Source organism: Kaistia defluvii, from assembly GCF_026343955.1.
Taxonomy (GTDB): domain Bacteria; phylum Pseudomonadota; class Alphaproteobacteria; order Rhizobiales; family Kaistiaceae; genus Kaistia; species Kaistia defluvii.
This window is the reverse complement of sequence record NZ_JAPKNI010000012.1, coordinates 57,103-107,231: the sequence shown is the minus strand read 5'-3', so window position 1 is coordinate 107,231 and position 50,129 is coordinate 57,103. Positions and strand designations below refer to the sequence as shown.

The window sequence follows — 50,129 nt, the reverse complement described above, 5'->3', positions numbered from 1 at the left end:
TTTCATGTTTTTATTGAAGCGTATCCGGCATTGGCGAGGTAGTTCGCGCATTCCGTCGGGCCGATGGTGCCGACGAGTGAGCCGATGTGGCGCCAGGTATCCTCGATGGTTCGCTTCTGCGCGCTGCGCATCCAATGCTTGATCTTGGCGAAGGTCTGCTCGATCGGGTTCAGGTCGGGTGAGTAGGGTGGCAGGAACCAGAGTCTGGCGCCCGCTGCCCGGATGGCCTGGCGGACAGCCGCGGATTTATGGCTGCCGAGATTGTCCAGGATGACGATGTCGCCAGCCTTCAGCGTTGGGACCAGTTGCTGCTCGACCCAGGCGTGGAAGGATCGGCCGTTGATCGGGCCGTCGAAGACGCAGGGCGCCGTGAGAGCGTCGGCGCGCAAGGCCGCGAGGAAGGTCAGGGTACGCCAGTGTCCTTGAGGGGCATAGCCCCCGAGCCGCTTGCCCTTCTGCCCCCATCCCCGGATCGGCGCCATGTTGGTCTTGATCCAGGTCTCGTCGACGAAGACGAGACGATCCGGGTCGAGCCCCCTCTGCCAGGTTCGCCAGCGCTGGCGCCGGCGCGCGATGTCGGTACGTGCCTGCTCAAGGGCGAACATCGTTTTTTTTGAAGCGAAGTCCCTCGCGGTGCAGGAACCGCCAAATGGCATCGTGCGAGACGGCGATCCCGCGCGCTGCCAGTTCCGCCTTCAGGCCGTGCAGCGTCAGGTTCGGGTTCTGAGCCATCCGCTCGGCGAGGAAGGCGCGGTGCGGTTCCAGAACCCGCTTCCGGTGGCCTCCCATCTTCCCGGGCGCCACCGAGCCTGTCGCCCGCTGCCGCTGGGACCACTTCACCACCGACGACACCGCAACCCCGAACCGGGCCGCAACCGCGCGGCTCGTCTCGCCAGCGAGAACGGCCGCGACGACACGTTCGCGCAGATCATTCGAAAGAGGTCGGACCATCCATGCTGGCCTCCGCCCAGCCAGCATCTTGAATCACAAATCCACGCCAACCGGAATCCCAAGATTCAATCAAACGCAGAAACGCTCTAGCTCATTGCCTGAAGAAGCTCAGACAACTTACTGATATCGCTGATGATATAGTCGGCTTCCGGCGCCAGTTGCTCGGCCGACATAAAGCCGCTCTCGACGCCGATGGCGATGACCCCAGCGGCGCGAGCGGCGTGGAGATCATGCAATGTATCGCCGATCATCGCGGTTTCGCCCGGCTGGAAACCGAAGCGGTCGAGGAAGGCCTTGATCTGACCTGCCTCGGGCTTGCGGCCATGGCCGGAATCATAGCCGAAGATCGCGTCGAACCAGGCGACGAGGCCGAGCCGCTCGCATTGCGACCGCGCGCCGCGCTCGGAATCATTGGTGACGACGCCAAGGCGGTAGCCGGCCTGCTGCAGTGCCTCGAACACCGCCGAAGGCTCGCCGATCGGCGTCGCGGCATTCAGCGTGGCGTCATGGAACAGATCACGCAGAATCTGGTCGAAGGCGGCATCACCGGGCCTACCAAGCGCCTCGGCCCAGAGCGGAATCAGTTCGCCGACCGAGCTGGCGATGAACGGCGAGGTCGACAGCAGGACGCGCGCCTCCAGATCATAGTGGACGATTGCGGCCAGTCGCGCGGCGACGGCGTCGTCGCCCTCCGCCAGCGTGGCGATGACCGAACCCGTGGCGGCGTCCCAGGTCTTGGCGAAATCGAGGAAGGTCCCGTCCTTGTCGAACAGGAGCGCGCGGAGCTGCATGGCGTAATCCGTTGGAAGTCTTCGGTAGCCTGCTCTAGCACGCTTGCGTTCGCCTGGCATTCCCGCTTCGATCGCCAAAGCTGAACCCGATCGAACGAGCACCATGTCCGCAACGCTCCCAAGCCTGCCCCGCGACGACGGCTTCCGCATGCCGGCCGAATGGGAGCCGCATGCCGGCACCTGGATGATCTGGCCGGAACGGCCGGACAATTGGCGGCTCGGCGCCAAGCCGGCGCAGCAGGCTTTTGCGGCGGTCGCATCCGCCATCGCGGAAGCCGAGCCGGTGACTATGCTGGTTTCCGCCGGCCAATGGGAAAATGCGCGCCAGCGCCTGCCCTCGCATATCCGTCTCATCGAGATGACCACCAATGACGCCTGGTGCCGCGACACCGGGCCGAGTTTCGTCGTCAGCGAAGACGGTCGCCTGCGCGGCAATGACTGGCGCTTCAACGCCTGGGGCGGCCTCCATGGCGGGCTCTATTCGCCCTGGGACCAGGATGACCGCGTCGCCGCCAAGATCCTGGAGATCGAGGGCGCGCCGCGCTACCGCGCGCCCTTCATTCTCGAAGGCGGCGCCATCCATGTCGATGGCGAGGGCACGCTGCTGACGACGCAGGAGTGCCTGCTCAATCCCAACCGCAATCCCTACCTCGACCGCGACGAGATCGAACAGCAATTGTCCGCCCGGCTCGGCGTGACGAAGACGATCTGGCTTGGGCCCGGCCTGTTTCATGACGAGACGGACGGCCATATCGACAATCTCGCCTGCTTCGCGCGGCCGGGCGTCGTGGCGCTGACCTGGTGCGAAGATCCCGACGACCCGCAATATGCAATCTCGCAGGATGCCTATGAGCGGCTCTCCAGCGCCACCGACGCCCGCGGGAGAAAGCTGGAGATAGTCAAGCTGCCGATGCCCGGCCCCCTGTTCATGACCGATTCCGAAGCCGCCGGCATCGACGTCGCCGAGGGCAGTGCCGTCCGTCAGGGCGGCGCGCGGCTCGCTGCGTCCTATGCCAACTACTATATCGCCAATGGCCTGGTGGTCATGCCGTTGCTCGACCCGGCCACGGACCCGGCCGCGATGGAGATCATCGCCGCGCTGCATCCAGGCCGCCGTATTGTCGGCATCGAAGCGCGCGAAATCCTGCTCGGCGGCGGCAACATCCACTGCATCACGCAGCAGCAGCCGGTGGGTGTCGCGGGCTAAGGGGCTATTCGCCGGGATGGCGCCGATGGCGTCGCGGGTCGTCATAGATCCCGCTGATCCAGACGCCTGCGGCGGCCAAAGCCAAAAGCACCAGCGGGGCGATGATCAGATAGACTTGGAGATCGGTCATTCCCGCAGTCTCCCGAGCACGATGCGTCCCAGCACATGTAGGCCGAATCCCGCACATAGCCAGATCATCGTTACCAGAAGCCATCCGCGATTACCGGATGCAGACGACGTTCCGTAGAGCACACCCGCAATCGGAGCCAGAATCCCAGCCACCAATGTCGCAACGGCGAGATTGTTAAGTCCCGTCGCCAGCAGCTTCATTCGCTCATTGTGGATCAGGTTCATGAGCGCAGGATGCCGCGCCCACGAAGCTTTGTCCATGCGGCCGCAACCCTGGGGTGCGGCCGTCAGGTTCGGGCTGCAATCAACCCTTCAGGATGCTGCGGCCGGCATATTCGGCCTGCGTGCCGAGCTGTTCCTCTATGCGGATCAACTGGTTGTACTTGGCGGTCCGGTCCGAACGGGCCAGCGAGCCGGTCTTGATCTGACCGCAGTTGGTGGCAACGGCCAGGTCGGAAATGGTCGAATCCTCGGTCTCGCCCGAACGGTGCGACATCACTGCGGTGTAGCCGGCGCGGTGCGCCATCGAAACGGCGTCGAGCGTCTCGGTGAGCGAGCCGATCTGGTTGACCTTGACCAGGATCGAGTTGGCGGTCGCTTCCTTGATGCCGCGCGACAGGCGAGTCGTGTTGGTGACGAAGAGATCGTCGCCGACGAGCTGCACCTTGTTGCCGATCTTGTCGGTCAGGCCCTTCCAGCCGGCCCAGTCGTCCTCGCTCATGCCGTCCTCGATCGAGATGATCGGGAACTTCGAGGCGAGATCGGCCAGATAATCGACCTGCTGCTCGATGGTGCGGACGACCCCCTCGCCTTCGTAATTGTACTTGCCGTCCTTGAAGAACTCGGTCGCCGCGCAATCGAGGCCGAGATAGATGTCCTCGCCCAGACGGAAACCGGCCTTCTCGATCGACTTCGCGACGAAATCCAGCGCCGCGGTCGCCGAAGGCAGGTTCGGGGCGAAGCCACCCTCGTCACCGACATTGGTGTTGTGGCCCGCGTCCTTCAGCGCCTTCTTCAGCGTGTGGAACACTTCCGAGCCCCAGCGAACGGCCTCGGCCAGCGTCGGCGCGCCGACCGGCAGGATCATGAATTCCTGGAAATCGATCGGGTTGTCGGCATGGGCGCCGCCATTGATGATATTCATCATCGGCACCGGAAGGATCTTGGCGTTGACGCCGCCGACATAGCGGTAGAGCGGCTGGCCGGAGGACTCGGCGGCGGCCTTCGCAAGCGCCAGGGACACGCCGAGGATCGCATTGGCGCCAAGACGCGCCTTGTTCGGCGTGCCGTCGAGATCGATCATCGTGCCGTCGATCATCGCCTGGTCTTCGGCTTCCATGCCGCCGATCGCGTCGAAGATCTCGCCATTGACGGCCTCGACCGCCTTCAGCACGCCCTTGCCCTGGTACTTCGACTTGTCGCCATCGCGAAGCTCGACGGCCTCATGCGCGCCGGTCGAAGCGCCCGAGGGAACGGCGGCGCGGCCGAGCGAGCCATCCTCCAGCAGGACGTCGACTTCGACCGTCGGGTTGCCACGGCTGTCGAGGATCTGGCGGGCAGTGATATCGATGATGGCGGTCATGCGGAAATCCTTGTTCTCGGACGGTTCGGCTCAGATATCGCAGCTTCTAGCCTGCCGCGAATGAAGGCGGAAGAGGATGGGCGAGAAACTGTCGTGGCCGGATCGCCACGATACGCCGGATCCATGCGCTGGAATGGCAGGAAAAGCACGGACATCGCGCATCTCTGTTGCCTTCCGTCTCGCATCGGATGATGAAGACGTCATGACGACGCTCCTCATCACCGACGGCGACCAGACCGTCGATCTCCTCACCGCCGCCGGCAGCCGCGCCATCATCATGCCGTGGCGCGATGCACTGCATGACGGGCCGATCCCGCCGCTCGATACGCTCGAAGCGGTCTCGGCCGTGCGGGCAGAGCACCTGGCCGAAGTGTTCAAGTTCGATCCCGAAACGGTGGCGGCGACCTTTGCCGAACGCGACGCCGTGATGCGCCGCCATGCGGAGTTCGACCGGGTCGAGCTCTGGTTCGAGCATGATCTCTACGACCAATTGCAATTGCTGCAGATCCTCGACTTCTTCGCTCGAGAAGGCCGCTCGCAAGGGATCGTCATCGTCCAGGCGGACAGTTTCTTCGCCATGGAGCGCCCGGATACGGTGATGCGCTTTGCGATCGACGGCGTGCGGGTCAGCCCGGCCCTGCTGGAGATGGCGGCCACGGTATGGAGCGAACTGACGTCGCCGACGCCGGAACGCATCGCCAAGCGGGCGGCACGGCCGATCAAGGGCTTCCCGTTCCTCCAGCAGGCGCTGGGCCGCTTCCTCGAGGAATTGCCGCAGCCGAAGACGGGACTGAACCGCACCGAAATGCGCCTGCTCGATTCGCTTGGGCTCGAGGACATGTCGGCCGCCGCCCTGTTCCATCAGGCGCGCCAGGCCGAGGAGGCCGCGTTCATGGGCACATGGCCCTTCTACGCGGTGATCGATTCGCTCGCCTTCTGCGACTTCCCGCTGATCGAGGGGCTGCATGCCCCCTACTCGCACGCCGATTCAGAGGTGCACGCGGAATATGTCACAGCGCCCTTGCGACTGACCATGGTCGGCGAGGACATCCTTGCCGGCGATCAGGATCATGTCTCGACCAATGGCATCAAGCGCTGGTGGGGCGGCACCCAGATGAGCGGCTTCTCCGCCTGGCGTTTCAACCGCGACACGCGCGAACTCCTGGCGCCCTGCTAGGGCCGAACCCGATCGGAAGGCATTCCCATGATGACGGAACACGAACTGCAACTCGGCCGGACTGTCGGCATCGCGGAGAGTCCCGAGAAGGCGATCCTTGATCGCGTGCCCAATCCGCATCCGGACACGCTCTATGTCGCCCGCTTCACCGTGCCGGAATTCACGTCGCTTTGCCCCGAGACCGGCCAACCGGATTTCGCACATCTGGTCCTCGACTACGTGCCCAGGGACTGGCTGGTCGAGTCGAAATCGCTGAAGCTCTACCTGCACTCGTTCCGCAACCATGGCGCCTTCCACGAAGGCTGCACGATCGACATCGCCAAGCGCCTGATTGACCTGCTCGATCCGCACTGGCTGCGCATCGGTGGCTACTGGTATCCGCGCGGCGGCATTCCGATCGATGTCTTCTGGCAGAGCGGCGCCGTGCCGGCCAATGTCTGGCTGCCGGACCAAGGCGTCGCGACCTATCGCGGACGCGGCTGACGCCGCTGCCGCCTGGCGCAGCGCCCGATCAGGTGCAGGAGCCGCCGGTCAGCGCCTCATCGATGGCGGGCGTCGCGCCACTCAGCGACACGGTCCCGGCAACCGTGTCGCCGATCGAAATCTCGATCTGCTTGCCGGTCCGCAAGGTCTCGATGTTCTCCGGCGCCATGCGGATGCCCCACGTATGGGCCGTCAAGGCCAGGAAGTCGCCCGCGAAGCCTTCATTGCGATCGGTCTTCACCTGGATCCGCTGGCGCTGTATGCCGTCCATGCTGCCGCGCTCGGCAATCTCCTGCCGGAGCGTGTCCGTGTCCGTGCCATAGGCGACGCGGAACACCGTCAGGTCCGGGGTGTCGCAATACACCGACACCAGCAGCGGCGTATCGCGGTCCTGCGCGAGGGCCATGACCGGAGGCCCGGCGGGCTTGTCCTCATAGCCGCTCAGGCGCTCGGTGCGCCATTCCGAGGCGCCATTCAGGATCGAGACCTTGACGTCGGTGACGCGCGGCACCCCAGGCTGCGGTGCGACGGGCGCGAAGGCGGTCGTGTTGTCGGTGTTGGCAGCTGGTTCGGCCGGCGCGGCCGGCTGGGCGGCGACCACCGGCGGAGGCGTCGGCGCACCGGCGAAGGGATCGGCAGTGGGTTCGCTCGCCGCCGCCGGCGCAGGGGCCGGTTCGCTGCCCGAGGGCGAATCGGATTCGCCGCCCGCCAGAAGCCCGCGTATCGGACCTCCCGGCAACACGGCGATGACGACGCCCAGAGCGACCGCGATCGCCGCCGCGCCGATGCCAATTCGCTTCAACCATTGCGGCGAGGCGTCGCTTTCGTCGGGCTCGGTCAGTTCGGGCGGCGGCGCGGGCGCCACCGTGACCGAGACGCCGGCCGCAGGGCTGGCCGTGGCCCCAGGGCTGGCGACCGGGCGCGCCGCGGCCACGGGCCGGGCGGCGACATGGCTGGGACCTGCCGGCGGAGGCGCGGGCGCCACAGGTGCCGACGCAACGGTGGCGCTTGCAGGCGTGGCCGCGGCGGTTGCCACGGCCCGCTTGGGCGCCGGGCTGCGCCTCTGCTGCTCGATGATGGCGATCGCGGCGCCGAGATCCCGGCGCAACGCCTGATAGCGCTCCATGTCCATCTCGCCGCCCTCGGGCGTGCAGGTGGCGCGGATCGTGCGTTCAACCCTCTCATAGACTCGTCGGCGCCCATCGGCGGACGGGTCCGGAAGGTTGGCAATCGCCCGATCGAGAATGACTACAAGTTCGTTCGGGTCCATCGGACGGGGCTTCTTCCAGCGTGGCGCAGGCACATATCCTGCGATCGTTTCACATCATCCCGCAAGCCGCTTCGAAACGACAGGCCTCGCCCTATCCCTTCGCAAGACGGTCAAAGGCCAGCAACCGCTCCAGCAGCGCCGGCAATTCGTCGATCTGGATCATGTTCGGCCCGTCTGAGGGCGCATTGTCCGGATCCTGGTGCGTCTCGATGAAGACGCCGGCGACACCGACCGCCACGGCGGCTCGCGCCAGCACAGACACGAACTCGCGCTGGCCGCCGGAGGACGTGCCCTGCCCGCCCGGCTGCTGCACCGAATGGGTAGCGTCGAAAATCACCGGCGCGCCCATCGCCGCCAGAATCGGCAGCGCGCGCATATCGGAAACGAGCGTGTTGTAGCCGAAACTGGCGCCCCGCTCGGTCAGCAGGATGTTGGGATTGCCGCTGTCGACGAGCTTGGCGAGAACGTTCTTCATGTCCCAGGGCGCGAGGAACTGGCCCTTCTTGACGTTGATCACCCGGCCCGTCTCGGCCGCGGCCACCAGAAGGTCGGTCTGGCGCGACAGGAAGGCGGGGATCTGCAGGATGTCGACGACCTCGGCCACGATCGCGCACTGCTCGCGCTCGTGGATATCGGTCAGCACCGGAACGCCGAACTCTTTCTTGATGTCCGCGAAGATCGGCAGCGCCGCGTCGAGACCGGCGCCGCGTTTGCCCGCAATGCTGGTGCGATTCGCCTTGTCGAAGGAGGATTTGTAGACGAAGCCCATACCGAGCTTGGCGGTCATCTCCTTGAGACGCCCGGCCATGTCGAAAGCATGCTGCCGGCTCTCGAGCTGGCAGGGACCGGCGATCAGCGTCAACGGCAGATCGTTGCCGAAGGTCGCCTTGCCGGCGGAGACATGCGAATTGGGTTCAGTCGTCATTCTTCACCATGCCTGGAGGTCTCGCGTGCACGGCCAGACCCTTACAACGTAAGCATCGTCGACGCGACCCTTGATCGTCGGCGGGGAACCGTCCATCCCGGCGCGTCGTCGAAGGCCGATCGCGACCTGCCTGGCGAGAAGACACGCCGAGATCGCGGCGGATCCATGGCCGTCGCAGGCGCGCCGAACACCGATCTTGCGGAGCGGAGAAAACGGGCCGCCAACACGGGCGACCCGGAAGCGGCCTCAGACGAGGCGCGACTGTTCGATGGCCGCCGCGATGAACGAGGCGAACAGCGGATGCGGATCCAGCGGCCGCGACTTCAGCTCGGGGTGATACTGCACGCCGATGAACCACGGGTGATCGCGAAGCTCCACCGTTTCCGGCAGGACGCCGTCCGGCGACATGCCGGCGAAGTGCATGCCGCAGGCTTCGAGCCGGTCCTTGTAGTCGATATTGACCTCATAGCGGTGGCGATGCCGCTCGAAGATCGTGGTCTCGCCATAGATTCCGGCGATCTTCGAGCCGGGCTCGAGATGGCCCTCATAGGCGCCGAGACGCATCGTGCCGCCGAGATCACCGGCCGAATGACGCTTCTCGAGCATATTGCCCTTGAGCCATTCGGTCATCAGGCCCACCACCGGTTCGTCGGTCGGGCCAAACTCGGTCGAGCTGGCCCCGGCGACACCGGCGAGGCTTCGGGCCGCCTCGATGACGGCCATCTGCATCCCGAAACAGATGCCGAAATACGGCACGTTACGGCGGCGCGCGAAGCCGGCGGCCTTGATCTTGCCTTCCGAGCCACGCTCGCCAAAGCCGCCCGGGACCATGATGCCGTTGACCCGCTCCAGGTAAGGCGCCGGATCTTCCTTCTCGAAGATCTCGCTCTCGATCCAGTCGATGTTGACCTTCACCCGATTGGCAATGCCACCGTGCTGAAGCGCCTCGATCAGCGACTTATAGGCGTCCTTCAGGCCGGTATACTTGCCGACCACGGCAATCGTGACCTCGCCCTCCGGATGGCGGAGCGTGTTGGTCAGCGCCTGCCACTTGTCGAGCTGCGGCGGCTGCGCATCGGTGATGCCGAACGCGGCCAGCACTTCATCGTCGAGCCCCTCGGCATGATAGCTCGTCGGGACGTCGTAGATATGCGCCACGTCAAGGGCCTGGATCACGGCCGATTCGCGCACATTGCAGAACAGCGACAGCTTGCGGCGCTCTTCCTTGGGGATCGGACGGTCGCTGCGGCAAAGCAGGATGTCGGGCTGGATGCCGATCGAGCGCAGTTCCTTGACCGAATGCTGCGTCGGCTTGGTCTTCAGCTCGCCCGCGCTCGGAATGTAGGGCATCAGCGTCAGGTGGATGTAGACGACATTGCCGCGCGGCAAGTCATTGCCGAGCTGGCGAATCGCCTCCAGGAACGGCATCGCCTCGATGTCGCCGACCGTGCCGCCAATCTCGCAGAGGACGAAATCGACGTCGTCATTGCCGGAAAGCACGAAGGCCTTGATCGCGTCGGTGACGTGCGGAATGACCTGCACCGTGCCGCCGAGATAGTCGCCGCGCCGCTCCTTGGCGATGATCTCCTGGTAGATCTTGCCGGTCGTAACCGAATCGGCCTTCGAGGCCGGGCGCCCGGTGAAGCGCTCATAGTGGCCGAGGTCGAGGTCGGTTTCGGCGCCGTCATCGGTGACGAAGACTTCGCCGTGCTGATACGGGCTCATCGTGCCCGGATCGACGTTCAGGTAGGGATCGAGCTTCCTCAGGCGGACCTTGTAGCCGCGCGACTGGAGCATCGCTCCGAGCGCCGCCGACGCGATGCCCTTGCCAAGCGAGGAAACCACACCGCCGGTTATGAATACGTACCGCGCCATGGGTCTCTACCTCAGTTTCCGATCGATCGTTTCATACGTCAAAGGCAAGCCGTCGCGACAGAATGACGACTGTGCCTCCATTCACCAAATCGCCCGTCCCAAATAAAACGTCGCCGCACGGAACCGCGCGGCGACGCGAAAGGGAGAAAGGCTTGAACGCGCGTTACTGCGAGCTCGGGACCGCCGGAGCGGCAGGCGCTGCCGGTTCCGCTGCCGGAGCAGGCGTCGCCGGAGCCGCGGGAGCCGGCGTGGTCGTGCCAGCGGCCGGAGCCGTTGCGGGAGCGGTCGTGCCGGAAGCGGGAGCCGTCGTGCCGGCGGCCGGAGCGGCCTCGCCAGCCGGAGCCGTCGCGGGAGCGCTGGCCGGAGCCGCTGCCGGCTTCTGGCCGGGCAGCTGATCCAGGATGCCACCACCACTACCGGCCGGAGCCGAGGGCGCCGACTGGCTCTGGATCTGATCCAGGATCGAGGCAGGCCGCTCGCCATAGCGGCTGAGCAAGGCAAGCCCCATCGACGTGACGAAGAAAATCGCCGCAAGAATGGCTGTCGTGCGGGTCAGCACATTGGCCGAACCGCGCGCGGTCATGAAGCCGCCGCCACCGCCGATACCAAGCGCGCCGCCTTCGGACCGCTGCAGCAAAACAACGGCGACGAGCGCGACGACCACCATAAGGTGGATCACGATAATAACTGTCTGCATCGATGTCTCTGATCAGAATTCAAAAAAAGCTGGCGCCTTGTACACGATCGGTTTGGCGGTTTCCAGTGCCGCGCCCCTCATATGGAGAGCGGAAAGCCGGAGACAAGCCAAACCCTCGGTCAGGCATAGGCCGCGGCGATGCCGAGAAAGTCGACGGCCTTGAGGCTCGCGCCGCCGACAAGCGCACCGTCGACATCGGCGATGGCAAGTATTTCGCCGGCATTGGCAGGCTTTACCGAGCCGCCATAGAGAATGCGCATCCCCGCCCCTTCCGCGCCGAAGCGCGCCACCAGCCGCTGGCGGATATGAGCGTGGACCTCGGCAATATCGGCGCTGGACGGCGTGAGACCCGTGCCGATCGCCCAGACGGGCTCATAGGCGATGACCAGATTCGCGGCTGTCGAACCATCCGGCACGGAGCCGGCCAACTGGGTGTCGACCACGGCAAGGGTCGTGCCGCCACGCCGCTCGGCCTCGGTTTCGCCAATGCACAGGATCGCGACAAGTCCGGCCCGCCATGCCGCCTCGGCCTTGGCGCGGACGGTGGCATCGGTCTCGGCATGATCGGTGCGCCGCTCGGAATGGCCGACGATGACATGGGTGGCGCCGGTATCGGCGATCATTTCAGCCGAAATGTCGCCGGTATGCGCGCCGCTGGCCTTGGGGTGGCAATCCTGCGCGCCGATGGCCAGCGGGCTGGCGGCGGTCGCGGACGCGAAGGCGATCAGCAGGGTCGCCGGCGGGCAGATCGCCAGGTCGACCTTGCCCTGCAGATCGGCGTCATAGCCTGCCATGATCTGATCCAGCTCGGCACCGGCGGCCCGGAGGCCGTTCATCTTCCAATTGCCGGCGATCATCGGCTTCGGGCTGGGCATGGCGCTTCCTGATATACGATGTTGATTGGTGGTTGCATCCTATGCACCGGGCCGGGCGCGACAAGTCAAGAGCCGCCTGCGAAGCGTCGAAGAGCGCCAGCGGCGAAGCGATTTGCCGGGATGTCATATAGAATGGCGGTTCACCTTGCCCCGGAGAGGGGTCCTTTCTATGATCGCGCGCCCGAAGCGGGGCCGGCAAAGCCCCCGCGCGTTAGAGGACGTCGATGCTCAATACGATGCGCAAATACGCCGCCGGCTGGGTGGCACAGATCTTACTCGGCCTGCTCGTGCTGAGCTTTGCGGTATGGGGCATCGCTGATGTCTTCACCGGCGTCAGCAATCACTCCGTCGCCCGCGTCGGCGGCACGGACATCTCCTCGGTCAATTTCGATCGCGCCTATCGCCGCGAACTGCAGGCGATGAGCCAGCGCGTCGGTCAGCAGATCACGCCGGACCAGGCCAAGATGCTCGGCATCCCGAACCAGGTGCTCGGCCGCCTCGTCACCGAAGCCGCCCTCGACGACCAGGCCAAGAACCTGGACATCGGCGTTTCGCGCGAGATGCTGATCCGCGAGATCGCGGAGGATCCTGCTTTCCGGGGCGCCGGTGGCACGTTTGATCGCAACTATTTCGTTTCTCTCCTGCGCAACAACGGCATGACCGAGGACGCCTATGTCCTCGAGCGCCGCGCCCAGGAGAAGCGCCAGCAGATCGCCGAATCGATCTCGGGCGGCGCCACGGCCCCGCAGGCCCTGGCCAAGGCCCTGCACGAGTACCAGACCGAGCAGCGCGATATCCGCTACATCGCCCTGCCCGCCTCGTCGGTCGGCGAGATCGCGGCGCCCAATGCAGACGAACTGACGGCCTATTACAATGACAACAAGGCGGACTGGCGCGCGCCGGAAACCCGGACGATCGCCTTCATCAAGCTCGGTCCCGACGAAGTCGCCCGTCCGGACGATGTGAGCGACGCGGATGCGCAGAAGGCCTACGACGCCGAGAAGGCCCGCTTCACCACCCCGGAGACCCGCCATGTGTTCCAGGCGGTGTTCACCGACGAAAGCAGCGCACAGACCGCGGCCGACCAGCTGAAGGCGGGCGAATCGTTCGAATCGATGCTGGAAGGTATCGGCAAGAAGCTTGGCGACAGCGATCTGGGCGTCGTCACCAAGGACAAGCTGATCGACCCGAAGGTCGCCGAGGCCGCCTTCTCGCTGCCCGCGAACGGCTCCAGCGATGTCATCAAGGGAAGCTTCGGCCCGGTCGTCGTTCACGTCACGGACATCACGCCCGAAACGGTCAAGCCGTTCGACGCGGTCAAGGCCGAGATCAAGAAGGAGCTCTCGCTCGCCTCCGCCAAGGCCGACATCAACGTATTGCGCGATTCGATCGAGGATGCGCGAGCCGGTGGCGGTTCGCTCGACGAGATCGCCACCAACAACAAGCTGACGGTTCAGAAGATCGTCGTTGACCAGACCGGCAAGGACGCCGCCGGCAACGCCGTTGCCGGCATCCCGGCCCAGGAGCAACTGCTCAAGGACGCGTTCGCCAGCGATGTCGGCATCGACAACGCGGCGATCCCGACCGAGGACGGCGGCTATGTCTGGTTCACCATAGCCGACATCAACGAGGCGCATGACCGCAAGCTGGACGAGGTCAAGGACAAGGTCATCGCGGCCTGGAAGAAGCAGGCCACAACCGACAAGCTGATCGCCAAGGCCAAGGACGCGAAGGATCGTCTCGGCAAGGGCGAGACGCTGGACGATGTCGCGACCTCGCTGGGCGTCACGGTCCAGACCCTCGACAAGCAGACCCGCAGCTCGCGGCCGACCGGCGCCTTCTCCACCGAGGCCCTCAAGGCTGCCTTCGCGGGACCGAAGGGCTCCGTCGAGGTCGCTCCGGGCGCCGAGGACAGCGAGCAGATCGTGCTGCAGGTAGCGGATGTCATCGAGACGCCCTACACTCCCGGCGTTGGCGACAGCAGCGCTGTAACACAGCAGCTTGCCGACGCCATGCAGAACGACCTCCTGCAGCAATACGTCGCCGAGTTGCAGCGCCAGCTCGGCGTGACGGTCAACCAGACCGTCCTGCAGCAGATCATCAGCGCCATCTGAGGTTCGGTTGGAAACAATGTCGCCACGCCCTTTGCCCGATATGCGAGCCCGCCGGACGTGCCCCGCGCACGCCGCCGGCTTCGCCTTCGACGGAACGCAGGCCCTTTCCGGGGCCGGCGTCTGGCCGTCCACGGGAAATGAGGCGTCGACGGCAGGGTGGCGGCGCACGCAAACCTGGCGATGGCGTTGATCGCCACCGGCTTGCGCCGGGACGAAGTATGCCATTGCCGCGACCGCGTCGCGTACCCAATCAAGGCTCCAGGAGCCTTCCCGAACTGATGGACTGAAACCATGTTGATCGAGCCGTCGCTGGAGACGATTTCGCCTGCCTACGAACAAGGGCATGCGCAGGTCGTCTGGACCCGAATGGTTGCCGATTTGGAGACGCCCGTCTCCGCCATGCTGAAGCTCTCGGCCGGCAGGGCCAACACCTTCCTGCTTGAATCGGTCGAGGGCGGCGCCGTTCGCGGCCGCTACTCGATGATCGGCATCGAGCCCGATCTGCTCTTCCGCGCCATCGGCGACCGAGCGGAGATCAACACGACGCCAGCAGCCGATCCGGAGGCGTATGTGCCTATGGAAGGCCGTTCGCTCGATGCGCTTCGCAACCTGATCGCGCAGTCGCACATCGACCTGCCCAAGACGCTGCCGCCCATGTCGGCCGGCATCTTCGGCTATCTCGGCTACGACATGGTGCGCCAGATGGAAGAGCTGGGAGCGCCCAATCCGGATGCGCTCGGCGTGCCCGACGCCATCATGATGCGGCCGACCGTCATGGTGATCTTCGATTCCATCAAGGACGAGATCACCCTCGTCACGCCGGTCCGGCCCGAGGCCGGGGTGACCGCGGCACAGGCGCATGCGCGGGCCGTCGAGCGGCTGACCGCCGCTGTCGACACGCTGGAAGGCCCGCTCCATCGAAGCGCTTCCTATGCCGACATCGACCTCGACGTGCCCGTGGTCTCAAACACCTCGCATGAGCGCTATCTGGAGATGGTCGCCAAGGCGAAGGAATACATCGCCGCCGGGGACATCTTCCAGGTCGTGCTGTCGCAGCGCTTCGAGGCGCCGTTCAGCCTGCCGCCCTTCGCGCTCTACCGGGCGCTGCGCCGGACCAACCCGTCGCCCTTCCTGTATTTCCTCGATTTCGGCGGCTTCGCGGTCGCGGGCTCCAGCCCGGAGATCCTGGTCCGCGTCCGCGATGGCGAGGTGACCATCCGTCCGATCGCCGGCACGCGCCGGCGCGGCGCGACGCCGGAAGCGGACAAGGCGCTTGCGGCCGAACTGCTCGCCGATCCCAAGGAACTGGCCGAGCACCTGATGCTGCTCGACCTCGGCCGCAACGATGTCGGCCGCGTCGCCGAGATCGGATCGGTGAAGGTCACCGACAAGTTCTTCCTCGAATACTACAGCCAGGTGATGCACATCGTCTCGAATGTGATTGGCCGGCTGTCCCGGGAATACGACATGCTGGATGCGCTCGCCGCGGGCTTCCCGGCAGGCACGGTCTCCGGTGCGCCAAAAGTGCGGGCGATGCAGATCATCGACGAGCTCGAGGGCGAAAAGCGCGGCATCTACGCCGGCTGCGTCGGCTATTTTTCGGCCGATGGCGCGATGGATACCTGCATCGTGCTGCGGACGTCGATCGTCAAGGATGGCAAGATGTATGCGCAGGCCGGTGCCGGCATCGTCGCCGACTCGGTTCCCGAGAGCGAACATCAAGAGTGCATCGCCAAGGCGAGCGCGCTCTTCCGTGCAGCCGAGGAAGCGGTAAAGTTCGCTTCTCAGGCTGGACGCGGGCAGTAGTCGAAGCGGAGGGAAACAGCATCATGGCCTTTCTCGTCATCGATAATTACGACAGCTTCACCTACAACCTCGTCCATTATCTGGGGGAGCTTGGCGCCAAGCTGATCATCAAGCGCAACGACAAGATCACGGTCGAGGAAGTGATCGCCCTCGATCCCGAGGGGATCGTGCTCTCGCCCGGCCCCTGCACGCCGAACGAGGCGGGCATCTGCCTGGATCTGATCGAGCGCGTCGGCGATACCATCCCGATCTTCGGCGTCTGCCTCGGCCACCAGGCCATCGGCCAGGCGATGGGCGGCGACGTCATCCGCGCACCGAGCCAGATGCACGGCAAGATCTCGACCATCACCCATACCGGCCAGAGCGTGTTCCGCGGCATCAACGGCCCGTTCAAGGCGACGCGCTATCACTCGCTGACGGTGAAGCGCGAAACCATGCCGGCGGTGCTTGAGATCACGGCGGAATCGGAAGACGGCGTCGTCATGGGCGCCATGCACAAGACCCTGCCGATGCACGGCGTGCAGTTCCATCCCGAGAGCATCGCCTCGGAACATGGGCATCTGATGCTGAAGAACTTCCTCGATATGGCCGCCGAATGGAACGCGAAGAACCGTATTCCCCGGTCGGTCGCGTGAGGCGGATCCCAGCATGAGTGACCTGAAATCCCATATCGCCAAGGTCTCCGCCGGCAAATCGCTGGATCGCGCCGAAGCGGAAGCGGCGTTCGACGTGATCATGTCGGGCTCGGCCACGCCGGCCCAGATCGGCGGCTTCCTGATGGCGCTGCGCGTGCGCGGCGAGACCGTGGACGAGATCGCCGGCGCGGTCTCGACCATGCGATCGAAGATGGTGCCGGTCGAAGCGCCCGCCGATGCCATCGACATTGTCGGCACCGGCGGCGACGGCGCGCACACCTACAATATCTCGACCGCCTCGGCATTTGTCGTGGCGGGCGCGGGGGTGCCGGTCGCCAAGCATGGCAACCGCGCCGTCTCGTCGAAATCCGGCGCCGCCGACGTGTTGACGGCGCTCGGCGTCAATGTCGACATTTCGCCGGAGGCGATCGGCCGCGCGATCCGCGAGGCGGGCATCGGCTTCATGTTCGCGCCGATGCATCATTCGGCGATGAAGCATGTCGGCCCGGCTCGCGTCGAGCTCGGCACCCGGACGATCTTCAACCTTCTCGGGCCGCTCTCCAATCCCGGCGGCGTCAAGCGCCAGCTGGTCGGCGTCTTCTCGGAAGAATGGGTCGAGCCGATCGCGCATGTGCTGGCGGCGCTCGGATCGGAAAGCGCCTGGATCGTGCATGGCGCCGGCGGCGTCGACGAAATCACGACGGCGGGCCAGACCAAGGTCGCATCGCTGCGCGACGGCAAGGTCGAGACCTTCACCGTCGATCCGGGCTCTGTCGGTCTTGCCCTGTCGCCGGTCGAGGCGATCCGCGGCGGCGATGCCGATTACAACGCCGCCGCCCTGCGCGCTTTGCTCGAAGGCGAGCGCGGCGCCTATCGCGACACCGTACTGATGAACGCCGGCGCCGCGCTGATCGTCGCCGGCCGCGCCAGCTCGCTCGCCGAGGGCGTCGTGCTTGCCGCTGCCTCGATCGACGAGGGCCGCGCCCACGAACGCCTCGATCGCCTGGTCGCGATCACCAACGGATGAGCCAATGACCGATATCCTGAAGAAGATCGAAGCGACCAAGCGCGAGGAGATCGCCGCCGCCAGGGCGGCCGTGCCAATGGCCGAGATCGTCGCCCGCGCCAAGGACCAACCGCCGGCGCGCGGCTTCGTCGACGCCATCCGCCGCAAGCTCGCCGCCGACGAGCCGGCGCTGATCGCCGAGATCAAGAAGGCAAGCCCCTCCAAGGGCCTGATCCGTCCAGACTTCGACCCGCCGTCGCTGGCGCACGCCTACAAGGCCGGCGGCGCGGCATGCCTATCGGTCCTGACCGACACCCCCTATTTCCAGGGTTCGCCGGACTATCTGGTCGCCGCCCGCGAGGCGGTCGACCTGCCGGCGCTGCGCAAGGATTTTCTCTACGAGGATTATCAGGTCCATGAAGCGCGCGCCTGGGGCGCCGACTGCATCCTGATCATCATGGCCGGTGTCTCCGACGACGTCGCCAAGTCGCTGGAAGACACCGCGATCGACCTCGGCATGGATGTGCTGATCGAGGTGCATGACGAGCCGGAACTGGAGCGCGCGCTCAAGCTGGCGTCGCCGATGATCGGCATCAACAACCGCAATCTGCGCACCTTCGAGGTGTCCCTCGAAACCTCCGAGCGCCTGGCGCCGCTGGTGCCGGAGGACCGCATCCTGGTCGGCGAGAGCGGGATCTTCACGCCGGACGACGTCGCGCGGATGCGCCGGGCGCGGATCGGTACCTATCTCGTCGGCGAGAGCCTGATGCGCCAGGACGACGTTGCGGCAGCGACCGCGCGTCTGCTTGGCCGCGTATCGGCCTGATCATGCCGGCCTCCGTCTCTCCCTGAGGAGAGGCCAGTTCGTTTGCCACCGGGATGAATGGATCGTTCTGCGCATGTCTTTCTCGATCCGTCCGGCCCATCCGGACGAATGCCCGTCGCTTCGCGTCATAGAACGCGACGCGGCCCAGCGCTTTCGAACCGTCGGGCTCGACGCCGTGGCCGACAGCGACACCACGAGCGCATCCTTCCTGCGATCGGTCTTCGCGCATGGCATCGTGCTCTGCGCGGCCGAGGCCGATGATGCGCCGATCGGCTTCCTGCTGGCCGGGCAGCTCGACCAGGCACTTCACCTCTACGAACTCTCCGTCGCCTCCGCTTATGGCGGCCAGGGAGTTGGCAGCGCTTTGCTGGCAGCGGCCGAGCAGGAGGCGAGGCGGCGTGGCCTGCCCTGCCTGACGCTCGCCACCTTCCGCGACGTGCCGTGGAACCGGCCGTTCTACGAGCGGCGCGGCTTCGCCGAGGTCCTGGTCGACGATTGGACACCGGCTTTCTTTCTGTTGCAGGCTGGCGAGGAACTCTCGGGCCTGCCCCTCGAAAATCGCCTGTTCATGCGCAAGGAGCTTGGTTGATGCCCCCTCGCCTCACCCATCTGGACGAGACCGGCGCGGCGCACATGGTCGATGTCTCCGCCAAGGCGATCACCGAGCGGACGGCCGTCGCCGAAGGCGTCGTAACCATGCAGGCTGCCACCCTCGAACTGATCCGCTCCGGCACGGCGGCCAAGGGCGATGTGATCGCCACGGCGCGCATCGCCGGCATCATGGCTGCGAAGAAGACGCATGAACTGATCCCGCTCTGTCATCCGATCATGCTTTCCAAGGTGACGATCGAGATCGACTTCGACGACCAGCTTCCCGGGCTGCGGATTCGCGCCACCACCAAGGTCGCCGAGCGCACCGGCGTCGAGATGGAAGCGCTGACAGCCGTCTCCGTCGCCTGCCTCACGATCTACGACATGGCCAAGGCGGTCGATCGCGGCATGACGATCGGCCAGATCCGCCTGATCGAGAAGACCGGCGGCCGCTCGGGCAATTGGCACGCCGCAGATGGAAGGGCCGGCTGATGGCGGGGGATCTTCTTCCCGTCGAGGATGCGATCGCCCGCGTCACGCAGGACGTCACGCCGACACCGGCCGAGACCGTGCCGCTTGGCATGGCGCTGAACCGTGTTCTCGCCGGGCCACTGGCCGCCCGGCGCACCCAGCCGCCCTTTGACGTATCGGCGATGGATGGCTACGCCGTGCGCGCCGCCGACGTCGCCACCCTCCCCGCCTGGCTGACGCCGATCGGCGCCGCGCCCGCGGGCCACGCCTTTGCCGGAACAGTGGGCCCCAACCAGACGGTGCGCATCTTCACCGGCGCGCCGGTGCCCGATGGCGCGGACGCCATCCTGCTGCAGGAGGATGCCGTCGTCGAAGCGGATGGTCGCATCCGCGCGACCGAGATCGTCCGCCCGCAGCAGCACATCCGCGCCAGGGGGCTGGATTTCCGCGAAGGCGACGTCCTGCTGACGGCCGGGATGCGGCTTGGCATGCGCCAGCTTTCGCTTGCCGCCGCGCTCAACCATGGTGAGGTTCCGGTACGGACCCGTCCACGCGTCGCCATCCTCGCCACCGGCGACGAACTGGTGCCGCCAGGATCGGAACTCGGCCCGAACCAGATCACCGCCTCCAACAGCTTCGGCATTGCCGCGCTCGTGGAAATCATCGGCGGCACGGCGATCGATCTCGGCATCATTCCTGACGACCGGGTGCAACTCGCCGCCGCGATCGACCGCGCCTCCGCGAGCGGCGCCGACATTCTCGTCACGCTCGGAGGCGCGTCGGTCGGCGAGCATGACTTTGTCCGCGAGGTTCTGGTGGACCGGGGAATGGACCTCGATTTCTGGAAGATCGCCATGCGGCCCGGCAAGCCGCTGATGTTCGGCCGGCTGGGGCCGATGCGGGTGCTCGGCCTGCCGGGCAATCCGGTCTCCAGCCTCGTGTGCGGCCTCTTGTTCCTGAAACCGCTGATCCAAAGCCTGCTTGGGCTTGCGATCGCCGACGAGACCGAACTCGCCGAGTTGGGCGCGCCGGTTCGCGCCAACGACAGGCGGCAGGACTACATCCGCGCCAGCCTCGTCGATCTGCCGGACGGCCGCCACATTGCGACGCCGCTGCCGCGCCAGGACAGCTCGATGCTTTCCACCTTCGCCCAGGCGCTCTGCCTGATCGTGCGCCCGCCCTTCGCAGAAGCGGCAGACATCGGCGATCGCTGCCGCATCCTGCGCCTGCCCTAGGTCCGCACCGCGTCCGTCGCGACGATCAAATTTATTAACCAATTATTAACAACTGATTCCACGCCTGCCTATTCTGGTCTAAGATGACGCCATTCCCTGTGTGACATGGGAACCGGCGCTCCACCGCAATCGTTGTGTCAGAGCGTAGCAAGCCGTGGAGGAATTCTATGGCCGACTCGAATCTGAAATCATCCCTGAGCGCGCGCACGTGGAAATTCGGCTCTAATTTTGCCGCAGGCGCGATGATGCTGTCTCGGATGAACCGCTCCGAGATTTCGCGCTACGACGATCTGATTGCGGATCTCTGCTGCCTGCATATCCAGAACGGCAAGCGGTCCGACAAACCTCGTCGCAACGATCTGGCGCGCACCGGAAGCAAGCGCTGAATCCGGACACCGCCTGCGGAATCGAAACGGACTGGCGGGAACGCGAATCGCGCCTCAGGCGGCGCCAGTGATCACTTCCGGCGCGCTCGCGAGGCGATGAGCCGAAAAGTCGAGGTCGACAACCAGCGGAAGATGATCCGAGGCGACCCGCGCCAGTGGCGTGCGCACCACTTCGACGTTCTGAACGGCCGCGCGCCCCCGAAGCCAGACATGGTCGATGCGCAGCGTCGGCAGCCGGCCTGGAAAGGTGGGCTTCGCCTTGCGTTCGCCCCAGACCTTCTGCACGTCGACGAATTCGGCCGCCAGCCGGCGATAGGGAGACAGCCCTGGAGGGGCATTGAAATCCCCCAGAAAGACCACGGGTTCGCGGCATTCAGGATGGCCGAGCCATTCCGGGCCCAGCAGGGCCGAAAGCTGGAGCATCTGCTCGTGCGGCCAGACGCCGAGATGCGTGTTGACCACCTGAACGTCGACGCCGCCGACATGTACCGAGGCCCAGAGGGCGCCGCGCGGCTCGACCTTGATGCGATCATGAAAGCCGGGAAGCATGCCCATACGCTTCATCGAATAGGGCAGCCGCGTCAGGATCGCGTCGCCATAGTGCTCGTCGGGACCGATGCGGGTGGAGGGATGAAAATGCGCCTCCATCCCCAACAGTTCGGCCAGGACCTGCGCCTGGTCGATCCGGCCACTGCGGGCGCGGCCGACGTCGATCTCCTGCAACGCGACGATATCGGGATTGCAGCCTTGGATGACGCGCGCGATGCGCTCGGGCGACAATTTCTTGTCCGTCCCGACGCAGGCATGGACGTTGTAGGAAAGGATGCGGGCGGTGCTCATGAAATCCAAGTTAGTGAAGGCATGCGGGAACGCAACTCAACCTTTGTCCAATGTTTAGACATAGCGCGAGTTCCGTCCATCGAGGGCCGATGCCTTGCCGGATCAGGAGCGGCGACGATGCACGGCGGCACCGAGCGCTGCCACCCAGGTACGGGCGGGCTTGAAATCCGGCTCGGCGACGCCGGCCTCCAACTCGCCGACAAGCGTCTTCAGCTTGCCGGCCAGCACGTCGAGCGTCTCGAGGTCGTACTTGTCGGTCTTTGGATCGGCTTCCATCTCGCCGCGGATAACACGGAACGCCTGCATCCAGCTTTCCGTATCCTCCACCGAGGCGCCGGGTTGCAGGGCGTTATGCAGCGCGCCCAGAAGTTCGAGAACGTCCATGTCATCCATACCGGCTGATTGCGATCGTTCCTTATCCATCGGCCTCGGCCCTTCATCAAGGGCCGAGGCCTGGCGCCGGACCGCGATCTATCCTCAATGGGCCGGCGCCACCGCTCCTCCCGAATCCCGGGGGCCGGCCTCGGCGCTCCTGCTCTCCCGGATGCGGAAGCTCGTGACATAGAGGGCCGGAAGGAACAGGAGCGTCAGCAGCGTCGCCCCGGCAAGGCCGCCGACGATGGCATAGGCCATCGGGCCCCAGAACACGTCGCGCATGATCGGGATCATGCCGAGGATCGCGGCCGATGCCGTCAGCATGATGGGCCGGAAACGGTGCTGGGCGGCTTCGATCACCGCCTCCCACGCGTCTTCGCCATCCCGACGGGTGTGCTCGATCTGGTCGACGAGGATCACCGAATTGCGGATGATCATGCCGGCCAGCGCTATGATGCCGAGCGTTGCGACGAAGCCCATCGGCGTGTTGGTGAAGAGCAAGGCGGCGACGACGCCGATCAGGCCGAGCGGCGCGACGCTGATCACCAGAAGCAGGCGCGAGACGCTTTGCAACTGGACCATCAGGACGATCAGCATCAGCCCGACCATCAGCGGCACCTGTGCGATCAGGGCCGCGTTGCTCTGGGCGCTCTTCTCGACGGTGCCGCCCTCGACGAGCAGGCCGCCGGGCGGCAAGGTCGCGCGGATCTTCTCCACCGTCGGCCGCAGCCGCTGGTACACGGTCGCGGCCTGGAGGCCGGGCGCCATGTTGGCCTGCACCGTCATGGTCGGCATGCCGTCCCGCATGCCGACATAGCCTTCGTCCAGAACGTAGTCGATCGTGGCGACTTCACGCAGCGGCACGGACTGGCCGTTGGGCAGGCTGATCTGCAGATCGCGAACCCCATCCAGCGAAGCGCGCGTGTTCGAATCGGCACGCGCCACCAGATTGATGAGATAGATCGAGTCGCGCATCTGCGTGATCGTCGTGCCGGTCAACACGGCCTGCAGGGCCTGTGACAGGACCTTGGAGCTGAGGCCCACCCGTCGCGCCATGTCCTGGTTGACGACGATCTTCAGCGTCTTGTTCTTGTCGCGCCAATCGAAATTCACGTCGCGCGCAAAGCCGGAATCGACCATCGCCGTCACAAGTTGATCGGCGTATTTGCGCGCCTCGTCCGGCGTGCGTCCAGTGACCCGATACTGGATCGGCCAGCCCACGGGCGGCCCCAGTTCGAGGTCCTGGACAAAGGTCGTCGCATCGAGAACGGCACCGGGAAGCGCCGCCTGCAGCTTCGCCTTGACGCGAATCCGTTCCTCGATCCCCTTGGTGACGATGACGAACTGGCCGACGAAGGAATTGTCGCTGAGCACCGCCAGCGGCAGGTAGAAGCGGATCGCGCCGCCGCCGATATAGTTGGAATAGCGCTCGATATCGGGATCGCCGTCGATCAGCGACTGGATCTTGTCCACGACCTGTTCCGTCGCGAAGATCGAGGCGGCGGCCGGCAGATTGACGGTGACGAGCAGTTCCGGGCGATCGGAGGACGGGAAGAACTGCCGCTGGACGAATTTCTGCCCGAAGATAGCCAGCACGAAGAGCCCCAGCGTCACGGCGATCGTCAGATAGCGCATCCGCATGCAGAAGAGCAGCAGGTGCTTGTAGGCGGTCGTGATCCTCCCGTATTCGCGCGCGCCCTCCTTATGCTTCGAAACGATCTTGCTCGGCAGCACGGCAACGCCGATGACCGGCGAGAAAACCACGGCGACGAACCAGGACGAAACAAGCGCAATCGCGATCACGGCAAACAGCGAGAAGCAGTATTGGCCGGTATTGCTGTCGGCAAAGCCGATGGGGAAGAAGCCGAAGATCGTCACCAGCGTGCCGGTCAGCATCGGAAATGCCGTGGTGACATAGGCAAAGGTGGCGGCCTTGGCCTTCTCGTAGCCCTCCTCGATCTTCGAGACCATCATCTCGACCGTGATCATCGCATCATCGACGAGCAGGCCGAGGGCGATGATCAACGCACCCAGCGAGATCCGCTGCAGGCTGATGCCGCCGACCTTCATGCCGAGGAAGACGATCGAGAGGACCAGCGGGATCGACAGCGCCACTACCAGCCCGGCGCGCAGGCCGAGGCTGAGGAAGCTTACCGCCAGCACGATGATCAGTGCCTCGAGCAGCGCGTCGGTGAAGCCGGCAATCGCCTCCTTCACGACCTGCGGCTGATCCGAAACCAGCACCACGTCGATGCCGATCGGGAATTCCTGCTCCAGCCCGGCTGCGATCTGGGCCAGCCCCTTGCCGAAATCGAGATTGTTGCCGCCGGCCTTCATCGAGATGCCGAGACCAATCGCCGGCTTGCCATTGACCCGGAACATCTTGGTCGGCGGGTCGACATAGCCCTCTTCCACGGTGGCGATATCGGTCAGGCGAAAGAAGCGGTTGTTGACGAACAGGTTGACGGATTCGAGGTTTTCCTTCGTCAGGAATCCGCCGGTGACATTGACGAGGATGTTCTCGCCGGGCGTGTTGACCACGCCGGAGGGAACGAGCGCGTTCTGGTCTGCGATCGAACTCAGAACGTCGTTGAGGTTGAGCCCGAGCGCCGCCAGCTTCTGCGGCGAGAAGGACAGATAGAAGGTCTGGTCCTGCTGGCCGAACATCGTCACCTTGGCGACGTCGAGGCCGTTCTGGAAGGCGACCTTGGCCCGCTCGGCGAAATCACGCGTCTGCCGCATCGTGAAGCCGTCATAGGTAAGGCCGTAAATGACGCCGTAGACATCGCCGAACTCGTCGTTGAAGAACGGCCCCTGATAGCCCTGGGGCAGCTGGTATTCGATGTCTGCAACCTTCTTGCGCACCTCATACCAGATGAACGGAATCTGCTCCGGCGGAGTCGATTGTAGCAAATTGACGTAGAGCAGCGCCTGCCCTGGCGTCGTGTAGCTGTTGATGTAGTCGATATTGGGCGTCTCGCGCAGCTTCTTCTCAAGCCGCTCGGTGATTTCCGAGATGGTATCCGCGGTACTCGCGCCCGGCCAGTTGACCTGAACCAGCATGGTCTGGACGGCGAACTGGGGATCTTCCTCGCGACCCAGCGTCATGTAGGAGTGCACGCCGGCAACGACGCAGAGCGCCATGAAGAAAGTGACGAGCGTCTTGTGGTTGATCGCCCATTCGGAGAGATTGAGCCCTCCCATCATTGTGCGTCAGCCTTCTCGACCGTGACTTTCTGGCCGTCGTTCAGAGCGTTGACGCCGGCGGTAACGATGCGATCGCCCTTGGCAATGCCGGAGGAGATCGTCACCGTGTCGGTGTTGAAGCGGTCCACCTTGACCGGAACTCTCTTGACGGTGTCATCGGCCGAGACGAGCCAGACCTGGGGGGTGTCGCCGGTCTGGAGAATGGCGCTTGAAGGGACGGTCACGACCTCGCGACCTGCCGTGCTGACTTCGCCCACGACGACCGCTCCGATGAACATGTCGGCCGGCGGATCCGTCAGGGTCACCTTGACCGTGTAGGTTCCGGTAACCGGGTCGGCATTCGGCGAGATTTCGCGAACGACGCCCTGCACCGAAACGTTGGGCTTCGCCTGCATCCACACCTTGACCGGCATGCCGACCTTGGCAGCGGCTATATAGATGACCGAGATCGAAAAGACGCCGTCACGATCATTGAAGCTCGACAGTTGGACGACCATCTCGCCCGCCTGCACCACCTGCCCGACATTCGCGCCCGTCTGGGTCACGACGCCCTCGGTGGGAGCATGCAGCTTGGTATAGCCAAGCTGGTCCTGGGCGAGCTTGAGATTGGCCTTGGCGCCGACGACGCCGGCCTGCGCGGTCTGCAGGTCCTTCAGGGCCTGGTCGTAGCGGGCCTGCGGGGTGAAGCCATTGGCCAGCAGTTGCTTGAAGCGGCTCTCCTCGCCGGCGGCCTGGTCGAGCGCAGCCTGCGCCGAAGTCACCTGGGACTGAGCCGCGGTCAGCCGGGAGTTGTAGTCGACGGGATCGAGGCTCGCGAGCAGATCGCCCTTCTTGACCGATGCGCCGACATCGACATTGCGCGTCAGCACACGGCCGCTGACCAGGAAGCCGATATTGTTGACGTAACGGGCCTGGATCGTGCCGGCGCCCTCGGCAGAGAGAACGAGCGGCTTCTCCTCGACGACGATGGTGCGCACCATGCGCGGTGGCGGTGGAGTCGGCGCTTCCTCCGAACAGCCAGACAAAACAAGTCCCAGGCTCGCCACAATCATTCCGGCGGCGAGCTTTCCCATACGTCCCAACATGCTTTCCCCGCGTGATCCTTTACGGAATCCCCGCGGGATCATGCCACTACGTCAGGAAAGCGCGCTAGCTAATTCTGGCAGTCTCCATTATTCGGCGGCGACATCCAGCTGGAACGCGGCATCATCGCCCGGACGACCGACGCTGACATAACGGAATCCCTCGCGAACGACATCGTCGCGCCGGTAGATATTGCGCAGATCGACCATCAGCGGCGTCCGCATCGTCGCCTTGAGGCGCTTCAGGTCGAGCGCGCGGAAGATGTCCCACTCGGTCACGATGACGAGGACGTCGGCGTCCTGCGCCGCGTCATAGGCATCGGCGGCATAGTCGACGTCGCCGAGAATCTGCCGCGCTGGCTCCATGCCCTCCGGATCGAAGGCGGACACAAGCGCGCCGGCATCCTGCAGCGCCTGGATGATCGAAAGCGACGGCGCCTCGCGCATGTCGTCGGTGTTCGGCTTGAAGGTCAGGCCGAGGATGGCGACCTTCTTGCCACGGATCTCGCCGCCTGACGCCTGGATGACCTTGCGCGCCATGGCGCGCTTGCGCTGGTCGTTGATCGACACCGTGGTCTCGATGAGCCGCAGCGGCGTGCCCTGGTCCTGCGCCGTCTTGACGAGGGCAAGCGTATCCTTGGGGAAACACGAGCCGCCATAGCCGGGGCCGGCATGCAGGAATTTCGAACCGATGCGATTGTCGAGCCCGATGCCGCGCGAAACCGCCTGGACGTCGGCGCCGACGCTCTCGCACAGATCCGCCATCTCGTTGATGAAAGTGATCTTCATCGCAAGGAAGGCGTTGGCCGCGTATTTGATCAGCTCCGACGACCGGCGCGAGGTGAACAGGATCGGCGCCTGGTTCAGATAGAGCGGCCGGTAGACCTCGGACATGACATCCTTGCCGCGCTCACCCTCGAGGCCCACGACGATGCGGTCCGGCCGCTTGAAATCGGCGATGGCGGCGCCTTCGCGCAGGAATTCGGGATTGGACACCACGGCAACATCGGCGTCCGGATTGGCCTCGCGGATGACGCGTTCCACCTCGTCGCCGGTACCGACGGGAACCGTCGACTTCGTGACGACGACGGTGAAACCCTTCGCGGCCATCGCGATCTCGCGCGCCGCGGCATAGACATAGGAAAGGTCGGCATGCCCGTCGCCGCGCCGCGACGGCGTGCCGACGGCGATGAAGACGACGTCGGCGTCGCCGACCGGGCCTTCAAATTCGGTGGTGAAGGAGAGCCGCCCGGCCCGGACGTTCGAGGCGACCAGAGCCTCCAAACCCGGCTCGTAGATCGGGATCTGATTCTGCTTCAGCGCCTCGATCTTGCGGGCATCCTTGTCGATGCACGTCACGTCATGGCCAAAATCAGCCAGACACGCGCCGGAGACGAGCCCGACATAACCAGAACCGATCATCGCTATGCGCATGTTGACGCCTTCGCTTTTCCCATTAATCCGAGCATGGGAGCATCCTAGTGGAACAATATGGCGCGTTCATAACCCATTCGGATCAGGCAATCGCGGGCGAATTCGCAGCGCGTCGCCCGAACCTCGATAAAATCGGTGGACCGTTCAACCTGCTGTCATCCGGGGACTATTGACCCGCCCGGTCGTGGCGACTAGGTTCCGCCCCAATTCGAGGCCCAACCTCGATGAGCCCGTAGCTCAGCTGGTAGAGCACGTGACTTTTAATCATGGGGTCTCGGGTTCGAATCCCGACGGGCTCACCACTCCCCTGATAATTTCCCATCGGCCACCCAAGGCGGTTGCGCCTTGTCGCGACGAGTGCGAGCGGCAGCCGATGCATCCGACCTCCGGATCCGGCGATGCGCGCTGGCCAGTCGAATGACAATCCTGATCTATGTCGCCGCCGGCCTGGCCGAAATTGCCGGCTGCTTCGCCTTCTGGGCCTGGCTCAGGCTCGGCCGGTCCATCGCCTGGCTGGCGCCGGGGATGCTGTCGCTGGCGCTCTTCGCCTATCTGCTGACGCTGGTCGACAGCGCCGCCGCCGGGCGAGCCTACGCCGCCTATGGCGGCATCTACATCGCGCTGTCGATCCTGTGGCTCTGGATCGTGGAAGGCGCCCGGCCGGATCGCTGGGATCTGGCGGGCGCCGCCCTTTGCCTGGCTGGCGCCGCCATCATCCTGTTCGCGCCGCGCGGATAGCGGCTACTGCGCCTTGGGCGGCTTGCCGTTCGACTTGAACGAGCCGGTGAAGGTGCCCTCGGCGGTGGTTGCCGTGCAGCTGACGATGGCCGGCTTGCCCGAATAGGGATCGCTGAACTTGCAGAGGCCCTCCTTGGCCGCGACGATCTTCGGCTCCTTGCCCGAGCGGATGTTGACGTCGACGACCGGCACGCCGGCGATGCCGGTCTTCTTGTCGCCGGCCAGCTTGGTGGCATCGCCCGTGAAGCCGATCAGCGTCTTGCCCTGGGTGAAGATGAACATCACCGTGCCGCCGGGAAGCGGTACGCTGGCGACCTCGTTCTTGCACTGCTTGGTGGCGTCCTTGCCGGCGACGACCAGCTTGTCGCATTTGCCGGCGCTAACCATGACCGGCGGGGCGACCGCCTTGTTCTGCGCGTGGCCGGCGGCCGGCAGCGCCAGAACAAGCGCGGATGCGATCAGGCTCAGTTTCTTCATGATGTCGTCTCGCTGCTAGGACATGCCCGACGACAGGGTCGCCATGGAAACGGGCAAAAGAATGGATCTCCTCCCTCCATAAGCAGCCGGGGTCGATTTGCACAGGCCCCGCGGCCTCGAACCGCCACGCCCGCGGGGGTTACGCTTCCACGGCCTGTTCCGCCCTGCCAGCCTCGAGCGGCTTGGTATTCCGCAGCAGGAGCACCAGGGGCATCGCCAGAAGGGTGACGATCATCATCAGCCGGAAATTATCCGCATAGGCGATCGTCTCCGCCTGGACATTGATCAGGTCGTTGACCGTTGCCCGTCCCGCCGGCGTATCCAGCCGAAGCACAGGCCCCAATTGCTGCACGGCCCGGCTGTAGGGCGAGACGTCGCCGGAAAGCCCGGCATGAACGGTGGCCGCGTTGCGGGTCAGCAGGAATGTCGTCACCGAGATGCCGACGCTGGAGCCGACATTGCGCGTGAGGCTGTAGAAGCCGGTGCCCTGGGTGCGGAGATCCGCCGCCAGCGTCGCGAAGGTGACGGTGCTCAGCGGCACGAAGACGAAGCCGAGACCGAAGCCCTGGATCAGCCCGGTCCAGATGATCGTGCCCTGCGAAATATCGGGTGTGAACTGACTCATCTGGTGCAGCGCGACCGCCGTCAGCAGCAGGCCGACAAGCAGGAGATAGCGGGTGTCGACAAGCGACATGAGCCGCCCGACGAGAACCATCGCTACCATGGTGCCGATGCCGCGCGGTGCGAGAACGAGGCCCGCCGTGAGGACGGGATAGCCCATCAGGCGCTCGAGATAGGGAGCCAGCAACGACAGCGTCGCCAGCAGGACGGCGCCGACGATGAAGATCATCACCTGCCCCATGACGAAGTTCCGGTCGCGGAACAGCCGCCCGTCCAGGAAGGGCCGCGAACTCGTCAGGGTATGGACGACGAACAGATAGAAACCGAGCAGCATGAGCGCGAACTCGATCTGGATCTCCGTCGACTGGAACCAGTTCAGCTGTTCGCCGCGATCCAGGAACAGCTGCAGCGCCGCGATCGCGATGCCGAGCGTCGCGAAGCCAAACCAGTCGAGCCTGGCCGCCACGGAACCGAGCTTGCCTTCCAGGAAGCCGAAGGCGAGCAGCAGCGTCATGATGCCAAGCGGAACATTGACGTAGAACACCCATCGCCAGTCGTAGTACTGCGTCAGCCATCCGCCCAGCGTCGGGCCGAGGATCGGCCCCAGCATGACGCCGAGGCCGAAGATCGCCATGGCCTGCCCGCGCATGCGCAGGGGATAGCTGTCCAGCAGGACCGCCTGCGACAGGGGCACGACCGGAGCGCCGAACCCGCCCTGGATCATGCGATAGAGAACCATCTGCTCGATGCTTGTCGCGGTGCCGCAGAGCATGGAAGCGACGACAAAGCCGGCGACGCACACGATGAACAGTTGGCGGCGGCCGAAGCGTGCCTCCAGCCAGCCGGTCGCCGGCGTCAGGATCGCGGCGGCGACGATATAGGAGGTCAGCACCCAGTTGATCTGCGTGCTCGTCGCGGCAAGACTGCCCTGCATATAGGGCAGCGCGACATTGGCGATGGTGGAATCGAGCGCCTGCATCAGGGTCGCCACCATCACGCAGACCGTGACGGCGGCGCGCTTCGAACCCGTCACCGGCGTCGCGGCGATGTCCGACATCAGTCGATCCCCACCATTCCCAGGAGGTCCCGCCAGAGCGTCGCGAGCGAGCGGTGATAGCCGGTGTCGATGGATACAGTGGCGCTGGCGCCGTCGCGCAGCACTACGCCCGGGTCTTCCGTGGTGATCTTGAGCCGGACGGGCATGCGCTGCACGACCTTGACCCAGTTGCCCGAGGCATTCTGCGCCGGCAGCAGCGCAAAGACCGAGCCGCTGGCCGGCGTGATGCTCTGTACCTCGGCCTTCAGCACCTGATCGGGATAGGAATCGAGGGTGACCGTCGCGGGATCGCCGACCTTGATGTGGGTGAGATCGGTTTCCTTGATGTTGGCGTCAATCCAGCTCTGCAGGCCAATCAGGGAGAAGGCCGCCTGGCCGATCGTCAGGAAGCTGCCCGGCTGGATGTTCTCGACCTGGGTCACGGTGCCGGCAAAGGGCGCCAGAACCTTGGTCAGCCGTACATTTCGCGCCGCCAGTTCCACCTCCGCCTTGGCCGCGAGATAGGCGGCATGCTGCTCGATCGGCTTGTCGACGCTGCCGCCGAACTCCGCCAGCGTCGCGGCGGCCCCGGATTCGGCGGCGCGCTGGGCCTGCTGCGCGACGCGCAGGGTGCGCTGCGCCTGGTCAAGCTCGGCCTGGGTCTCGACCTTCTCCTTCACCAGGGCGGCGACCCGATCGAACTCCTGCTGCGCGAAGGTCACGTCGGCCTTCGACTGCGCAACGCTCGCCTGGTCCTGATTATAGGTGAGGAGAAGTCCCTGCAGCTTTTCGCTGGCCTCGGCCAGATTGGCGTTGGCCCTGTCGAGCGCGATCTGGAACGGCTCCGGGTCGATTTCGAACAGGAGTTGATCCTGCTGCACCATCTGGTTGGTGGCGACGGCGACCCGGATGACCTGACCCGAAACCTGCGGGGTGATGGTGACATTGGCCGCCCCGACATAGGCGTCGTCCTCGGTCACATATTGTCCGCCGCTCAGGTAGAGCCAGAGGCCGACGAGGATGGCGACCACCGGCCCGGCAAGGAGCAGGATCCGCCGCAATCCCGGGTGCTTGGTCGCATTTTCGGGAGCAGCGGGAGCGGAGGTATCGGATGCAGTCACAATCGTCTCCTGAGACACGTCGCGGTCCGATGACTTCAATGCCGCGTCCTGCGCGATGGCATTCGAAACCGGACCGACGCAGCAGATCGCCGAAATGGCTAACGATGGATGGCCTCCCGCCCAAGTTGCAAGCGCGGAAACGCGTGTCTGCGGGAAAATTCGGACGGGTGGCAGAATGGAAACGGCGCGAACCCGTGTTCAATCGGCGGGGGCCCGGCGTGCCGGCCTCGCGGAACCGCCTCTAGAACGCCCGGAATGTCATGATCGTGCGCGTGTCGCGAATGCCGTCGAAGCGCTGCACCGATTCGGTGACGAAATGGCCGGGATCGGCGTCATCGGGAAGGTAGAACTTGACCAGCAGGTCGAACTCGCCGGCGGTCGAGTAGATCTCCGAGGCGATCTCCGCATCGGCGATGGCATTCGCCACTTCATAGGCACGGCCGAGATGGCACTTGATCTGGACGAAAAGGGCTCGCATCGGGGCCTCCGGCAGTGCGTTGCGTGAGGGACGGGATATCAGGTCCGGTCCCCTCCCCGCAATCGCCCCGACGCGGCACGCGACAAGACGGAAAGAGTCACTGCCTCGAAACCTTGCCGACGCGTCCTGCGTAGCTAGTTCAACGGAAGGATCGTTGCGACCTTGCCGAAGCGCCGGAGAGCCTCAACATGACCCGCATAGCCTTCGCGATCGTCTTCCTGATGGCGACCTCGCTGCTGTCGACCGCAGCCGTCGCCGCCGAGCCGACCTCGTCCGAGCAGAGCCTTTTGAAGCAGCTTGTTCAGGACCAGCTGGCCGCCTTCCAGCGCGATGACGGCGCCGCCGCCTATGACCTGGCGGCGCCGGGCATCCGGAAGATGTTCCCGTCGCCCGACATCTTCATCGGCATGGTGAAGCAGGCATACCCGCCGATCTACCGACCGCAGAGCCTCGCCTATGGCAAGGTGACCGACAGCCCGATCGGCCTGGTGCAGAAGGTCTATGTCACCGGCCCGGACGGACGGAACTGGGTGGCGCTCTATCGTTTCGAGAAGCAACCGGATGGCACGTGGAAAATCGCCGGTTGCTCGTTGGTCAAGGATACCGAGCCCACCATCTAGATGCCGCTGCCGCGCCCGGCGTGTCCGAACGCGGCATTGGCAGATCCTTGGATGTCAGGTCCTTGGCCTCTCGGCCAAAGACTTAGTTTTCCTGGATGGAGATGCCGGATTTGTCGACCTGGATCTCGACGCCCTTCGGCTTGGTCTGCTCGTTGTACACATAGACGCCGAGACCGATGACGACGACGATCAAGGCTCCGACGAGGAGATAAAGCGTATTTCTATTCATGGTGGATTGGGTACCGGGTAGGAGAGAATGCGAGGAACGCCAGCGCCACAACGCGCTGCATCCCGAACGGTTCCCTCGCGGGCCGGAAAATCTGCGATAATCTACAGTGCCGCCTGTGGCGTCACGACGAGTTGGCCTTCGACCGTGTCGATCCTGGCCCGGATGCCGAAGGTGCTGGCGAGGTTTTCGCGGGTCAGCACAGCTTCCGGCAGCCCTTCCGCCCCGATACGCCCACCATCCATCATCACCAGCCGATCGGCATACCGCGCGGCCAGCGAGAGATCGTGCAACACCGCCATCACGGCCGCCCCGGCCCGCGCCCGTGCGCGCAGCAGGTCGAGCACGACGAACTGGTAGCGGGCATCCAGCGCCGCAACCGGCTCGTCGGCGAGAATGATCTGCGGTTCGCCCGCCAGCACGCGCGCCAGGGCCACCCGAGCACGTTCGCCACCCGATAGCGTCGTGACCGACCGATCCGCGAATTCCAGCGTGCCAGTCGCCTCCAGCGCCGCAAGGACGGCCGCGCGATCCTCGACGCCGAGGTCTCTCGCGCCGGTCGCATGCGGGATACGCCCGAGCGCCACGACATCGGCAACGGACAGCGGCCAGTGAAACACATGCCCTTGCGGCAGATAGCCGATCTTCCGCGCCCGCAGCCGTGGCGACACTGCCTCGGCCTTCTGGTCGCCGAGATAGATCGCGCCTTCGCCATCGAGCAGTCCGGCCAGCCGTCGCACCAGCGTGGTCTTGCCGGCGCCGTTGGGGCCGATGACGACCACGAACTCGCCCGCCGTGAGGGCGAGATCGACGCCGCCAAGGATGTGGCGGCGGCCGAGCGTGGCGCCGACGCCTTCCGCCCTGAGAAGCGCTGCCATCAGGCCACCTCGCCGGTCAGCCCGCGCCGATGGCGGAATACGAGCCCGATGAAAAGCGGTGCGCCGATCAGCGCCGTGACGACGCCGACCTTGATCTCGTTCTGGGCCGGGATGATGCGCACCAGGATGTCCGCCGCCGTCAGCAGCGCCGCGCCGGCGAGCGCCGCGGGCCACATCAGCCTCGCCGGATCATGGCGCACGAAGGGACGCACCAGATGCGGGGCCACCAGGCCGACGAAGCCGATCGTGCCGGCGACGGCGACGCCGCCGCCGACCGCCAGCGCCACGCCGAGCACGACGCGCAGCCGCACGCGGTTGAGCTGGATGCCGAGGCTCGCCGCCGCATCCTCGCCGAGCGTCAGGGCGCGGAAGGCGCGGCCGTCGACGAAAAGCAGCAGGCAACCCGCCACGATGAAGGGCAGCGCGATGAAGACGTGCTGCATGCTGCGATCCTCCAGCGAACCGAGCAGCCAGAAGGCGATCTCCAGCGCCGCGAACGGGTTTGGCGCCAGGTTGAGCGCCAGCGAGGTCGCCGCCCCGGCCAGGCTCGATATGGCGAGGCCGGCCAGAATGATCACCAGCAGGCTGGCGCGAGGGCCGGCGATCAGCAGCAGCAGGCCGACGGAAAGCAGCGCGCCCAGCATCGCCGCCATCGGCAGGAAGACGGAGAGCGCGTCGAAGACGCCGAAGGCGATGACCAGCACCGCGCCGAAGGCCGCCGCGGAAGGCGCGCCGAACAGAGACGGCGACGCCAGCGGATTGCGCAACAGGCCCTGAAGCGAGGCGCCGGCAAGGCCGAGCGAGAAGCCGATCGCCACCGACAGGATGGCGCGCGGCAGGCGGATTTCACGCACGATGAGACGAGCCGCTTCGTCGCCCGTGCCGAGCAGACCATCGACCACCGCCCTGAGCGGCAGCAGGACCGGCCCGACACCGAGCGACAAAAGGAACAGCACGAAGACGAGCGCCACCAGGCCGGGCACGAGCCAGCGGCTTGCCGCTGGCCTGCGCAACAGATCCGACCTGGGTGCTGTCAATGTGTCCATCTCAATCCGACATAGGCCGAACGGCCGGCATTGTTGTAGCCGAAGGCGTCCTGGTATTCGACGTTGGTCAGGTTCTCGAGCCGGGCGTAGAGCGTCGTCTCGGGATTGAGCCTGTAGGACGCGCTCAGGTCGATCTTGGTATAGCTCTCGAGCGGAACCAGCGCCGCCGCCGTCTTGGCGTCGTTGTTGAAGCGGTCCCCCACGAAGATCGCCGTGGCGCCGAACTCGAAATTCTCGATGCCGGTGTATGTCAGCGTCAGCGAGCCGCTATTCTGCGGCCGACGCGACAGCGGCAGGTCGGTGTCGAGATTGATGGCGCGCATATAGGTGTAGGAACCAGTCGCCTTCAGCACGGACGGCCAGAGAATGGCCTCCGCCGAGAGTTCGAGGCCGGACGTCTCGGCGCTCTTGATGTTGTAGTAGCTCGACTTCGGATAGTCCGGCAGGGCCTTGGACTGGAATTCGATCAGATTGGTGAAGTTGTTGTAGAAACCGGTGAGCGAGACGTTCACCCGGCCGTCGAACAGTTCCTGGTCGATGCCGACATCGCCGCCATAGCTCTCCTCGTCGATGAGATCGGGATTGCCGTACTGCGCGTCGTAGAGCTGGAACATGGTCGGCCGCTTGGCCGCGTTGCCGAAGCTGCCGCGCAGCTTGGTGCCGGTCTGGTCGATCAGATAGGCGGCCGTGGCGCGTCCGGTCAGGAACCCCTGCCCGTCGACATCCTCGTCATAGCGCCCGCCGAGCGACAGGTTGAGATTGTCGAACAGCGTGAACTGCTGCATGGCAAAGACGGCCAGCAGGGTTCGGGCATTGTCGAAATTGTCGACCGTGCTCGCGACGCCGCCGAGCGACGTCGTGGTGGTATCCTGCGAGCCCGACTCCTGCTCGGCCCGTGCGCCGACGATCAGCGAGCCATAGCGCGCCATGTCGATGGTGGCCTGGTACTCGGCCCCGAAATCGTCACCGGTGGAATCGCCGACCCGGCCGCGGAAGGTCGTCGTCAGCGGCTCGGTATAGCGGCTGGTGGTCTGGGTGCCGAACACCGTGAACTGGTTGTTGACCCGGCCATCGAAGCCCTCGAATTCGAAGCGGCCGAACGCCGTCAGCACATCGCGGTCGCGCTCGTAGCCTGGCAGGTCGTCGGCGGGCTTGGAGCCCTTCTCGACATCCGATTCCTGGTGGTAGGCGGTGACGCCGAAGCTCAGGCTCTTGCCGTCGCCGGCATCGAAGCTCGCCCGCGCGGAGCCGGCCAGCTTCTTGGTGCCGTCCGGCTCGCCATTGTCGCGATCGCCGACGCGCGAAAAACCATGGGTATTGAACATCGTGCCGCTGACCGAAAAGCTGGCCGGACCGATGCTGCCGCCCGCCGCCGCATTGCCGGCGAAGGTGTCGTAGCTACCTCCCTCGGCGCCGACGGTCATCGAGAGCGCGCCGGTGCGCTTCCTGGTGATGATGTTTATGACGCCGCCCATGGCGTCCGAACCATAGAGCGCGCTTTGGGGTCCGCGCAGGATTTCGACCCGCTCGATGTCGGTCGGCGAGAACACGGCGAAGTCGAAGCTGTTGCGGGCGCTTGCCGGATCGTTGACCCTTATGCCGTCGACCAGCACCAGCGTGTGGCCGGCCTCGGCGCCGCGGATGCTGACTTCGGTCGTGCCGCCCGGACCACCCGACTGGGTGACGGTCAGGCCCGGGACCTGGCGCAGCACATCGACCAGCGACCCGGGCGAGGCGTTGTTGATCTTGTCGCCGGGTATGACGGTGATCGCGCTGCCGGATTTGGAAATGTCGGTCGGACCGCGATAGGCGGTCACGACAATCTCTTCCAAATCGTCCGCGCGTGCCGCATGGGCGGCCAGCAGGACAGGAAGCGTGGCAAAAAGGGAGAGAGCGGCGCGCCCCCGGCGCCGTTCGAAGAAACTCATCAGGCAGACCTCGGTTTGGATCGATCTGGTCGTCGCGCCCGTCACGTGTGTGTCCCGGACCCCGCGAACGGCTTTGCCGCCCGCTCCAGAAGCGGTAGACGAGGACCCTGGTCACTGCAAGCGGGAGCGCACGTCATGCGCGCGTGGGTCAACAGGTTCGGTTTGATTGTGGCAGCATGGGCACTCGCCGGCCCTGCGCTGGCCGAAGCCCCGCCCGTGGATGCGCCGAAGCGGATCGTCTCGATCAATGCGTGCGCCGACCAGTTGCTGCTGGCGCTGGCCGATCCCGCGCAGATCGCCGCGCTTTCGCTCTATGCGACCGATCCCGCCTATTCCTACCTCGCCGAACAGGCCAAGGCGTTTCCGCATGACGCGGGCGCGGCCGAAACCGTGATCCAGCGCGATCCCGACCTCGTTCTCGCCGGACGCTTCACCAAGCGCGAGACGCGCTCGATGCTGAAGCGGCTGGGTTTCAAGGTCGTCGAACTCGACACGGTGAAATCGATCGACGATTCGATCGCCCAGATCCGGGACGTCGCGGCCTTGCTCGGACACCCCGAACGCGGCAATACGCTGATCGCCCGCATCGAAGCCGCCCGCGCCAAGGCCACCGCCGGTGTGCCGGCCGGCTCGCATCCGCCCACCGTCGCCGTCTACCAGCGCCGCGGCTATGTCACCGGGCAGAACACGCTGACCGGCGAATTGCTGCGCCTTGCCGGCTTTGCCGACATGGGCGGTCAGCTTGCCGGCAAGACAGGCGGTTTCGTGCCGCTGGAGCGGATCGTTACCGACAGGCCGGACATGCTGGTCGTGGCGGACGCGCAGACCGTCGCCGCCGACCAGGGTAGCGCGCTGCTGGCGCATCCCGCCTTGCGCGAGCTCTACCCGCCCGAGCGCCGCATCGCCCTGCCCGGCCGGCTCACCATCTGCGCTGGACCTTCCCTGCCCGAGGCGATCGAAACGCTGGCCGCCGAGCGTGCCAAGCTGGGCGGTTCGTGATCGCATGACCGGATTCCCGTTCGACCTTCGCCTTCTGCTGCTGATCGCCGCCATCGGCCTCGATGCGTTGATCGGCGATCCCGACTGCCTCTGGCGCCGCCTGCCCCATCCGGTCACCTGGTTCGGCGCGCTGATCGGCTTTTGCGACCGGGCGTTCAATCGCGACACGGCGGCTTCAGGCATCCGCCGCGCCGCCGGTGTCGGCGTCGTGATCGTCCTCGTCGCCATCGCCTGGTTCGCGGGCTTGCTGGTCGAGCGGCTGGTGGCGCGCATTCCCTATGGCATCGCGCTCATCCCCTTCATCGCCTCGGTGCTGCTGGCGAGCCGCAGCCTCCATGATCACGTCGCCCGCGTGCTCAACGCCTTCCATTCCGGCGGGCTCGACGACGCGCGCAAGGCGGTCTCGATGATCGTCGGCCGCGATCCCGACAGCCTGGACAAGTCTGGTGTCACCCGCGCCGCGATCGAATCGACGGCCGAGAACTTTTCCGATGGCGTCGTGGCGCCGGCCTTCTGGTTCGCGGTGTTAGGCCTGCCCGGACTCTTTGCCTACAAGATGATCAACACGGCGGATTCGATGATCGGCCACCGCACGGCGCGGCACGAGGCCTTCGGCTGGGCGGCGGCGCGGCTGGACGATCTGGTCAACCTGCCCGCCAGCCGTCTCGCCGGCTTCCTCATCGCCATGGCAGCGCCCTTTGTCGGCGGCACGATCAAGCAATCCATGCTCGTCATGCTGGACGACGCCCGAAAGCATCGCTCGCCGAATGCAGGCTGGCCGGAGGCCGCGATGGCCGGCGCGCTCGGCCTGGCGCTCGCCGGACCGCGCCGCTATGGCGAGCGCGTGGTCGAAGACCCGTTCCTGAACGATAGCGGCCGGCACGAGGCCGGCCCCGGCGACATCAGCCGCGCGCTGAAGATCCTGCGCGTCGCAACGGCGGCCGGCGCTGTGCTCGCGCTTATCGTGTGGCTATACCTGCATAGTTGAGGATCGCGTCGGTATCGACGTGTTCCTCCAGATGATCGGCCAGCCTGTCGAGCGTGCGATCGACTTCGAGCTCGTAAGCCAGATCCGACACGTCCGCGCCAAGGCTGGCGAGGAAGCCGCGTCGGAAAGCGTCGCCGCCGAACAGGCCATGCACATAGCTGCCGCGCACCCGGCCATCCGCGGAGATCGCCCCCTCGCCGGCGCCCTCGCGCTCCAGCCAGGGCCGCGCCGTGTCGGGTCCGTGGGTGCGGCCGAGATGGATCTCATATCCCGACACCGCAACGCCCGATCGAGCGTCGCGACCCGAGAACGGAGCCGTCGTCTTGTCGACCGCCAGCACCGTCTCGACATCGAGCAGGCCTAGCCCCGGCACGCTCTGCGTGGGTCCCTCCAGCCCGTCCGGATCGGCGATCACCCGCCCCAGCATCTGATAGCCGCCGCACAGGCCAATGACCCGGCCGCCGCGCCGCCGATGCGCCAGGATGTCGATGTCCCAACCCTGCGCGCGCAGATAAGACATGTCGGCAATGGTCGATTTCGAGCCGGGAATGAGAACCAGATCGCAGACCGGGATCGCCTCTCCCGCCCGTACCAGAACGACCGACACGCCGGGCTCCAGCGTCAACGGGTCGAGATCGTCGAAATTGGCGATGCGCGGCAGCACCGGCACGGCGATGTTGAGCGTTCCGGGGCGCAGGCTTCCGCCCGAGAGATCGAGAATATCCTCCGCCGGCAGCCGATGCGCCTCGGCGAACCACGGCACCACGCCGAGCGACGGCCAGCCCGTGGCGGCGTGGATGGCGGCGACGCCGTCATCGAACAGGCTGATATCGCCGCGCATCTTGTTGACGAGAAATGCCTGGATCCGGTCGCGGGCGGCCTGCGGCAGCACGGCGCGGGTGCCGACCAGGCTGGCGATGACGCCGCCGCGATCGATGTCGCCGATCAGGATCACCGGCAGACCGGCGGCCTCGGCGAACCCCATATTGGCGATATCGCCGGAACGCAGGTTGATTTCGGCCGGGCTTCCGGCGCCTTCGACAAGGATGAGATCGGCATTTCGCCCGAGCAGCTCGAAGCTTTCGAGGATGCTGGGCAGCAGCTCGGCCTTGCGCTTTCCATATTCGCGCGCCCGCATCGTGCCGAAGCGGCGCCCCTGCAGGATGATCTGCGAGCCGGTATCGCTCTCCGGCTTCAGCAGCACAGGGTTCATGTGGACGGTGGGCTCAAGTCCCGCGGCGCGCGCCTGCAGCGCCTGTGCCCGGCCGATCTCGCCGCCATCCACCGTCACGGCGGCATTGTTCGACATGTTCTGCGGCTTGAAGGGCGCGACGCGAATGCCTTTTCGCGCATAGAGCCGCGCCAGCCCGGCGACGAGCACCGACTTGCCGACATTCGAGCCCGTGCCCTGGAACATGATCGCGGCGGTCATGGCGTCCAGCCTGCCTGACCTGAAGCAAGACACTCACCCAACCCTCTCCCGCAAGCGGGCGAGGGCTTTTGCGCCGCGTCCGTGACCAGCCTCGCGGCAAATCGTTGGCGCCCCCTTTCCCGCTCGCGGGAGAGGGCTGGGGTGAGGGTCCTGGACCCACTTGTCCTCAATACTCGATGCCCTTCTGCGCCTTCACGCCGGAGCGGAAGGGATGCTTGACCAGTTCCATCTCGGTGACAAGATCGGCGATCTCGATCAGCGCGTCCGGCGCGTTGCGGCCGGTGATGACGACATGGACGTCGCCCGGTTTCTCATTTGTGAGGAATTCCAGCACCTCGGCCAGCGGCAGGTAGTCGTAGCGCAGCACGATGTTGAGCTCATCGAGCACGACCAGATGATATTCGCCGCTGCGGATCAGTTCCTTGGCCGTCTCCCAGGCATGCTTGGCGGCGGCGATGTCGCGCTGGCGGTCCTGCGTCTCCCAGGTGAAGCCTTCGCCGAGGCGGTTGATCGAGACAAGGTCGCCAAAACGTTCCAGCGCCATGCGCTCGCCCGTATCCATCGCGCCCTTGACGAACTGAACGACCGCGACCGGCAGGCCGTGGCCGAGAGAGCGGAACGCCATGCCGAAGGCGGCCGTCGACTTGCCCTTGCCCTTGCCGGTATGGACGATCAGCAGACCCTTCTCGACGTTCTTGGAGGCGAGGATCTTGTCGCGGACGGCCTTCTTCTTGCGCATCTTCTCGGCATGACGGGCATTCAGTTCGTCTTCGGTCATTTCAACGGTCATGCGATTTCCTTTCGTTCGGAACGGCGGGAAGCGAGCGCTGCCAGCCGTTCATACGCGCTGTTGGCGCGGGGCGACCAGAGGCCGCGATCCATGGCTTCGAGAAAGCGGTCCGCCATCTCGGCGAGCGCGGGTTCATTGACGTCGGCGATGAAGTCGCGAACCGCCTCATCGGCGATATAGGCGTCGTAAAGCGCATCGAAATGATGATCGCCGACGGCGTGGGTAGTGGCGGCGAAGGCGAAGAGATAGTCGAGCGTCGCCGCCATCTCGAACGCGCCCTTGTAGCCGTGCCGCATGCAGCCGGCGATCCATTTCGGATTGATCGCCCGCCCGCGCACGACGCGGCCTATCTCCTCCGCCAGCGGACGCACGACCGGGGTATCGGGCCGCGAATGATCGCCGTGATAGAGCCGGGGCGCCGCGCCCTTCAGCGTCTCGATCGAGGCCGAGAGTCCGCCCTGGAACTGGTAATAATCGTCGCTGTCGAGGATATCGTGTTCGCGATTATCCTGGTTGTGCAGGACGGCGTCGGTGTCGGCCAGCCGCGCGCGCAGCCGGTCTCCGGCCGCCTCGCCTTCGGCACCGCCGCCATAGGCGAAGCTTGACCACGCAAGGAAGGCCTCGCCGAGATCGGCGCGGCTGTCCCAGATCTTCTCGTCGATCATCGCCTGAAGGCCCGCGCCATAGGCGCCCGGCTTGGCGCCGAAGATGCGGGCGAGATCCTGGCCCTTGCCATGCGCCGCCGCGATCGGATTGGCATCCGCCGGCTCCTCGCGCGCCGCGATGGCGCGGATTGCGGAATCGATCAGGTCGATCTGCTCCGGGAAGGCATCCCGGAACATGCCGGAAATGCGCAGCGTGACGTCGACGCGCGGGCGCTTCAGCTCCGAGAGCGTCAGCACGCGAAAACCGGTGACGCGGCCGGTTCCCGTCTCCCAACACGGCTCGGCGCCGATCAGGGCGAGCACCTGGGCGATGTCGTCGCCGCCGGTGCGCATGTTGGCGGTGCCCCAGGCGGAGATCGCGACGGAGCGCGGCCACTCGCCCTCATCCTGCATGTAACGCAGCACGAGCGCCTCGGCGGCCGCCTTGCCGATCCGCCAGGCGGCGGCGGTCGGGACGGCGCGGGTATCGACCGAATAGAAGTTCCTGCCCGTCGGCAGCACATCCGGCCGCCCGCGTGACGGGGCGCCGGAGGGACCGGGGGCTACGAAGCGGCCCTCCAGCGCGGTCAGCATGGCGGCGATTTCATCCGCGCCGCAGCGATCCAGCGCAGGCGCAAGGTCCCCGCCGATCCAGCCAAGCACGGCCGATGTGCCGGGGCCGGGCGTCGGCCATGCATTGTCCTTCTCCAGGAAGGCCCGCACGGTCGCCTTGGCCAAAATCTCGATGCGCTCGACCGTATCGCCATTCGTGCGCCAGGGCGCCTCGGCCGCGCGCAAAAGCGCCTCCGGCCGCGCGCCTTCCCAGTCGGCGGCGAGGTCGCAGGCGAGCGGATCGAAACCCTCCAGGCCGAGATCGGCTGATATCGCCCTGTGCAGCGAGCCGTCTTCCGGCCGTCCGCCGGAGCGGGGAATCCGCGCGATCGCGATCAGCGTGTCGAGGCGGTGCTCGTCCTGCGGCGAACTGCCGAAGATGTGCAGCCCGTCGCGAATCTGCAGTTCCTTGATCTCGCAGAGATGCGCGTCGATGGCGCGCAGCGCGCTGCCCTGGTCGCCATCGCGCAGGATGCCGAGATCGCGGTCGATGCCGTGGCGGATGGCCTGGTCGAGTATTTCGCGTTCGAGATGATCGCGGCGGCGCGGGTCGGCGCCGAGCGCCAGATGATATTCGTCGATCAGCGTTTCGATCTCGGCAAAGGCGCCATGCGCCTCGGCCCGCGTCAGCGCCGGCATCAGATGGTCGACGACAACGGCCGAGGCGCGGCGCTTGGCCTGTGCGCCCTCGCCGGGATCGTTGACGATGAACGGGTAGATCAACGGCGTCGGCCCCAGCACGACCTCCGACCAGCAGGCATTGGAAAGCCCCAGCGCCTTGCCGGGAAGCCATTCGAGATTGCCGTGCTTGCCGACATGGACGATCGCATCGACATCGAAGCTTTTCCGCAGCCAGGCGTGGAACGCCAGATAGTGATGCGGCGGAACGAGGTCGGGATCGTGATAGGTCGATTTCGGATCGATGCCATAGCCGCGCGCCGGCTGGATGCCGACCACGACATTGCCGAAGCGATGGATGGCGAGACGGAAAGCGCCTTCGTCGAAGAACGGATCGGCCTCGGGATCGCCCCAGCGTTTGGCCAGGCTGAACCGCACGGAGTCGGGCAGACCATCATGGAAGGCACGGTAGTCGGCGAGGGAGAGAGAGATGCCCTCTCCGGATAGCCCGTAAAACCTCACCCGGCCATGCGGGCCGACCTCTCCCTCAGGGAGAGGTGAAGGAAGGGAGCCGTCCTCCGCGACACATGCAGCGGAAAAGCCCTCGCCCGCTTGCGGGAGAGGGTTGGGTGAGGGTTCTTCCCGCAATGCCGCCCGCTTTGCCAGCGCGTTGGTCGGGCCGGCGAGCAGCAGGTCCATCAGCGCCCTGCCCGTCTCCGGGAAGCCCTCCAGCGCGTAGCCAGCCGATTTCATCGCCAACGCGATCCGCGCGGCACTCTCCGGCGTATCGAGGCCGACGCCATTGGCGAGGCGGCCGTCGCGGTCGGGATAGTTGGAGAGCACGAGCGCGATCCGGCGATCGGCCGGAGCCGTCGCGCCGAGCCGGATCCAGCGCGCCGCCTGCGCCGCGACAAAGGCGATGCGCTCGCGGTCGGCGCGATAGACGACGATGCGGCTGTCGGTCCGGCCATCGCTCTCGACCTCTTCCTTGAACGAGACGGCCCGGGTCAGGATGCGTCCATCGACCTCCGGCAGCACGACATTCATGATGAGGTCGCGCGGGCCGAGACCGCGGCTGGATTCGAGCCAGGCCTCGCGGCTGGTGCCTGCGAAGACGATCTGCAGCACCGGACGGCCGGCGCGGTCGAGCACGGTCGGTTCATGCGCCCGGCCGGGCCGCGAAATCGCGAAGGCCGTGGCGTTGAGCACGATGGCCGGCTTCAGCGCGTCGAACGCCTGCTCGATGAACGCCGCCGCCGCCTCGTTCTTCAGGCTGGAGGCGAAGATCGCGGCGGTGGCAATTCCCTCCCGGTCCAGCGCCTCGATCAGCGCATCGACGGGCTCGGTCGAGCCGCCGGGAATGACCGAGCGATAGAAGGTGAGAAACGCCACCGGGCGGCCGGCATCGCGGGGAAGCAAGGCCTCGGCCACCACGCCTCGGCCAGGACGGTAGAAGCCGACTTCCGGCAGCACCTGCGGCTCGGGGGGCGCATCGTTCGCGCCGATGACGTGCCGGAGATAGCCGAGCGCGCGACCAATATTGACCGCGCCGCCCTCGGCGCAATAGCGCCAGAGCTTTTGCGCGATCTCCGGTGCGACCGTCGTATACGCCTCCAGCGCCGCGTCCCAGCGATCCTCGCCCGGCACGACCGCAATCTGCGGCCCGCCGGCGCGCGAGAGCGCCCGCAGCGCCTCCAGCCCGTAGGGCCAGTAGCCGACGCCGCCCATCATGCGGATGAAGACGAACTTCGCCTGCGCGATCGTCTTTTCCAGATAGAGATCGACCGAATAGGGATGCGTCAGCTGCATCAGGTTGGCGAGGCGCAGCGACGGCCCTTCCGGGGCGGATGCGAAGGCCGACGCAAAGGCGGCGAGCTCCGTGTCGGCGGCCGACAGGATGACGATGTCGCCGGGCGACTGGTCGAGATCGACGGCGCTGCCGCCATCGTCGATCCGCTCCATTTCGCCGGCGACGAGATGCATGGCTCAGGCCCTGAAATGCGCTGAGATGGCGGCCGTGTCGAGGCCGCGCTCGCCGATCACCACGAGACGGCCGGCCTTGTCGCCGGGCGCGAAATAGGTGTCGACGCGAGGACCGACCGCCTGGACCACGGCCGGTGCCGCCTTGCCGGCGATCGCCGCGCGACCCTTGATGCGCAACACGCCCTTCTCCGCCATGGCGGCGCGGACGCGGGTCGCCAGTGTTTCGATGGAAGCGAGTTCCGCGACATCGACGATGAAGGTGTCGAAATCGTCGTGGTCGTGCTCCTCTCCTTCGAGGTCATGATGGCTCTTGCGCTCGAAGGCGTCGTTCTCCGCCGCCGCGCCGACGCCGAGCAGCACCGAGGCCGGCAGGCCCGATGCCGTCGCATGGACGATGCGCGCTTCCTTGCGGGCGTCGCGGGCGACGATCTCGGCCACCTCTTCCAGCTGCTTCTCGTCAACCAGATCCGTCTTCGAGAAGACGATCAGATCGGCGCAGGAAAGCTGGTCCTCGAACAGTTCCTCGATCGGATCCTCGTGGTCGAGCGAGGGGTCCTCGGCGCGCTGGGCGGCGACGGCCTCCTCGTCATGCGCGAAGCGGCCGGCGGCGACCGCTTCGGCATCCACCACGGTGATGACGCCGTCGATGGTGACGCGGTGGCGCACGGTCGGCCAGGTGAAGGCCCGCACGAGCGGCTGCGGCAGCGCCAGGCCGGAGGTCTCGATGACGATGTGATCGGGCGGGTTGCCGCGCGCCAGCAGCGTCTCGATCGTCGGCAGGAAATCATCGGCAACCGTGCAGCAGATGCAGCCATTGGTGAGTTCGATCACCGTATCCGGCTTGCAATCATCGACGCCGCAATCCGACAGCAGCGAGCCGTCAAAGCCCATGTCGCCGAATTCGTTGACGATCAGCGCGATGCGGCGGCCTTCGGCGCCGGCGATCAGGTTGCGGATCAGCGTGGTCTTTCCGGCACCCAGGAATCCGGTGACGATGGTGGCGGGGATACGGGCGGTCAAAGGACGAACTCCGGGTTCGGATTGGGTTTCAGGCGCACCGGCAGGCCGGCGGCCACGAGAAAAACGGTCTGCACGGCGCCCGCGATCTTCTGGTTGAGGCGGCCCTGCTCGTCGGCGAAGCGGCGGGCGAGCGCGTTCATCGGCACGATGCCGGAGCCGACCTCGTTGGAAACGAGCACGACCGGTCCCCTAGCCTCGGAGAGCATACGGGCCAGCGCGTCGCCCTCGGCGGCCACGTCGCGCTCAGCCTCCATCAGGTTGGAAAGCCAGAGCGTCAGGCAATCGACGAGGATGACACGGCCCGGATCGGCCAAGGTCGCGAGGCGGCCCGCCAGATCGAGCGGCTCCTCGACCGTCGTCCAGTCCAGCCCGCGCCGGTCGCGATGCGCCGAAATCCGCGCCTGCATTTCGGCATCGCGGATCTCGGCCGTAGCCAGATAGACAGCCGGCAGTGCGGTCCGGGCCACGATATCCTCGGCGAAGCGGCTCTTGCCGGAGCGGGCACCGCCGAGGATCAGCGCCGTGCGCGGCGCGAGGGATGGCACGGCCTCAGGCCGACCGCGACAGGCGTTGATAGAGCCAGCCGGAACAGAGGCCCGACAGCGCCCAGAGCAGCGCGCTGACCACCAGCGAGGCAGCGACGAACTCGCCACCGAGGCCAGCCGGATAGGAAGCCTCCAGCGACGGCGGCACCGGGGCGCCGATGACATGCGGCATGACGCCGATGACGAGGCCCGCGATCTTCAGCAGCCACGATCCGCTGAAGACGATCAGCGCGAGGCCGATCGCCGAGGCGGCGGCAGTCGAAAGCCACCAGATCTGGCGCGAGGTGATCTCGGCAGCCGCCGTGCCGGGAAGCTCCGGCGACAGGCCGAGCGAGGGCAGCAGCGAGGCGGCGAAGAAGCCGGCAACGCCCCAGAGCACGCCGGTGCTGGCGTCGATCCGGCCGCCGCGGATCGACATCAGGCCGAGCAGGACGGCGGAGACGCCAACCCCCATCAGCAGGTTGGCGATCAGCGTATAGGCGGAGCGCTCGAAGCCGTCGGCCGGCGACCAGGCGTCTGCGTCATGCTCATGCGCCGGCGCGGCGGCCTCATGGGCATGGGCCTCGGCCGTCGCATGCTCATGCGGCGCCGCGGCGGCCGGGGCCGGCTCGGCGCTCTCGAAGGTCTCGGCGTGCAGGATGAGCGGCTCGGTGGTGACGGCCTGCACCACGGAAAGCGCAATGCCCACGGCAAGCCCGGCGCCGAAGGCGCTCAGGATGATCGTCTTGAACATGATGGATCCTCAGGCGTCAGTGGCAGGGCAGACCGAGCGAATGCCGGGTGTCATGCGTCGCGTTGTGGATCAGGCTCGGCGCGGCGAAGCCGGTGCCGACGAAAAGCAACAGGCCGAAGGCGATGGCGAGCAGCGCCGGCACGATGCGCGATGCGGCGTCGCTCCGGGCGCCATCTGCAGCAATCGAGGCGGGTCTCGTCGCGGTCTTCGAGAAATTGGTCATAGCGTCTCCTTCACCGTCCCACCGACGGCTGGCTGGTATGAGGCGCTGGCTGGTCTCCTGGCTCGCGGGTCGCTGCTTCCTCGACGCCTTCCCGGTTTCCCAGTGGCCATCGCGAGGTCGCTCGCCGCTTACAGTTGCGGGGGCAGCTTCGGACTTGGAATCCCGCAAGGGGTCCTTCCGCACCGAATTCCCATTTCATCCCCCAAAGCCTGAGGCCTATCGGGGGAACCGTCGCAGAGTCACGCTAGAGGGATTGCCGCGCTGGCGCAAGCCGCGCCTCATTTGGCGGCAGGCGCGCCGTTGCCGCGGAATCGCGCCCAGCGGCGGAACAACGCCACCTCCGACCGGCGGCGAATGCGACGGACACGCGCCGAGTCATGCGACAGCACGACCAGCCCGACCGGCACCATCCAGAACCCGAGGATCGGCAGGAAACCCAGCGCTCCCCCCAGCAGGAAGCCGCTTCCGATCGCCACGCGGGCCGTCCGGCTCTTGGGAAGCGGAAGTGCCTTTTTGCCGAAGCGGATGGATGGCATGCGGCTGGTTCTCTCCGTGAGGCAACCGGGCATCAGCCCGATTCTGCGCCGTGTCGTGCAGTTCGGACGCTCCTTCTTATGTGGAAGAGAACCACCGGATTGCAACGGCTCCTGCCTGCATCGAACCGTCACGGGCGCCCAATGAAAAGCCCGGCGCGGATTTCTCCGCGCCGGGCAAAGCGTTGATTCGTGCGAAACAGCCGTCCGACTACGTCGCGAAACGTGCAGCCTTGTGCCGGCGCAGCAGAAGCATCACCAGCGGGAACAGCCAGACCAGAATGGTCAAGGTCCCAAGCCCAGCAGCGATCGGCCGCTCGAAGAAGCGGAGGACATCGCCATCGGCCTTGATCATGGAGGTGATGAAGTTCTGCTCCAGCATCGGCCCCAGCACCATGCCCAGGATCGCGGGCGCGATCGGAATCCCGTTCTCCTCCATGAAGAACCCGATAATTCCGAATACCATCATCATGACGATGCCAGCCGTCGAATTGGCGATGGCAAACGATCCGACGATGCAGAAGATGAGGATCATCGGCATCAACGTCGAGGGCGGGATCGAGAGGATCGGCCGCGCGCCGCGAATGGCTAGCCACCCCAGCGGCAGCATGATCAGATTGGCCAATATGAAGACCATGAAGATCGCATAGACCGTCTGCGGATCGTTGATGAAGATGGTCGGTCCGGGATTGATGCCCTTGATGTAGAGCACGCCGATGACGATCGCGGTGATCGAATCGCCCGGAATGCCGAAGACGAGCGCCGGGATCCAGGCACCGCTGACCGCTGAGTTGTTCGAGGCTCCCGCCTCGACCAGACCCTCGACATGGCCGGTACCGAACTTTTCCTTCTGCTTCGAGAAACGCTTCGAGATCGCATAGGAAATCCAGGCGGCGATATCGGCGCCGGCCCCGGGCAGAATGCCAAGCGCGGTTCCGGTAATGCTGCCCCGAGCCGTCTGGACGGGATATTTCTTGAGGTTCTTCCACTGCGTCTTGAAGACGCCATGACCGTCGGCGCGCGGGATCTTCTGGCGCGGAGAGGTGGCCGTCACGGTACGAAGCACTTCCGAGACCGCGAACAGGCCGATCATGGCCGGGATAAACTGGATGCCGGCCATCAGTTCGATGTTGCCGAAGGAAAAGCGCGGCTCTCCCGAAGGATTTTCCATGCCAATCGTGGCGACGAACAGGCCAATCAACAGCGAGATCAGGCCGCGGGTCGGCGAACCGGGATTGACGAAGACGGCGCAGGACAAGCCCAGCAGCACCAGCCAGAAATACTCTTCCGAGCTGAACTTCAGCGCGACCTCGGCGAGCGTCGGCGAGACCGTCATCAGGACGATCGAGCCGAACAATCCGCCGATGACCGAGAAGACGAGCGCCGCGCCGAGGGCTTCTTCGCCCCGCCCGGATTGCGTCATCTTGTAGGCGTCCTCGACATAGGCGGCATTGGCCGGGGTGCCGGGCATGCGGAGGAGCGCCGCGGGAATGTCGCCGGCGAAAATCGCCATGGCCGTCGCGGTCACGATCGCGGCGATGGCTGGCACCGGCTCCATGAAGAAGGTCATCGGAACGAGCAGCGCCGTCGCCATGGTCGCTGTCAGACCGGGAATGGCGCCAACCAGCATGCCGAATACGGCCGATGCCAGGATGACGCCGAGCACATAGGGTTGAAAGACGAGGGCCGCAGCCTGTTCAAGTATCAGCATGCGTCACCCGAGAAAGGAGAGAAATTCGGTGCGCGGAAGCGGCACCATCAAAAGGCGGGAAAAGCCGTAATAGACAACAAGCGTCGTCGCCAGGCTGGCCAGAACCGCTGTCACAAGGCTTGTCCGCAGCAACAGCATCAGCGCCAGCAGGCTTATGAA

General features: G+C 65.7%; 49 protein-coding genes, 1 tRNA gene and 1 riboswitch (1 of these 51 running past the window's edge). Of the genes, 17 read left to right on the top strand and 33 right to left on the bottom strand.

Annotation, left to right across the window (positions count from 1 at the left end; genetic code table 11):
- Nucleotides 1-2: 2 nt before the first annotated feature.
- Both OSH10_RS21880 and OSH10_RS21875 read right to left on the bottom strand, forming a co-directional pair.
- Nucleotides 3-951, bottom strand: a protein-coding gene (locus OSH10_RS21880) for an IS630 family transposase (protein WP_266334708.1) whose coding sequence is annotated in 2 segments (ribosomal slippage) — nucleotides 3-614 and nucleotides 616-951 — 948 coding nt in all. Because the reading frame shifts where the segments join, the coding sequence is not laid out codon by codon here.
- 86 nt (nucleotides 952-1,037) lie between these two features.
- Nucleotides 1,038-1,742: an HAD family hydrolase gene (locus OSH10_RS21875; RefSeq protein WP_266334706.1), complete on the bottom strand. Its 705-nt coding sequence runs from the start codon at nucleotides 1,740-1,742 to the stop codon at nucleotides 1,038-1,040.
- Between the two features lie 103 nt (nucleotides 1,743-1,845).
- Here OSH10_RS21875 and aguA point away from each other — a divergent pair, with 103 nt between their 5' ends.
- Nucleotides 1,846-2,949, top strand: a complete 1,104-nt coding sequence (gene aguA / locus OSH10_RS21870; RefSeq protein WP_266334704.1) for an agmatine deiminase — start codon at nucleotides 1,846-1,848, stop codon at nucleotides 2,947-2,949.
- Nucleotides 2,950-2,953: 4 nt separating this feature from the next.
- Here aguA and OSH10_RS21865 read toward each other — a convergent pair whose 3' ends face one another.
- Genes OSH10_RS21865 through eno form a run of 3 tightly spaced genes read right to left on the bottom strand, consistent with a single transcriptional unit; the run spans nucleotide 2,954 to nucleotide 4,660 of the window.
- Nucleotides 2,954-3,079, bottom strand: a complete 126-nt coding sequence (locus OSH10_RS21865) for a hypothetical protein (RefSeq protein WP_266334702.1) — start codon at nucleotides 3,077-3,079, stop codon at nucleotides 2,954-2,956.
- Complete coding sequence (locus OSH10_RS21860; protein WP_266334700.1) at nucleotides 3,076-3,339, bottom strand: hypothetical protein; 264 nt, start codon at nucleotides 3,337-3,339, stop codon at nucleotides 3,076-3,078. The genes OSH10_RS21865 and OSH10_RS21860 overlap by 4 nt, the downstream gene beginning before the upstream one ends.
- Before the next feature lie 43 nt (nucleotides 3,340-3,382).
- Entirely contained in the window at nucleotides 3,383-4,660 is a 1,278-nt protein-coding gene (gene eno, locus OSH10_RS21855; RefSeq protein WP_266334698.1) for a phosphopyruvate hydratase, read from the bottom strand.
- Nucleotides 4,661-4,862: 202 nt separating this feature from the next.
- Here eno and OSH10_RS21850 point away from each other — a divergent pair, with 202 nt between their 5' ends.
- Together OSH10_RS21850 and queF are read left to right on the top strand one after the other, a co-directional pair.
- On the top strand, nucleotides 4,863-5,837 hold the full coding sequence (locus OSH10_RS21850; RefSeq protein ID WP_266334696.1) for a hypothetical protein: 975 nt from the start codon (nucleotides 4,863-4,865) through the stop codon (nucleotides 5,835-5,837).
- Nucleotides 5,838-5,867: 30 nt separating this feature from the next.
- A complete protein-coding gene (queF, locus tag OSH10_RS21845; protein ID WP_266334712.1) occupies nucleotides 5,868-6,320 on the top strand; it encodes a preQ(1) synthase in 453 nt (150 codons plus the stop codon).
- Nucleotides 6,321-6,348: 28 nt separating this feature from the next.
- Here queF and OSH10_RS21840 read toward each other — a convergent pair whose 3' ends face one another.
- The 5 genes from OSH10_RS21840 to tpiA form a co-directional block, all read right to left on the bottom strand.
- Nucleotides 6,349-7,590 carry a hypothetical protein gene (locus tag OSH10_RS21840; RefSeq protein ID WP_266334694.1) on the bottom strand — a complete coding sequence of 414 codons (1,242 nt, stop codon included), beginning with the start codon at nucleotides 7,588-7,590 and terminating at the stop codon, nucleotides 6,349-6,351.
- Nucleotides 7,591-7,681: 91 nt separating this feature from the next.
- Nucleotides 7,682-8,515 carry a 3-deoxy-8-phosphooctulonate synthase gene (gene kdsA / locus OSH10_RS21835; RefSeq protein ID WP_266334692.1) on the bottom strand — a complete coding sequence of 278 codons (834 nt, stop codon included), beginning with the start codon at nucleotides 8,513-8,515 and terminating at the stop codon, nucleotides 7,682-7,684.
- 246 nt (nucleotides 8,516-8,761) lie between these two features.
- A complete protein-coding gene (locus OSH10_RS21830; protein ID WP_266334690.1) occupies nucleotides 8,762-10,390 on the bottom strand; it encodes a CTP synthase in 1,629 nt (542 codons plus the stop codon).
- 163 nt (nucleotides 10,391-10,553) lie between these two features.
- Entirely contained in the window at nucleotides 10,554-11,087 is a 534-nt protein-coding gene (gene secG / locus OSH10_RS21825) for a preprotein translocase subunit SecG (RefSeq protein WP_266334688.1), read from the bottom strand.
- 119 nt (nucleotides 11,088-11,206) lie between these two features.
- The gene (gene tpiA / locus OSH10_RS21820; protein WP_266334686.1) at nucleotides 11,207-11,962 is read right to left on the bottom strand and encodes a triose-phosphate isomerase; all 756 of its coding nucleotides are present in this window, start codon (nucleotides 11,960-11,962) and stop codon (nucleotides 11,207-11,209) included.
- Between the two features lie 224 nt (nucleotides 11,963-12,186).
- Here tpiA and OSH10_RS21815 point away from each other — a divergent pair, with 224 nt between their 5' ends.
- From OSH10_RS21815 to OSH10_RS21775, 9 genes are all read left to right on the top strand, one after another.
- Nucleotides 12,187-14,076, top strand: coding sequence for a SurA N-terminal domain-containing protein (locus tag OSH10_RS21815; RefSeq protein ID WP_266334684.1), 1,890 nt, complete (start codon nucleotides 12,187-12,189; stop codon nucleotides 14,074-14,076).
- A 291-nt stretch (nucleotides 14,077-14,367) separates the two neighbouring features.
- Nucleotides 14,368-15,882 carry an anthranilate synthase component I gene (trpE, locus tag OSH10_RS21810; RefSeq protein ID WP_266334682.1) on the top strand — a complete coding sequence of 505 codons (1,515 nt, stop codon included), beginning with the start codon at nucleotides 14,368-14,370 and terminating at the stop codon, nucleotides 15,880-15,882.
- Between the two features lie 23 nt (nucleotides 15,883-15,905).
- Nucleotides 15,906-16,517, top strand: a complete 612-nt coding sequence (locus OSH10_RS21805; RefSeq protein ID WP_266334680.1) for an anthranilate synthase component II — start codon at nucleotides 15,906-15,908, stop codon at nucleotides 16,515-16,517.
- A gap of 13 nt (nucleotides 16,518-16,530) precedes the next feature.
- Nucleotides 16,531-17,544 carry an anthranilate phosphoribosyltransferase gene (gene trpD / locus OSH10_RS21800; protein ID WP_266334678.1) on the top strand — a complete coding sequence of 338 codons (1,014 nt, stop codon included), beginning with the start codon at nucleotides 16,531-16,533 and terminating at the stop codon, nucleotides 17,542-17,544.
- Nucleotides 17,545-17,548: 4 nt separating this feature from the next.
- Nucleotides 17,549-18,349 (top strand): indole-3-glycerol phosphate synthase TrpC, encoded by an 801-nt coding sequence (trpC, locus tag OSH10_RS21795; protein WP_266334676.1) that lies wholly within the window; start codon nucleotides 17,549-17,551, stop codon nucleotides 18,347-18,349.
- Between the two features lie 73 nt (nucleotides 18,350-18,422).
- A complete protein-coding gene (locus OSH10_RS21790) occupies nucleotides 18,423-18,938 on the top strand; it encodes a GNAT family N-acetyltransferase (protein ID WP_266334674.1) in 516 nt (171 codons plus the stop codon).
- Entirely contained in the window at nucleotides 18,938-19,432 is a 495-nt protein-coding gene (gene moaC, locus OSH10_RS21785) for a cyclic pyranopterin monophosphate synthase MoaC (protein WP_266334672.1), read from the top strand. Before OSH10_RS21790 ends, moaC begins: the two co-directional genes overlap by 1 nt.
- Nucleotides 19,432-20,646, top strand: a complete 1,215-nt coding sequence (locus OSH10_RS21780) for a molybdopterin molybdotransferase MoeA (protein WP_266334670.1) — start codon at nucleotides 19,432-19,434, stop codon at nucleotides 20,644-20,646. The genes moaC and OSH10_RS21780 overlap by 1 nt, the downstream gene beginning before the upstream one ends.
- 167 nt (nucleotides 20,647-20,813) lie before the next feature.
- Nucleotides 20,814-21,032 (top strand): hypothetical protein, encoded by a 219-nt coding sequence (locus OSH10_RS21775; RefSeq protein WP_266334668.1) that lies wholly within the window; start codon nucleotides 20,814-20,816, stop codon nucleotides 21,030-21,032.
- Between the two features lie 54 nt (nucleotides 21,033-21,086).
- Here OSH10_RS21775 and OSH10_RS21770 read toward each other — a convergent pair whose 3' ends face one another.
- From OSH10_RS21770 to OSH10_RS21750, 5 genes are all read right to left on the bottom strand, one after another.
- Nucleotides 21,087-21,872 (bottom strand): endonuclease/exonuclease/phosphatase family protein, encoded by a 786-nt coding sequence (locus tag OSH10_RS21770; protein WP_266334666.1) that lies wholly within the window; start codon nucleotides 21,870-21,872, stop codon nucleotides 21,087-21,089.
- Between the two features lie 102 nt (nucleotides 21,873-21,974).
- Nucleotides 21,975-22,256, bottom strand: coding sequence for a hypothetical protein (locus OSH10_RS21765; protein ID WP_266334664.1), 282 nt, complete (start codon nucleotides 22,254-22,256; stop codon nucleotides 21,975-21,977).
- Between the two features lie 93 nt (nucleotides 22,257-22,349).
- Nucleotides 22,350-25,451, bottom strand: coding sequence for an efflux RND transporter permease subunit (locus OSH10_RS21760; RefSeq protein ID WP_407660747.1), 3,102 nt, complete (start codon nucleotides 25,449-25,451; stop codon nucleotides 22,350-22,352).
- Complete coding sequence (locus OSH10_RS21755; RefSeq protein ID WP_266334660.1) at nucleotides 25,451-26,506, bottom strand: efflux RND transporter periplasmic adaptor subunit; 1,056 nt, start codon at nucleotides 26,504-26,506, stop codon at nucleotides 25,451-25,453. The genes OSH10_RS21760 and OSH10_RS21755 overlap by 1 nt, the downstream gene beginning before the upstream one ends.
- Nucleotides 26,507-26,626: 120 nt before the next feature.
- The gene (locus OSH10_RS21750) at nucleotides 26,627-27,970 is read right to left on the bottom strand and encodes a UDP-glucose dehydrogenase family protein (RefSeq protein WP_266334658.1); all 1,344 of its coding nucleotides are present in this window, start codon (nucleotides 27,968-27,970) and stop codon (nucleotides 26,627-26,629) included.
- A gap of 226 nt (nucleotides 27,971-28,196) precedes the next feature.
- Here OSH10_RS21750 and OSH10_RS21745 point away from each other — a divergent pair.
- Nucleotides 28,197-28,272 (top strand) — tRNA-Lys (locus OSH10_RS21745).
- Between the two features lie 115 nt (nucleotides 28,273-28,387).
- Entirely contained in the window at nucleotides 28,388-28,708 is a 321-nt protein-coding gene (locus OSH10_RS21740; protein WP_266334656.1) for a YnfA family protein, read from the top strand.
- Nucleotides 28,709-28,711: 3 nt separating this feature from the next.
- On the opposite strand, the gene OSH10_RS21735 is transcribed toward OSH10_RS21740, so the two are convergent.
- From OSH10_RS21735 to OSH10_RS21720, 4 genes are all read right to left on the bottom strand, one after another.
- Nucleotides 28,712-29,185, bottom strand: a complete 474-nt coding sequence (locus OSH10_RS21735) for a hypothetical protein (protein ID WP_266334654.1) — start codon at nucleotides 29,183-29,185, stop codon at nucleotides 28,712-28,714.
- Nucleotides 29,186-29,324: 139 nt separating this feature from the next.
- The gene (locus OSH10_RS21730; RefSeq protein ID WP_266334652.1) at nucleotides 29,325-30,863 is read right to left on the bottom strand and encodes a DHA2 family efflux MFS transporter permease subunit; all 1,539 of its coding nucleotides are present in this window, start codon (nucleotides 30,861-30,863) and stop codon (nucleotides 29,325-29,327) included.
- Complete coding sequence (locus OSH10_RS21725) at nucleotides 30,863-31,963, bottom strand: HlyD family secretion protein (protein WP_266334650.1); 1,101 nt, start codon at nucleotides 31,961-31,963, stop codon at nucleotides 30,863-30,865. The genes OSH10_RS21730 and OSH10_RS21725 overlap by 1 nt, the downstream gene beginning before the upstream one ends.
- Nucleotides 31,964-32,204: 241 nt before the next feature.
- Nucleotides 32,205-32,441 (bottom strand): Lrp/AsnC ligand binding domain-containing protein, encoded by a 237-nt coding sequence (locus OSH10_RS21720; protein ID WP_018184528.1) that lies wholly within the window; start codon nucleotides 32,439-32,441, stop codon nucleotides 32,205-32,207.
- A gap of 188 nt (nucleotides 32,442-32,629) precedes the next feature.
- Between OSH10_RS21720 and OSH10_RS21715 the strand changes: the two genes are divergently transcribed.
- Nucleotides 32,630-33,061 (top strand): DUF4864 domain-containing protein, encoded by a 432-nt coding sequence (locus tag OSH10_RS21715; RefSeq protein ID WP_266334646.1) that lies wholly within the window; start codon nucleotides 32,630-32,632, stop codon nucleotides 33,059-33,061.
- An 82-nt stretch (nucleotides 33,062-33,143) separates the two neighbouring features.
- On the opposite strand, the gene OSH10_RS21710 is transcribed toward OSH10_RS21715, so the two are convergent.
- The 4 genes from OSH10_RS21710 to OSH10_RS21695 form a co-directional block, all read right to left on the bottom strand.
- A complete protein-coding gene (locus OSH10_RS21710; protein WP_266334644.1) occupies nucleotides 33,144-33,290 on the bottom strand; it encodes a hypothetical protein in 147 nt (48 codons plus the stop codon).
- Nucleotides 33,291-33,391: 101 nt separating this feature from the next.
- A complete protein-coding gene (locus OSH10_RS21705) occupies nucleotides 33,392-34,165 on the bottom strand; it encodes an ABC transporter ATP-binding protein (protein ID WP_266334642.1) in 774 nt (257 codons plus the stop codon).
- Nucleotides 34,165-35,211, bottom strand: coding sequence for a FecCD family ABC transporter permease (locus OSH10_RS21700; protein ID WP_266334640.1), 1,047 nt, complete (start codon nucleotides 35,209-35,211; stop codon nucleotides 34,165-34,167). Before OSH10_RS21700 ends, OSH10_RS21705 begins: the two co-directional genes overlap by 1 nt.
- On the bottom strand, nucleotides 35,199-37,028 hold the full coding sequence (locus OSH10_RS21695) for a TonB-dependent receptor plug domain-containing protein (protein WP_266334638.1): 1,830 nt from the start codon (nucleotides 37,026-37,028) through the stop codon (nucleotides 35,199-35,201). The genes OSH10_RS21700 and OSH10_RS21695 overlap by 13 nt, the downstream gene beginning before the upstream one ends.
- Before the next feature lie 279 nt (nucleotides 37,029-37,307).
- Here OSH10_RS21695 and OSH10_RS21690 point away from each other — a divergent pair, with 279 nt between their 5' ends.
- Both OSH10_RS21690 and cbiB read left to right on the top strand, forming a co-directional pair.
- Nucleotides 37,308-38,138 (top strand): ABC transporter substrate-binding protein, encoded by an 831-nt coding sequence (locus OSH10_RS21690; RefSeq protein ID WP_266334636.1) that lies wholly within the window; start codon nucleotides 37,308-37,310, stop codon nucleotides 38,136-38,138.
- Nucleotides 38,139-38,142: 4 nt separating this feature from the next.
- On the top strand, nucleotides 38,143-39,126 hold the full coding sequence (cbiB, locus tag OSH10_RS21685) for an adenosylcobinamide-phosphate synthase CbiB (protein WP_266334634.1): 984 nt from the start codon (nucleotides 38,143-38,145) through the stop codon (nucleotides 39,124-39,126).
- Here the strand turns inward: cbiB and OSH10_RS21680 are convergent.
- The 10 genes from OSH10_RS21680 to OSH10_RS21635 form a co-directional block, all read right to left on the bottom strand.
- Nucleotides 39,098-40,558, bottom strand: a complete 1,461-nt coding sequence (locus OSH10_RS21680) for a cobyric acid synthase (protein WP_266334632.1) — start codon at nucleotides 40,556-40,558, stop codon at nucleotides 39,098-39,100. The two genes, cbiB and OSH10_RS21680, sit on opposite strands and share 29 nt — an antisense overlap.
- Nucleotides 40,559-40,724: 166 nt before the next feature.
- Nucleotides 40,725-41,348 (bottom strand): cob(I)yrinic acid a,c-diamide adenosyltransferase, encoded by a 624-nt coding sequence (gene cobO / locus OSH10_RS21675; RefSeq protein ID WP_266334630.1) that lies wholly within the window; start codon nucleotides 41,346-41,348, stop codon nucleotides 40,725-40,727.
- Nucleotides 41,345-45,205, bottom strand: coding sequence for a cobaltochelatase subunit CobN (gene cobN / locus OSH10_RS21670; protein ID WP_266334628.1), 3,861 nt, complete (start codon nucleotides 45,203-45,205; stop codon nucleotides 41,345-41,347). Before cobN ends, cobO begins: the two co-directional genes overlap by 4 nt.
- Before the next feature lie 3 nt (nucleotides 45,206-45,208).
- On the bottom strand, nucleotides 45,209-46,225 hold the full coding sequence (cobW, locus tag OSH10_RS21665) for a cobalamin biosynthesis protein CobW (protein WP_266334626.1): 1,017 nt from the start codon (nucleotides 46,223-46,225) through the stop codon (nucleotides 45,209-45,211).
- Complete coding sequence (cobU, locus tag OSH10_RS21660; RefSeq protein WP_266334624.1) at nucleotides 46,222-46,770, bottom strand: bifunctional adenosylcobinamide kinase/adenosylcobinamide-phosphate guanylyltransferase; 549 nt, start codon at nucleotides 46,768-46,770, stop codon at nucleotides 46,222-46,224. The genes cobW and cobU overlap by 4 nt, the downstream gene beginning before the upstream one ends.
- Nucleotides 46,771-46,774: 4 nt before the next feature.
- Entirely contained in the window at nucleotides 46,775-47,503 is a 729-nt protein-coding gene (locus OSH10_RS21655; protein WP_266334622.1) for a CbtA family protein, read from the bottom strand.
- Nucleotides 47,504-47,519: 16 nt separating this feature from the next.
- Nucleotides 47,520-47,726, bottom strand: a complete 207-nt coding sequence (locus OSH10_RS21650; RefSeq protein ID WP_266334620.1) for a CbtB domain-containing protein — start codon at nucleotides 47,724-47,726, stop codon at nucleotides 47,520-47,522.
- Between the two features lie 30 nt (nucleotides 47,727-47,756).
- A riboswitch (cobalamin riboswitch) is annotated at nucleotides 47,757-47,974 on the bottom strand.
- 30 nt (nucleotides 47,975-48,004) lie between these two features.
- On the bottom strand, nucleotides 48,005-48,262 hold the full coding sequence (locus tag OSH10_RS21645; protein ID WP_266334618.1) for a hypothetical protein: 258 nt from the start codon (nucleotides 48,260-48,262) through the stop codon (nucleotides 48,005-48,007).
- Nucleotides 48,263-48,470: 208 nt separating this feature from the next.
- On the bottom strand, nucleotides 48,471-49,970 hold the full coding sequence (locus OSH10_RS21640; RefSeq protein WP_266334616.1) for a tripartite tricarboxylate transporter permease: 1,500 nt from the start codon (nucleotides 49,968-49,970) through the stop codon (nucleotides 48,471-48,473).
- Nucleotides 49,971-49,973: 3 nt separating this feature from the next.
- Nucleotides 49,974-50,129: the end of a tripartite tricarboxylate transporter TctB family protein gene (locus OSH10_RS21635; RefSeq protein ID WP_266334614.1), read on the bottom strand. The gene runs 372 nt beyond the window's last position; the window shows 156 of its 528 coding nt (coding positions 373-528); its start codon lies beyond the right edge, outside the window; the stop codon is at nucleotides 49,974-49,976.

Excerpts from the sequence above, each read along its gene's own strand:
- OSH10_RS21790 (WP_266334674.1), top strand. The coding sequence starts at position 18,423 with ATGTCTTTCTCGATCCGTCCGGCCCATCCGGACGAATGCCCGTCGCTT.
- OSH10_RS21750 (WP_266334658.1), bottom strand. The coding sequence starts at position 27,970 with ATGCGCATAGCGATGATCGGTTCTGGTTATGTCGGGCTCGTCTCCGGC.
- OSH10_RS21765 (WP_266334664.1), bottom strand. The coding sequence starts at position 22,256 with ATGGACGTTCTCGAACTTCTGGGCGCGCTGCATAACGCCCTGCAACCC.
- cbiB (WP_266334634.1), top strand. The coding sequence starts at position 38,143 with ATGACCGGATTCCCGTTCGACCTTCGCCTTCTGCTGCTGATCGCCGCC.
- OSH10_RS21815 (WP_266334684.1), top strand. The coding sequence starts at position 12,187 with ATGCTCAATACGATGCGCAAATACGCCGCCGGCTGGGTGGCACAGATC.
- trpE (WP_266334682.1), top strand. The coding sequence starts at position 14,368 with ATGTTGATCGAGCCGTCGCTGGAGACGATTTCGCCTGCCTACGAACAA.
- OSH10_RS21805 (WP_266334680.1), top strand. The coding sequence starts at position 15,906 with ATGGCCTTTCTCGTCATCGATAATTACGACAGCTTCACCTACAACCTC.
- OSH10_RS21780 (WP_266334670.1), top strand. The coding sequence starts at position 19,432 with ATGGCGGGGGATCTTCTTCCCGTCGAGGATGCGATCGCCCGCGTCACG.
- OSH10_RS21775 (WP_266334668.1), top strand. The coding sequence starts at position 20,814 with ATGGCCGACTCGAATCTGAAATCATCCCTGAGCGCGCGCACGTGGAAA.
- moaC (WP_266334672.1), top strand. The coding sequence starts at position 18,938 with ATGCCCCCTCGCCTCACCCATCTGGACGAGACCGGCGCGGCGCACATG.
- OSH10_RS21720 (WP_018184528.1), bottom strand. The coding sequence starts at position 32,441 with ATGCGAGCCCTTTTCGTCCAGATCAAGTGCCATCTCGGCCGTGCCTAT.
- cobN (WP_266334628.1), bottom strand. The coding sequence starts at position 45,205 with ATGCATCTCGTCGCCGGCGAAATGGAGCGGATCGACGATGGCGGCAGC.
- OSH10_RS21850 (WP_266334696.1), top strand. The coding sequence starts at position 4,863 with ATGACGACGCTCCTCATCACCGACGGCGACCAGACCGTCGATCTCCTC.
- cobO (WP_266334630.1), bottom strand. The coding sequence starts at position 41,348 with ATGACCGTTGAAATGACCGAAGACGAACTGAATGCCCGTCATGCCGAG.
- OSH10_RS21860 (WP_266334700.1), bottom strand. The coding sequence starts at position 3,339 with ATGGACAAAGCTTCGTGGGCGCGGCATCCTGCGCTCATGAACCTGATC.
- OSH10_RS21715 (WP_266334646.1), top strand. The coding sequence starts at position 32,630 with ATGACCCGCATAGCCTTCGCGATCGTCTTCCTGATGGCGACCTCGCTG.
- OSH10_RS21655 (WP_266334622.1), bottom strand. The coding sequence starts at position 47,503 with ATGTTCAAGACGATCATCCTGAGCGCCTTCGGCGCCGGGCTTGCCGTG.
- aguA (WP_266334704.1), top strand. The coding sequence starts at position 1,846 with ATGTCCGCAACGCTCCCAAGCCTGCCCCGCGACGACGGCTTCCGCATG.
- OSH10_RS21830 (WP_266334690.1), bottom strand. The coding sequence starts at position 10,390 with ATGGCGCGGTACGTATTCATAACCGGCGGTGTGGTTTCCTCGCTTGGC.
- OSH10_RS21770 (WP_266334666.1), bottom strand. The coding sequence starts at position 21,872 with ATGAGCACCGCCCGCATCCTTTCCTACAACGTCCATGCCTGCGTCGGG.
- OSH10_RS21680 (WP_266334632.1), bottom strand. The coding sequence starts at position 40,558 with ATGACCGCCGCGATCATGTTCCAGGGCACGGGCTCGAATGTCGGCAAG.
- queF (WP_266334712.1), top strand. The coding sequence starts at position 5,868 with ATGACGGAACACGAACTGCAACTCGGCCGGACTGTCGGCATCGCGGAG.
- tpiA (WP_266334686.1), bottom strand. The coding sequence starts at position 11,962 with ATGCCCAGCCCGAAGCCGATGATCGCCGGCAATTGGAAGATGAACGGC.
- OSH10_RS21650 (WP_266334620.1), bottom strand. The coding sequence starts at position 47,726 with ATGACCAATTTCTCGAAGACCGCGACGAGACCCGCCTCGATTGCTGCA.
- OSH10_RS21740 (WP_266334656.1), top strand. The coding sequence starts at position 28,388 with ATGACAATCCTGATCTATGTCGCCGCCGGCCTGGCCGAAATTGCCGGC.
- OSH10_RS21735 (WP_266334654.1), bottom strand. The coding sequence starts at position 29,185 with ATGAAGAAACTGAGCCTGATCGCATCCGCGCTTGTTCTGGCGCTGCCG.
- kdsA (WP_266334692.1), bottom strand. The coding sequence starts at position 8,515 with ATGACGACTGAACCCAATTCGCATGTCTCCGCCGGCAAGGCGACCTTC.
- OSH10_RS21875 (WP_266334706.1), bottom strand. The coding sequence starts at position 1,742 with ATGCAGCTCCGCGCGCTCCTGTTCGACAAGGACGGGACCTTCCTCGAT.
- OSH10_RS21840 (WP_266334694.1), bottom strand. The coding sequence starts at position 7,590 with ATGGACCCGAACGAACTTGTAGTCATTCTCGATCGGGCGATTGCCAAC.
- OSH10_RS21705 (WP_266334642.1), bottom strand. The coding sequence starts at position 34,165 with ATGGCAGCGCTTCTCAGGGCGGAAGGCGTCGGCGCCACGCTCGGCCGC.
- OSH10_RS21710 (WP_266334644.1), bottom strand. The coding sequence starts at position 33,290 with ATGAATAGAAATACGCTTTATCTCCTCGTCGGAGCCTTGATCGTCGTC.
- trpD (WP_266334678.1), top strand. The coding sequence starts at position 16,531 with ATGAGTGACCTGAAATCCCATATCGCCAAGGTCTCCGCCGGCAAATCG.
- OSH10_RS21700 (WP_266334640.1), bottom strand. The coding sequence starts at position 35,211 with ATGGACACATTGACAGCACCCAGGTCGGATCTGTTGCGCAGGCCAGCG.
- OSH10_RS21755 (WP_266334660.1), bottom strand. The coding sequence starts at position 26,506 with ATGATTGTGGCGAGCCTGGGACTTGTTTTGTCTGGCTGTTCGGAGGAA.
- secG (WP_266334688.1), bottom strand. The coding sequence starts at position 11,087 with ATGCAGACAGTTATTATCGTGATCCACCTTATGGTGGTCGTCGCGCTC.
- OSH10_RS21865 (WP_266334702.1), bottom strand. The coding sequence starts at position 3,079 with ATGACCGATCTCCAAGTCTATCTGATCATCGCCCCGCTGGTGCTTTTG.
- trpC (WP_266334676.1), top strand. The coding sequence starts at position 17,549 with ATGACCGATATCCTGAAGAAGATCGAAGCGACCAAGCGCGAGGAGATC.
- OSH10_RS21640 (WP_266334616.1), bottom strand. The coding sequence starts at position 49,970 with ATGCTGATACTTGAACAGGCTGCGGCCCTCGTCTTTCAACCCTATGTG.
- eno (WP_266334698.1), bottom strand. The coding sequence starts at position 4,660 with ATGACCGCCATCATCGATATCACTGCCCGCCAGATCCTCGACAGCCGT.
- OSH10_RS21645 (WP_266334618.1), bottom strand. The coding sequence starts at position 48,262 with ATGCCATCCATCCGCTTCGGCAAAAAGGCACTTCCGCTTCCCAAGAGC.
- OSH10_RS21760 (WP_407660747.1), bottom strand. The coding sequence starts at position 25,451 with ATGGGAGGGCTCAATCTCTCCGAATGGGCGATCAACCACAAGACGCTC.
- OSH10_RS21730 (WP_266334652.1), bottom strand. The coding sequence starts at position 30,863 with ATGTCGGACATCGCCGCGACGCCGGTGACGGGTTCGAAGCGCGCCGCC.